Source organism: Thermostichus vulcanus str. 'Rupite', assembly GCF_022848905.1.
GTDB classification, from domain to species: domain Bacteria; phylum Cyanobacteriota; class Cyanobacteriia; order Thermostichales; family Thermostichaceae; genus Thermostichus; species Thermostichus vulcanus_A.
The window spans coordinates 1-57,671 of the sequence record NZ_JAFIRA010000009.1 but is presented as its reverse complement, the minus strand read 5'-3'; the positions used below and the strand labels follow the sequence as shown (position 1 = coordinate 57,671).

General features: G+C 56.0%; 51 protein-coding genes and 1 riboswitch (1 of these 52 running past the window's edge). Of the genes, 30 read left to right on the top strand and 21 right to left on the bottom strand.

Features of this window, described 5'->3' with window-relative positions; translation table 11 throughout:
• The 7 genes from JX360_RS05565 to JX360_RS05535 form a co-directional block, all read right to left on the bottom strand.
• Positions 1-1,907, bottom strand: the 5' portion of a protein-coding gene (locus JX360_RS05565) for a methyl-accepting chemotaxis protein (protein ID WP_244349610.1). Its footprint begins 325 nt before the window's first position; the window shows 1,907 of its 2,232 coding nt (coding positions 1-1,907); its start codon is at positions 1,905-1,907; its stop codon lies beyond the left edge, outside the window.
• A gap of 69 nt (positions 1,908-1,976) precedes the next feature.
• Positions 1,977-2,492 carry a chemotaxis protein CheW gene (locus tag JX360_RS05560; protein ID WP_244349609.1) on the bottom strand — a complete coding sequence of 172 codons (516 nt, stop codon included), beginning with the start codon at positions 2,490-2,492 and terminating at the stop codon, positions 1,977-1,979.
• Positions 2,493-2,530: 38 nt separating this feature from the next.
• Positions 2,531-2,896: a response regulator gene (locus JX360_RS05555; RefSeq protein WP_244349608.1), complete on the bottom strand. Its 366-nt coding sequence runs from the start codon at positions 2,894-2,896 to the stop codon at positions 2,531-2,533.
• Positions 2,897-2,958: 62 nt separating this feature from the next.
• On the bottom strand, positions 2,959-4,230 hold the full coding sequence (locus JX360_RS05550; RefSeq protein WP_244349607.1) for a response regulator: 1,272 nt from the start codon (positions 4,228-4,230) through the stop codon (positions 2,959-2,961).
• A 299-nt stretch (positions 4,231-4,529) separates the two neighbouring features.
• Entirely contained in the window at positions 4,530-5,006 is a 477-nt protein-coding gene (locus JX360_RS05545; protein ID WP_244349606.1) for a bis(5'-nucleosyl)-tetraphosphatase, read from the bottom strand.
• 9 nt (positions 5,007-5,015) lie between these two features.
• Positions 5,016-6,266, bottom strand: a complete 1,251-nt coding sequence (locus JX360_RS05540; protein ID WP_244349605.1) for a LolA-like protein — start codon at positions 6,264-6,266, stop codon at positions 5,016-5,018.
• 130 nt (positions 6,267-6,396) lie between these two features.
• The gene (locus JX360_RS05535; protein ID WP_244349604.1) at positions 6,397-6,585 is read right to left on the bottom strand and encodes a ssl0294 family protein; all 189 of its coding nucleotides are present in this window, start codon (positions 6,583-6,585) and stop codon (positions 6,397-6,399) included.
• A 135-nt stretch (positions 6,586-6,720) separates the two neighbouring features.
• Here JX360_RS05535 and JX360_RS05530 point away from each other — a divergent pair, with 135 nt between their 5' ends.
• Positions 6,721-7,998: a protein kinase domain-containing protein gene (locus tag JX360_RS05530; RefSeq protein ID WP_244349603.1), complete on the top strand. Its 1,278-nt coding sequence runs from the start codon at positions 6,721-6,723 to the stop codon at positions 7,996-7,998.
• A gap of 115 nt (positions 7,999-8,113) precedes the next feature.
• Here JX360_RS05530 and JX360_RS05525 read toward each other — a convergent pair whose 3' ends face one another.
• The 3 genes from JX360_RS05525 to JX360_RS05515 form a co-directional block, all read right to left on the bottom strand.
• Positions 8,114-8,596: a hypothetical protein gene (locus JX360_RS05525; protein WP_244349602.1), complete on the bottom strand. Its 483-nt coding sequence runs from the start codon at positions 8,594-8,596 to the stop codon at positions 8,114-8,116.
• A 55-nt stretch (positions 8,597-8,651) separates the two neighbouring features.
• Positions 8,652-9,749, bottom strand: a complete 1,098-nt coding sequence (locus tag JX360_RS05520; RefSeq protein WP_244349601.1) for a pepsin/retropepsin-like aspartic protease family protein — start codon at positions 9,747-9,749, stop codon at positions 8,652-8,654.
• A gap of 187 nt (positions 9,750-9,936) precedes the next feature.
• Positions 9,937-10,560, bottom strand: coding sequence for a chromophore lyase CpcT/CpeT (locus JX360_RS05515; RefSeq protein ID WP_244349600.1), 624 nt, complete (start codon positions 10,558-10,560; stop codon positions 9,937-9,939).
• A 749-nt stretch (positions 10,561-11,309) separates the two neighbouring features.
• On the opposite strand from JX360_RS05515, the gene JX360_RS05510 reads away from it, so the two are divergent.
• From JX360_RS05510 to JX360_RS05485, 6 genes are all read left to right on the top strand, one after another.
• Positions 11,310-11,828: a globin family protein gene (locus JX360_RS05510; protein WP_244349599.1), complete on the top strand. Its 519-nt coding sequence runs from the start codon at positions 11,310-11,312 to the stop codon at positions 11,826-11,828.
• A gap of 168 nt (positions 11,829-11,996) precedes the next feature.
• A complete protein-coding gene (locus JX360_RS05505) occupies positions 11,997-12,479 on the top strand; it encodes a globin family protein (RefSeq protein WP_244349598.1) in 483 nt (160 codons plus the stop codon).
• A 290-nt stretch (positions 12,480-12,769) separates the two neighbouring features.
• Positions 12,770-13,627: a phycobilisome rod-core linker polypeptide gene (locus JX360_RS05500; RefSeq protein WP_244349597.1), complete on the top strand. Its 858-nt coding sequence runs from the start codon at positions 12,770-12,772 to the stop codon at positions 13,625-13,627.
• A 22-nt stretch (positions 13,628-13,649) separates the two neighbouring features.
• Positions 13,650-14,468, top strand: a complete 819-nt coding sequence (locus JX360_RS05495) for a HEAT repeat domain-containing protein (protein WP_244349596.1) — start codon at positions 13,650-13,652, stop codon at positions 14,466-14,468.
• A 248-nt stretch (positions 14,469-14,716) separates the two neighbouring features.
• Positions 14,717-16,267: an ABC transporter ATP-binding protein gene (locus tag JX360_RS05490; protein ID WP_244349595.1), complete on the top strand. Its 1,551-nt coding sequence runs from the start codon at positions 14,717-14,719 to the stop codon at positions 16,265-16,267.
• A 160-nt stretch (positions 16,268-16,427) separates the two neighbouring features.
• The gene (locus JX360_RS05485) at positions 16,428-16,748 is read left to right on the top strand and encodes a hypothetical protein (RefSeq protein ID WP_244349594.1); all 321 of its coding nucleotides are present in this window, start codon (positions 16,428-16,430) and stop codon (positions 16,746-16,748) included.
• Between the two features lie 158 nt (positions 16,749-16,906).
• Here JX360_RS05485 and JX360_RS05480 read toward each other — a convergent pair whose 3' ends face one another.
• Positions 16,907-18,178, bottom strand: a complete 1,272-nt coding sequence (locus JX360_RS05480) for an RNA-guided endonuclease InsQ/TnpB family protein (protein ID WP_244349593.1) — start codon at positions 18,176-18,178, stop codon at positions 16,907-16,909.
• Positions 18,179-18,321: 143 nt separating this feature from the next.
• On the opposite strand from JX360_RS05480, the gene JX360_RS05475 reads away from it, so the two are divergent.
• From JX360_RS05475 to rodA, 3 genes are all read left to right on the top strand, one after another.
• Positions 18,322-18,603, top strand: coding sequence for an AzlD domain-containing protein (locus JX360_RS05475; protein ID WP_279611279.1), 282 nt, complete (start codon positions 18,322-18,324; stop codon positions 18,601-18,603).
• A 144-nt stretch (positions 18,604-18,747) separates the two neighbouring features.
• On the top strand, positions 18,748-23,652 hold the full coding sequence (locus JX360_RS05470; protein WP_244349591.1) for a TM2 domain-containing protein: 4,905 nt from the start codon (positions 18,748-18,750) through the stop codon (positions 23,650-23,652).
• A gap of 54 nt (positions 23,653-23,706) precedes the next feature.
• Positions 23,707-25,020 (top strand): rod shape-determining protein RodA, encoded by a 1,314-nt coding sequence (gene rodA / locus JX360_RS05465; protein WP_244349590.1) that lies wholly within the window; start codon positions 23,707-23,709, stop codon positions 25,018-25,020.
• A gap of 27 nt (positions 25,021-25,047) precedes the next feature.
• Here the strand turns inward: rodA and JX360_RS05460 are convergent, their stop codons facing one another.
• Positions 25,048-25,926, bottom strand: a complete 879-nt coding sequence (locus JX360_RS05460) for a mechanosensitive ion channel family protein (RefSeq protein ID WP_244349589.1) — start codon at positions 25,924-25,926, stop codon at positions 25,048-25,050.
• A 144-nt stretch (positions 25,927-26,070) separates the two neighbouring features.
• On the opposite strand from JX360_RS05460, the gene JX360_RS05455 reads away from it, so the two are divergent.
• Complete coding sequence (locus JX360_RS05455; RefSeq protein WP_244349588.1) at positions 26,071-27,249, top strand: NAD(P)/FAD-dependent oxidoreductase; 1,179 nt, start codon at positions 26,071-26,073, stop codon at positions 27,247-27,249.
• Between the two features lie 22 nt (positions 27,250-27,271).
• Here JX360_RS05455 and dnaG read toward each other — a convergent pair whose 3' ends face one another.
• Positions 27,272-29,179, bottom strand: a complete 1,908-nt coding sequence (dnaG, locus tag JX360_RS05450; protein WP_244349587.1) for a DNA primase — start codon at positions 29,177-29,179, stop codon at positions 27,272-27,274.
• Between the two features lie 191 nt (positions 29,180-29,370).
• On the opposite strand from dnaG, the gene JX360_RS05445 reads away from it, so the two are divergent.
• The 4 genes from JX360_RS05445 (at position 29,371) to JX360_RS05430 (ending at position 32,809) form a co-directional block, all read left to right on the top strand.
• A complete protein-coding gene (locus JX360_RS05445; RefSeq protein ID WP_244349586.1) occupies positions 29,371-29,748 on the top strand; it encodes a c-type cytochrome in 378 nt (125 codons plus the stop codon).
• Entirely contained in the window at positions 29,748-30,062 is a 315-nt protein-coding gene (locus tag JX360_RS05440) for a hypothetical protein (RefSeq protein ID WP_244349585.1), read from the top strand. The genes JX360_RS05445 and JX360_RS05440 overlap by 1 nt, the downstream gene beginning before the upstream one ends.
• Before the next feature lie 82 nt (positions 30,063-30,144).
• Positions 30,145-30,744, top strand: coding sequence for a YcnI family copper-binding membrane protein (locus JX360_RS05435; protein WP_244349584.1), 600 nt, complete (start codon positions 30,145-30,147; stop codon positions 30,742-30,744).
• Positions 30,745-30,946: 202 nt separating this feature from the next.
• Positions 30,947-32,809 (top strand): ABC transporter ATP-binding protein, encoded by a 1,863-nt coding sequence (locus JX360_RS05430; protein ID WP_244349583.1) that lies wholly within the window; start codon positions 30,947-30,949, stop codon positions 32,807-32,809.
• Positions 32,810-32,832: 23 nt separating this feature from the next.
• Here JX360_RS05430 and JX360_RS05425 read toward each other — a convergent pair whose 3' ends face one another.
• The gene (locus tag JX360_RS05425) at positions 32,833-33,039 is read right to left on the bottom strand and encodes a hypothetical protein (RefSeq protein WP_244349582.1); all 207 of its coding nucleotides are present in this window, start codon (positions 33,037-33,039) and stop codon (positions 32,833-32,835) included.
• 253 nt (positions 33,040-33,292) lie between these two features.
• Here JX360_RS05425 and JX360_RS05420 point away from each other — a divergent pair, with 253 nt between their 5' ends.
• The 3 genes from JX360_RS05420 to JX360_RS05410 all read left to right on the top strand — a co-directional run bounded on the left by JX360_RS05420 (position 33,293) and on the right by JX360_RS05410 (position 35,837).
• Positions 33,293-33,673, top strand: coding sequence for a slr0373 family blue light stress response protein (locus JX360_RS05420; RefSeq protein ID WP_244349581.1), 381 nt, complete (start codon positions 33,293-33,295; stop codon positions 33,671-33,673).
• 173 nt (positions 33,674-33,846) lie between these two features.
• A complete protein-coding gene (ycf46, locus tag JX360_RS05415) occupies positions 33,847-35,358 on the top strand; it encodes a stress-responsive protein Ycf46 (RefSeq protein ID WP_244349580.1) in 1,512 nt (503 codons plus the stop codon).
• Between the two features lie 128 nt (positions 35,359-35,486).
• Positions 35,487-35,837 carry a DUF1257 domain-containing protein gene (locus tag JX360_RS05410; RefSeq protein ID WP_244349579.1) on the top strand — a complete coding sequence of 117 codons (351 nt, stop codon included), beginning with the start codon at positions 35,487-35,489 and terminating at the stop codon, positions 35,835-35,837.
• 102 nt (positions 35,838-35,939) lie between these two features.
• Here the strand turns inward: JX360_RS05410 and JX360_RS05405 are convergent, their stop codons facing one another.
• Both JX360_RS05405 and JX360_RS05400 read right to left on the bottom strand, forming a co-directional pair.
• Positions 35,940-37,178, bottom strand: coding sequence for a phosphoglycerate kinase (locus JX360_RS05405; protein ID WP_244349578.1), 1,239 nt, complete (start codon positions 37,176-37,178; stop codon positions 35,940-35,942).
• Positions 37,179-37,292: 114 nt separating this feature from the next.
• A complete protein-coding gene (locus JX360_RS05400) occupies positions 37,293-39,176 on the bottom strand; it encodes a cation:proton antiporter (protein WP_244349637.1) in 1,884 nt (627 codons plus the stop codon).
• Positions 39,177-39,419: 243 nt separating this feature from the next.
• Positions 39,420-39,510: riboswitch (Glutamine riboswitch) on the top strand.
• Between the two features lie 64 nt (positions 39,511-39,574).
• On the opposite strand from JX360_RS05400, the gene gifA reads away from it, so the two are divergent.
• From gifA to JX360_RS05385, 3 genes are all read left to right on the top strand, one after another.
• Positions 39,575-40,036, top strand: a complete 462-nt coding sequence (gifA, locus tag JX360_RS05395) for a glutamine synthetase inactivation factor IF7A (RefSeq protein ID WP_244349577.1) — start codon at positions 39,575-39,577, stop codon at positions 40,034-40,036.
• A gap of 451 nt (positions 40,037-40,487) precedes the next feature.
• Positions 40,488-40,925: a peroxiredoxin gene (locus JX360_RS05390; RefSeq protein ID WP_244349576.1), complete on the top strand. Its 438-nt coding sequence runs from the start codon at positions 40,488-40,490 to the stop codon at positions 40,923-40,925.
• 49 nt (positions 40,926-40,974) lie between these two features.
• A complete protein-coding gene (locus JX360_RS05385) occupies positions 40,975-41,727 on the top strand; it encodes a M15 family metallopeptidase (RefSeq protein WP_244349575.1) in 753 nt (250 codons plus the stop codon).
• Positions 41,728-41,770: 43 nt separating this feature from the next.
• On the opposite strand, the gene JX360_RS05380 is transcribed toward JX360_RS05385, so the two are convergent.
• Both JX360_RS05380 and JX360_RS05375 read right to left on the bottom strand, forming a co-directional pair.
• On the bottom strand, positions 41,771-42,052 hold the full coding sequence (locus JX360_RS05380; RefSeq protein ID WP_244349574.1) for a hypothetical protein: 282 nt from the start codon (positions 42,050-42,052) through the stop codon (positions 41,771-41,773).
• A gap of 139 nt (positions 42,053-42,191) precedes the next feature.
• The gene (locus tag JX360_RS05375; protein ID WP_244349573.1) at positions 42,192-43,463 is read right to left on the bottom strand and encodes a class I SAM-dependent methyltransferase; all 1,272 of its coding nucleotides are present in this window, start codon (positions 43,461-43,463) and stop codon (positions 42,192-42,194) included.
• Positions 43,464-43,601: 138 nt separating this feature from the next.
• Here JX360_RS05375 and JX360_RS05370 point away from each other — a divergent pair, with 138 nt between their 5' ends.
• The 4 genes from JX360_RS05370 to JX360_RS05355 all read left to right on the top strand — a co-directional run bounded on the left by JX360_RS05370 (position 43,602) and on the right by JX360_RS05355 (position 48,214).
• Complete coding sequence (locus tag JX360_RS05370; protein WP_244349572.1) at positions 43,602-44,420, top strand: hypothetical protein; 819 nt, start codon at positions 43,602-43,604, stop codon at positions 44,418-44,420.
• A 290-nt stretch (positions 44,421-44,710) separates the two neighbouring features.
• The gene (locus JX360_RS05365) at positions 44,711-45,688 is read left to right on the top strand and encodes a PspA/IM30 family protein (RefSeq protein ID WP_244349571.1); all 978 of its coding nucleotides are present in this window, start codon (positions 44,711-44,713) and stop codon (positions 45,686-45,688) included.
• A 54-nt stretch (positions 45,689-45,742) separates the two neighbouring features.
• On the top strand, positions 45,743-46,840 hold the full coding sequence (locus JX360_RS05360; protein ID WP_244349570.1) for a mechanosensitive ion channel family protein: 1,098 nt from the start codon (positions 45,743-45,745) through the stop codon (positions 46,838-46,840).
• Between the two features lie 258 nt (positions 46,841-47,098).
• A complete protein-coding gene (locus JX360_RS05355) occupies positions 47,099-48,214 on the top strand; it encodes a hypothetical protein (protein WP_244349569.1) in 1,116 nt (371 codons plus the stop codon).
• Between the two features lie 35 nt (positions 48,215-48,249).
• Here JX360_RS05355 and JX360_RS05350 read toward each other — a convergent pair whose 3' ends face one another.
• Positions 48,250-49,218 carry an aldose epimerase family protein gene (locus JX360_RS05350; protein WP_244349568.1) on the bottom strand — a complete coding sequence of 323 codons (969 nt, stop codon included), beginning with the start codon at positions 49,216-49,218 and terminating at the stop codon, positions 48,250-48,252.
• Between the two features lie 71 nt (positions 49,219-49,289).
• On the opposite strand from JX360_RS05350, the gene JX360_RS05345 reads away from it, so the two are divergent.
• The 4 genes from JX360_RS05345 to sigC all read left to right on the top strand — a co-directional run bounded on the left by JX360_RS05345 (position 49,290) and on the right by sigC (position 54,602).
• On the top strand, positions 49,290-50,396 hold the full coding sequence (locus tag JX360_RS05345; RefSeq protein ID WP_244349567.1) for a CIA30 family protein: 1,107 nt from the start codon (positions 49,290-49,292) through the stop codon (positions 50,394-50,396).
• Positions 50,389-52,245: an ArnT family glycosyltransferase gene (locus tag JX360_RS05340; protein ID WP_244349566.1), complete on the top strand. Its 1,857-nt coding sequence runs from the start codon at positions 50,389-50,391 to the stop codon at positions 52,243-52,245. Before JX360_RS05345 ends, JX360_RS05340 begins: the two co-directional genes overlap by 8 nt.
• Complete coding sequence (radC, locus tag JX360_RS05335) at positions 52,242-52,973, top strand: RadC family protein (RefSeq protein ID WP_244349565.1); 732 nt, start codon at positions 52,242-52,244, stop codon at positions 52,971-52,973. The genes JX360_RS05340 and radC overlap by 4 nt, the downstream gene beginning before the upstream one ends.
• 522 nt (positions 52,974-53,495) lie before the next feature.
• Entirely contained in the window at positions 53,496-54,602 is a 1,107-nt protein-coding gene (sigC, locus tag JX360_RS05330) for an RNA polymerase sigma factor SigC (RefSeq protein WP_244349564.1), read from the top strand.
• On the opposite strand, the gene murJ is transcribed toward sigC, so the two are convergent.
• Positions 54,599-56,275 (bottom strand): murein biosynthesis integral membrane protein MurJ, encoded by a 1,677-nt coding sequence (gene murJ, locus JX360_RS05325; RefSeq protein ID WP_244349563.1) that lies wholly within the window; start codon positions 56,273-56,275, stop codon positions 54,599-54,601. The two genes, sigC and murJ, sit on opposite strands and share 4 nt — an antisense overlap.
• A 163-nt stretch (positions 56,276-56,438) precedes the next feature.
• Positions 56,439-56,825 carry a DUF4278 domain-containing protein gene (locus JX360_RS05320; protein ID WP_244349562.1) on the bottom strand — a complete coding sequence of 129 codons (387 nt, stop codon included), beginning with the start codon at positions 56,823-56,825 and terminating at the stop codon, positions 56,439-56,441.
• Positions 56,826-57,239: 414 nt separating this feature from the next.
• Here JX360_RS05320 and JX360_RS05315 point away from each other — a divergent pair, with 414 nt between their 5' ends.
• Complete coding sequence (locus tag JX360_RS05315; protein WP_244349561.1) at positions 57,240-57,485, top strand: hypothetical protein; 246 nt, start codon at positions 57,240-57,242, stop codon at positions 57,483-57,485.
• The last annotated feature ends 186 nt before the right edge of the window (positions 57,486-57,671 follow it).

The window sequence follows — 57,671 nt, the reverse complement described above, 5'->3', positions numbered from 1 at the left end:
GTTTCCCGTTGGATCCCTTCCACGATGCGTTCAATCTCACGGGTGGCTTCTGCAGACTGGGCTGCCAGTGCCCCTACTTCTTCGGCTACCACGGCAAAGCCTCGCCCTTCTTCGCCGGCGCGGGCTGCCTCGATACTGGCATTCACCGCCAAGAGGTTGGTTTTCAGGGCGATTTGATTGATCAACGACACCACCTTGGAAATTTGTTGGGAAGATTCCCCCAAACGCTTCACCTTTTTGGCGGTTTCGGCAACGGTTTCCCGCAGTTGCAGAATGTTTTGTACCGTGCGATCCATGGTGAGGCTGCTGGCGGTGGCGGTGGCGGCGGCAGACTCGGATACAGCGGCGGCCTGCTGGGCCTTCTCGGCAACCTCCTGAATCGAGAGGGTCATCTGTTCGACAGAACGCAGGGTCTCGCCAATTTGGGTGGCTTGCTTCAGGGCTGCATCCGCCAGTTCGCGGATGGCCACCTCGTTGCTACCGATGGAGTTGTTCACCTGACCAGCAGCCTGCTGCACCTGGGTGACGATATCCCGCAGGCTTTCGATGATGGCGTTGAAAAAGTCGGCGACGATGCCAATTTGTCCGGCGGTCAGTTGGGCTCGCACCGTCAGATCACCTTGGGAGGCCTCCATCACGTCGTTGATCAGCTGAAGCAGCTCTTTTTGGAGGGCTTCGGCCCGTTCCCTTTCTTGTGCTGCCACTGCTTTTTGTTCCAGTGCCCCTAGGTTACTCAGGGCCTGTCCCAGGCGGTTGGCCAACTCCGCTAGATTGTCCTGTTCTTCTTCAGACCAGTTATGGCTTTGGGCACGCCCCACCACCAAAAAGCCGTAGGGCTCATCGCCGCGCATCACTGGAGCTACCATCTCCGCTTTGAGTTGGGCCGTGGCCAGCACTTGAATGTAGTCGGCACTCAGCTCTGCTGTGGGCACTTGGCTAAAGGCGTAAACTTGCCCGTTGTTGAGGGCCTGTTGAATGGGGGCCGGGATCCCGCTCAGTTGAGTCCCTAACGTGCTAGTTTGTCGGTTGCCCCGGGCCTCGGCGATCACCTGAGCTTCTTCCGGCTGGGTGAGGCGGTAGACGGCGACCCGTTCTGCCCCATAGCGTTGCTGGATTTCGCTCAACAGGTCAGTCAGGGGATCGATCAGCTCCTGGTCTTGGCGGATCCGGGCGATATCGGCAAACCGTTGGGCCAATCGAGTGTCCGAGACTTGCCGCTCGTAGGTTTCATTCCGTTCCCGCACAAAATTGCGCACCAAGATCAAAATGGTGCCCCAACTTACCAACAAAATCGGGAAGCTGATGCCGGAAAGAATCAGAGAGCGCAACAGCTCCTGCTCATAGAGCAAAAGACTGGCCTGAATGTTGCTGCGAATTTCTTCGATGGTTTGGTTGATCCCCTCGGCATAGATGCGCTTTTGTTCCTCGTACTCAGGGCTGTGGAGCACTTCGAAGGCTTGTTCCTGCTCGCCGGCCCGAATCAAGTCAAAAGCTTCCACCTCCCAGTCCACCAATTTAATATTCGCTTCTGTGGTTTGAGCAGCATAGGCTTCGTAGGAGACGGGATCCAACTGCTCAATTTCTGCCAGCACCTCATCCAATTGTGGCACGTGGCTCTTGTAGCGCTCTTCCCAAGCCAAGTCCCCGGTGGCGGCTCCCATGCGGGCAGACATGGTCAAGACTTCGTCCAAATAAATCACCTGATCGCTCAGGTTTTGCAGGGTAAATTGCCGAGAAATGGTGGGGTTAAACCCAAAGTATGTCCGCGCCACCGTGCCGGCAGAAATGGCGAACAACAGCGAACTTAGCCCCAGGGAAAGGCTAATGGCCGGGGCTAGACGGGATCCCGCCACCTTTCGTTGCGGCTGCAGCTTAGAAGACAGAGAAGAGCGAGAAGAGGAAACCATGGATTTGGCCTGAGGAAGAATGCAGAAGAATAACGATTCGGGTCTGAGCTGTGCTCAAGATTGAGATCATCAGCTACCGGCACGGGCTTGATCCAGCTGTTGGGCGATCCCCTTCGGGTTGAGTACCCATAAGGGATTCCCTCCATCCATCACCTGGCCACTGAAACAGGGATTGCTGATCGGGATTTCACCCCAACCATCCCCAGGGGATCCCGACACCGATTGAATCCGATCTGCTGCGAGCCGGGTCACTCCCTTCACCAGCTGTACTGCCAAACCCAACCGCAAAGCTTGCAAGCGCACAACCACGAGGTGATACTCGGGCAGGCCAAAGTCCAAGGGATCCCAGCCAAGAAACTGGGACAGATCCAGCCCCCAAATCACTTGGTTGCGATAGTTAAACAGACCCAACACCCAAGCGGGTTGATTGGGCAGTAGGGTAAATTGCCGGGGAGTGACGATCAACGCTTCCTGAGCAAAGGACAAGGGCAAAACCCCTTGAAAACCTGATTGCACCTGTAGCTGCAAGTACAGTTCTCCTGTACGGATGGAGGAATCTGCCTGTGGCGAAAAACCTACCACCATCGCGGTTCTCACCCCATTGCTTAACTTAAGGACAAACTTTAGCTGACCATCACTGATTTGACCGCGCGAATAATCTCCTCGCGGCTAAACGGTTTGGTGAGATAAAGATCAATCCCTTGCTTCATCCCCCACAGCTTATCCAATTCTTGGTTTTTGGAGGTACAAGCCACAACTGGTAGTTTTCGGGTTTCCGGGTTTTTCTTGATTAAGCGACATAACTCCAAACCACTCATCCCTTCCATAACCAAATCCGTCAACACCACATCTGGTTTGTCCGTGCGAAGGTGTTGTAGGGCCTCTGTCGCATTGGCCGCAGGCACCACTTGATACCCTTCCGCTCTGAGATAGTCGCTGATCATCTGCCGCTCTGAGGCCACATCTTCCACCACCAGCACCGTTACCATGACAACTCCTCCAGCAAATTAAAATCCGACAAGACTTACGAACGCGCCAACCCCCAGGATCCCTAGCTGAGGTACCGAAAGACAATCTGCAGCAACTCCTCCTGCTGAAAGGGTTTGGTCAGGTAGTCGGTAGCTCCAGCCATCCGCGCTTTCACCCGATCGATCAACCCTTTGTGGCCGGTGACCATCACCACGGGCACCTCTTTCAGGACAGACGATTTGCGAATCAACCCGCACAGTTGGTAGCCATCTATATTGGGCATGCCCACATCCAGGAGGATCAAATCCGGCTTGAGGCTGGTCAATTTCATCAGGGCCTTTAGGGAATCACTGATGGTGTGAATGGCCAAGTTTTGTCCTTCCAACAGACGGCAGATCTCACTCAACATGGCTTGACTATCGTCAATGCACGCTACAGTCCAAGTTTGGGTGGCTCGAGGGGTTGGGTGCAAATCCTGGAGTCCGTTGGCAAGCGCGGCGGTCGCTTGCAGGGGTGTGGTGGGAGCTTCCGATAGGGTTGGCACCGTTGCAGCCCTGGCGACATAGGTTTTGGGCAATTGGTTAAAGGGAGGCTGGGGATCCCGCAACACGATGATGCCGGCGTTGATCAGAGGATAAACACGGCGGGCAATCAGCAGTTCATCTTGATCGAGCAGGGCACTGAGTTGACGAAAACTAAACCCCCGCAGCAGTTGGCTGAGTTGCTCCTGTTGTTCGGGTGGCAGGCGCTCTGCCTGGGCACGACTGGTGAAGTAGGGCCGTTGGTAGGGAGATGTAATTTGAGGGCCCAAGGCATACCAGGCTTCCAGCCGCTTTTGCAGGTGACTGAGCAGGGATCCCACTTCCCACTGGCCAAGGGCAGGTAGAGTCCCGAGGCGGATCATCTGCTTTTTCAAATCTTGGCTGGGGGAAAGCAGCAAGTTTTGCAGCACTTCCTCGCTCATCCAGGCGCTTAATTTCCGAATCGCCTCAGCAGATAGCAGTTGCTCTTCTGCCAGCCAACCCAAAACCTGAAAATCTGCTGCCATAGAGCCAGAGTCTTGGATTAAAAGGGATTCTGCTTGCTGACGAATGCGCAGGCATTTCTCACGAGTCAAGGAGGGAATCTGATGACTCAGGCGGCGCAAATGACGATCCAACCGCTCTAGCGGGTCAAGACTGTGGCTGGCAAAAACAAACCGACCTTGACTAAAAAACAGTGACCAAGAGCTGAGCTCTTCTGTAGCAATGGAGTCATCCTGATAGCGAACAATTCCCGTAAAACCAGGCTTTACTTCCAATAAATGGGTGGGAACTTCCATGAAAACGGCTGGGCGATCCATTAACTGAGTCATGCTGAAGTGATTCCTCACACTTATACCCTTATCTGATCTGAAAAACAGCTCCAGCCAATATCAAGCTTTTCTGAATATCTATGAAGCATAGATGCACAAAATTGATGAAAAACATTAGATGAAAGATCCTTCAGATCCAAGAGCCCAGCTTTGATACCGAGACCTGAAGCCAAGTCAAGTTGAACAGCCATAAGATAGATCTTGATCAGTATTGACGCCAATATTGATTCGTCCCTGAGTATAGAAGTTAAGAAAGATGGATCTCTTCCGTAAGAATACTGAAAGCCCCTGGGAAAATGCTAAGCATTCCTTAAAAGTTGATCCAACTGGAACTGACAGCGGCGCAACAACTGCCGACTTTCCTCGAAGCTAATTTGCTCTAGGGCTTCACCGAAAGAGCACCAACGGTAGTCTGCCACCTCTTCCGGTTGTAGGCGAAGGGTGGGGGGAGGGAATTGGGGTGGGAGTAGCGCAACGTAGTAGGTAACGGTTTTGGCGATCACGTTGCCCTGTTTATCGGTGAAATGATAAGTCTCCTGTAACGTCAGGGGGGTGGATTGATGGGGCAGGGTGAGCACCCGATAGTCGGTTAACCCGGTTTCTTCCTGCAGTTCTCGCTGAGCGGCTTCTAGGTCAGTTTCTGAACCATTCTTGTGTCCCTTGGGAAAGGCCCAATGCCCTTTTTGGTGCTGAATGAGGAGATACAGATAGGGGGATCCCTGGGCGGGGTCGGCAGGCATCACGGGGATCAGGCCATAGGCAGCATCCGTCAGCATGGGAATCGTTCAATCTCCGAACAGTTTGAGGGCAGGTGGCCTGGGGCTGAAGACCTCGTTGGGATCCACCCTGGGGCTGTCTATCCCCTGCAACGGCGACAGGGGACGGCCCGTATCGAATTGAAACAAGTAGATGGGCAACCGGTCAGAGCCAAGGGGTAAGAAGGCTAATGTATCGATTTGGGTCAACACACTGCGGCTAGCCGGACGAGTCAGATTAAAAGCGGCAATCCGATCCTCTAGGGGGGTTTCCGGTGAGCTGCGCCCGCCAATACCGATGCTGAACTGTTGGTTGCCCTGCTCATCGACTCCCAGCGCCTGCACATCCCCCAACTCAATGGGTGGGGTACTATCTGACAACCCGGCCACCACTGGCAGATCATCGACGGGAGGTTGTGAGGGGACAAAGCGCAGCTGAGTTCCCTCCGGCAAAATTCGATGCTCCTGATAGTCGTGCTGAATGGAAAGGGATCCCCTAAACACCCGGCGAGTCAGGCCCTCCAACGTCCAAAACCCATAGCCCAAATGGATGCGGGTGCTCTCCGGTAGCCAATAGCTCACTCCCCCTTCAGCGGGTACAGCCGTAAACCCAATGAGAGCATAGGCTTGTCCCCACACACCCGACAGAAACAGCAACGCCTGCCGCGGCAACCCCGATTCGGGATCCAGCCACAGTTCCCGCAATTGGCCCTCCTGAATCGGTTCCAGACGCAAATGCTGGGCAGGGGATCCCGCCAAATCAACCCGTTCTGAGGAGAGAACACGGTAAGCAGTTGGAGGAGCCTCCAGATTGAATCCCACCGAGGGCAGCAGCGCCTCAGGCCGGTTTACATACACCGAATACAGACCCAGCAGATCCGATTGGTTCACCACCTCCAGCTGCCGCGAATCCAACAGACGAATTCGATCCCCTTCCGCCACCCAAGCTTGCCAACTGCCATCGCGGCGGTAGAGCACATCCAATGTGGCCGTAAAGGTTTGGGATCCCTCGACCCGCACCTGCTGGCGGTACTGCAAATTGGGCAAGGGGGGCAGTTGACGCAGAGCGGTATTGTAGCGCTCCAGCCAATCTAGGGAGGCTTGATCCGAGGTTGTCGCCGCAGTTGATGGATCAAGGGATTGGGCAAAGGCCGTGGGCAGGAGCGGGTCGCGCGGGTGTTGCGTAGCCACAAGGCTGCTGCATACCCCCCACAACAGTACCCCTCCCCACCGCCATCTCTGTCGGCGCAACTTTTTCATTCTGGCTGGTTTTCGGAGCATCGGTTCACCTCGCACCCCTGCTCTGTTCTGGTTCGCGTTAGCGGTGCGTAGCACCTTCCACTAGCGCAAGAGATCAGGGAATCGCCTGTAGCAAAGGGATCCCGACTCTGTACACCCATTCACTGTACGCTCATTCAATGGAGATAGATGTGGGGCCACCCGTACTGCCTGGCTTTTCCTCCACCGTCAGCCCCTGAGATTCCAGCCAACTGCGGAGGGGATCCTGCTTGATATCCAAACCCAGCAGGCCGCTCAGCAAACCCCCACAGAAAGGAACAGGATTGCTCAGAAATACCTTCCAAACCTCATTCTTTTCCATAGCCAAAATCCATAACCACAACACCAATCCCCCCCAATCCTAGCAAGGCCAACCGGATGGGGATCCCGGCGGCAACCTCCACGCATTGTCATTGTTATTAGATATACTCAACTCAGCGCTGCGTGAGCGACTGCGATGGTGTCTGGAGAGCCGCTTGGCCAAATCCTGTTGGTAGACGAAGACCCAGCAGTTAATCAGCAGCTGAAGCTCCGATTGGAGCAGGCCGGATATAGTGCTGTGGTGGTGGAGAGCGGGGCTAAGGCCCTAGAGGCAATTGTCCATCACCCCCTAGATTTGGTCTTGATGGAATTGGCCCTGCCGGGTTTGAGTGGCTTGGAGTTGCTGCAAATGATCCGTTCGGCCCGTTCCCGCATGGAGTTGCCCGTCCTGATCCTCTCCAGTCGCACGGATTCCAACACGATGGTGACGGCCTTTGATCTGGGTGCTGATGACTACATTACCAAGCCCTTCAACCCAGAGGTGGTACTGGCCCGCATCCGCTCCCAAATCACGCTGGCTGCAACCAAAAGGGCCAGCGCCCCCCAGCAGCAGAACAGCGTTGGCAAGGGGCGTTACCAAATCGAACGTTTAGTGGGTATTGGGGGCTTTAGCCAGACCTATTTGGCCCGCGATACCCACCGCCCTGGCAACCCTCGCTGTGTCATCAAGCGTCTACAGCGCATGGACGATAAAGATGGAGAGGGCAAAGACTGGACAGACGAGCACAAAAAGGTGATGGAGATCGCCAAGGCAGCCTTTGAACGGGAGGCCGATATTCTGGAAAAGCTGGGCAGCCATCCCCATATCCCCAAGTTGCTGGCCCACTTTGAAGAGGATGGGCAGTTTTACACCGTGCAGAATTTCGTGCCGGGATCCTCGCTGCGGCAACAATCTAACCAGGGGGTGATCTGGTCACCGGCCCAAACAGCTTACTTTCTCTGCGAGCTTCTCAAGATCCTCACTTTTGTGCATCAGCACGGCGTCATACATGGCGATATCAAGCCCTCCAACATCATCCAAACCCAGGGGGATAAGCGTACCTACTTTACTCTGATCGACTTTGGCGCCATCAAACGCATCGAAGACCAGCCGAGCGAGCATGTCACCAGCTTTATCGGCACCATCGGCTATGCTCCTTACGAACAATATTCTGGGCGGCCCCGCTTCAACAGCGATATTTTTGCCCTCGGTCGGGTGGCGGTGGAAATGTCTACAGGAACCCTGCCGGAGATCGGGGAATCTCTGGAGGAAGCGATTCCCTTTGGATTTGGGGATCCCCGTCTGTTGGCCATTTTGGAGCGTATGATCGCCACTGATGCCGACGAGCGCTACCCAACGGCTCAATCGGTTTTGGAAGAGATCCTGCCCCTGCGCAAGCAACTGTTAGCGGAATTGGCCGCTGTCCGCTCCTAGCCCTTCCTGACGTTCCTGCTGGCGTGCCTTCTTTGGTGCAATGGGTTGTTGCAACCGCCAAGACTGAGCATAGACACAACCTGCTCCTCAGGCTGGCATTGGTTCAATCTTTTGTTCAATCCTGCCGGTTGAATCCTCTTGGGGCAAGATCCTGACTAATGGCTTCCGCTTGAAACTGGCCGCTCATGCCCATCACCCGCCATTCAGCACTGCGGGATCCCTGGCGAAAGCGCAATGTGCGCGCCCGCAAGGGCACCACTTCCACCACCTGCGGCGGGAATTGCTGATACTCTCCCAAATACTCCCGATAGTCTGGCGGGAGATCCGATCGGCTCTGGATTTGAATCCAAAACACCTGCCCCGCTTCGTTGCCATAGGCGCGAATCTGGTCTTGGCCTTGGTCGTGTTCTACACCCCGTACCTGCTGCCGCCCCACAGGCATCGGTTTGGCCCACTCCGGCAAGGGATCCCCTAGGCTCAAGGCCCACACCGGCATGGATAACCCCAGCCAACCGATCAGCAGCCAACCGATCCAGGCAAGCCATCTGGATAGTCGCTTTTCTCCTGGGAGGAATCGGCTTCCCTCCTGAGTTGGCATCTGACTTCGCATCCTCGATTCTGCTCCACAACTCGGCCTGTTACCATCTCACCCGTTAGCGCAGGCGAAAACCTATCCGCCCCCGCTCGACATCAAAGGCAATATCGGCATTAAAAAACAGTGGCATACCCAACAACTGTTTATTCAAAAGCCCATTTACGAAAATGCGATCCCGACTGGGGGTAACCGGAAAACCCACCCGGATGCGATAGTCAAAAGCCCCCTCCAAAACTGCCCGCCACTCTGCCCCTGCTGGCAAGGTAGAGGTGGAAAAGGGCGCTGCTCCCAACAAACTGACATTCAGAAAGATATCCGAAGAACCACTATCAAATTGAGTGGGACTCAGGATATTTTGAATAGAAGTATTACTGATAGTATAAGCAACTTGTAGGGCCTCATCCCGCCAAATGGGAGTGCCATCCGGAAAGGTGCCTACCTGTGGAAATTGTCGAAAATTAAAACCAGCGGTGTTGGCCTCCGTCAGCCCCACCGTGAAAATACCTTGGGGAGAGTTAAATCCGCCGGTTTGGAGGATGTAACCCGAACGAAAATTGCCCGGTAAGCGCGTGAGCGGACTAAACACCTCCCGATCCGCACTGCGCTCATCCAAAGCTGTACCGAGGATCCCTGCAAAGGGCCGCCCTTCCCCAAACAAGGTTTCCGAACAGCCCCCCACCAAAGCATCCACACAGGTGACTTGGTCGATCAACTGCAGCGTCACGGGTTCTCGACTTTGAATCCCCCCCAAACTGAAGGGAGCACGCGCCAAGACGCCGATGAATTGAGTGCCATCCCCAAAGGTCACAGTAGAAGGGGTCGTTGTCCGTTCTAAGCCAAAAGCACCCGCTGCACTAGACAGGATGCGCAGCCCTGCTGACCCCGTATCCAGGAGCAACTCAGCACCTCTTCCTGCCACCCCCACATTCAAGCCCAGCAATTTAAAGCGACTGTTGCCCAGGGTACGCACCGGCATCGGGATCGATTCGGCTCCCAACTGGGGCGGAGGCAGTACCAATGGGGGAGCCGCAGACTCACTTTGGCCGGAACACCCACTGCTGCCCAGAAAACAAACCAGTGCCAGCAGGACACCCCAGAGGGATCCCCACTGTAATCCATCCAGTTGTCTGGCTAGCTTCCCAGGCAGGGTGTGCATGGATCCCACTTCAGTTGAACAGGAAGTTGAACAGAGAATGAACTGGCGCTTTCCAACAGAACCCTTTGCAGTTGCTCAGCAGGATGGGTTGGAGTGGATCCCAGTTCAAGGACAGTGTACACAGGGCTGGTGTCTGGCAGTCGCGCAAGAGCGCAGTTAACTTGGGGGTTGAGGTGCTAGATCCAAGCTAGATTCCTGAGATCATAGGTAACTCGGATTGCCAATCGGTGATCTTTTGGAAGCGAAAGGCCCCCGCCAAAGCCCCCCAAACCTGCTCATGGGTTGTCGGATCCATGCCTTGATCGTGGCTGCTCAATTGGTTTTCGCTCAGTTCAATGCGGGTTTGCAGATAGGTGGTTTGGCCTTTGCGCACCACACAACACTTCTGTCCTGGTTCCGTTGCGCCCACAAAGCGGGATCCCTGCTGCTGCACATGCACATCACACCCTGGCAGATAGGTGATATCCGCAACCTGCAGATGCCTCAGCCGGTCAGGCTGTTCCCGAGCACATCCCCGCCATCGCTCCGGCTCTAACGGTCGATAGTTGCGGATCACCATCCCAGATCTGGTTTGCCTCAATTCCACCACTGCCTGACGATAGGGATCCTCCAAATGGCCGCCATAGGCTTGCTCCACATAAAAGCCGATCCCCGACAAAGCTGGAGTGGGCAACGGGCGATAGGCAACCCGAATTTGTGCAAAAAACGGTGGATTTTCCCAGGCTTGTTCCCGGTTGCAGAAGTCTCCTGCCAACCAGCGTGCCATCTGGAGCAGCTCTGGGGAAAAGTGGGGATGGGATGAAGCAGACATCAGCGAGCACTCAAAAGTTCTGTAAAGGTGTATACCGAAAATTTCAGGTCGTCGAGGGGGAGCTTCTCCGATTTTGCCCTCAACCTCAGCCCCAACAAAGGATTTCGACAAATATTAAATTATGTATGGTTTATGAGAATGTTCATCAGTACACTGAGAATGGCTCTAATCCAAGCCCCAAAACCAGAATCGGGTTCTACATTTTTCTTTGCGTTATAACATTGCATCAAGAAATCTATTCTTTTGTAAAAACTATGCCCATGAAGGGTAGAGGGAATGGGTCCGGATCCCGTAGTGAGAGCTGATCTAAGCTCTTTTGCGTCAGGTAAAGCCCCTTTACATTTTTTGACTCAATCGATTCCTGCCTTCGGGGTAGAAAAGGACTGGAAACAAGGCGAGCCAGCTTTTCCTCGTCTGCCCAGTTGAGATTGCCGTTAGCGATCCCGCTCTGCGGGGTGTGCAGCACCGGTGGGGATCCCTTGAGCGCTGGATCCCGAAGGTTGCGCTGTCGAGTGGTTATGGCCCTCGGGGGTTGGTCTACTGTGGCTGGGAATGGAAGGAAATTGCTTGCCCATCTTGGTTCTACTGGCTTTGATCCCGTCGGTGAGTTTGTTTCTATTGGCAACAGTGCTCCTCGGCAACAGGGATCCAAGCACCCTCCCATTCCCGTAAAGTGTCTGTTCTCAGTGGCGTGGAACCGGGATGTAGATACATAACCTCTTTTGCTTTCGCTAGGGAGATCCGAAACCATGAATGATGTATTTGGCAAAGTTGTTGCACAAGCCGATTCCAAAGGTGCTTTTCTAGGGGCCAACGAGTTTTCTGCCCTTCAGCAAGTGATTGCCGAAGGCAACAAGCGCTTGGATGCCGTCAACCGCCTCACCAGCAATGCCTCCAAGATCGTTACCGATGCCATCCGTGAGCTGTTCGCCGAAGAGCCTAACCTGAATGCTCCTGGTGGCCCTGCTTACCCCAGCCGTAATGTGGCTGCCTGTTTGCGGGATATGGACATTATCCTCCGCTACATCACCTATGCCTTGGCTGCTGGGGATGCCAGTGTTTTGAACGAGCGCTGCTTGAACGGCTTGCGGGAAACCTACCAAGCTCTGGGTACCCCCGGCAGCTCGGTTGCCAATGGCATCCAAAAAATGAAGAAAGCCGCCGTGGCTGTGGTGAACGATCCCAATGGCATCACCCGTGGCGATTGCAGTGCGCTGGTAGCAGAAATGGAGTCTTATTTTGATCGCGCCGCTGCTGCAGTGGTTTGAGCCGGATTGGGCTTCCGTCCCAGTTCCAGTCCTGAGTACCCACGCGGTGGGATCGAGACCGTATTGTTGGGATCCCGTGAGGAAACAATCTTCTTTTTGCAGTTGCACCTTGTTGAATTTTTGCTTTGTTTTTTTGCGTCGAGCTTAAGTAAAGGAGCGTTTTGAATCATGCAAACCCCGATTGTTGACGCCATTGCCACCGCTGATAGCCAAGGGCGCTATCTGAGCAACAGCGAATTGCAGGCCATCAATGGCCGCCTGCAGCGTGCTGCCGCCAGCATGGAAGCGGCTCAAGCCCTGACCAACCGCGCTGATGAACTAGTACGCGGTGCCACCGAGGCAGTGTACGCCAAGTTCCCCTACACCACCCAGCCGGGTGGACAATGCAACAACCAAGCCGGCAAAGACAAGTGTGCTCGTGACGTGCGCCACTACCTGCGCTACATCACCTACTGCTTGGTGGCGGGTGGCACTGGTCCTATGGATGAGTACCAGTTGGCCGGGATCCGCGAGATCAACACCGCTTTTGAACTCTCCCCCAGCTGGTTCATCGAAGCCCTGCGCTACATCAAAGCCAACCATGGCTTGAGTGGACAAGCGGCTACGGAAGCCAACACCTACATCGACTACGCCATCAACGCCCTCAGCTAAGCCAGCTCAGCCTAGAGTGGGATCCGGGTGATTCTGGGGATTGCCAAGAGGGTTAAGCACTCTAGGCCAGTTCTGAGGAAAGGTCATTGGGGGCAATGGGGGTGAGCCTATCGCCTGGTGGATGGATCTCTTCTGCCCTGCTTGGGTGAGGGTTCGATCTTCCGGATGGGGGAGCACTGCTGTTGCTCCACTTTGATCTAGCCGATACTCGGGTGATCTTGCTTCCAAGGCCCAGAGGGATATCACGAAAGCCTTTTGTCAATTCAGTTCAATCAATCAGGGGAATCAGCATGAGTGCAATCACAGTGGCAAGCCAGATGGGGATCCGGGGCATTACGGATAGCACCCCATTGGAGTTGCGCCCCAATGCCAGCCAGGATCAGATCAATGCCGTGCTGCGGGCCATCTATCGTCAGGTGTTGGGCAACGATCATTTGTTTGGGGCCGATGTAGCTGAATTGGCCAGTGCCGAATCGCTGCTGCGCCAAGGTAGTTTGACGGTACGGGAATTTGTACGCTTGATCGCCAAATCCGAAGCCTATAAAAAGCGGTTTTTCTACCCCAACTCCCAAACCCGGGCTATCGAACTCAACTTCAAACATCTGTTGGGCCGTGCCCCTACAGATGGTAAAGATATTGCCCGCCACCTGGATATTTACCAAGCTGGTGGTCATGGAGCGGAAATCGACTCCTACATCGATAGCCCAGAATATCTGGAATCCTTCGGCGACAACATCGTCCCCTACCCGCGCGGCTTTGAGTACCGTCGCTCCTATTCCACCCGCGATTTCACCAATATGTTTGCCCTCTACGGTGGCTACGCCAACAACGATCGCTCCCAGGGGCCTAGACCGCGCTTGATGACAGCTTTGGCAACTGGCTTTACCCCGGCGATTCGGCGCATTGGAGTACGGGGTCTGTTGCCCCCCAGCCCCATTTCTAAGCACCTAGGGCCGCCAACGGGCGCATCCGACCGCATGTTCTGTGTGGAAGTGACTCGTTTGCTCAACCCTGACTCTGCCTTGGCCACCTCTAGCCGGGTACGTAAATCCAACCAACAAATCTTTGTTTCTGCCGATCAACTGTCGGCGACGATGCAGCGGGTGCTCAAGTCGGGAGCCAAGATCGTCAGCGTTCGTAGTGCTTAGTCCCGCCTCAAATTTCCAGTTCATGACGACAGCCGTTCCTCGGGATCCCCATCCGCCAGTGGATCTGACCCCTGCTGGACAGATCGCCAAGTTGCGCTACGGGGATCCGGGGGAACGTTACTATGCGGCTTGGTGGCTAGGGCGAATGCGGATTCAAGCCGGGATCCCAGCTTTGATCGAGGCATTGGCGGATGAAACCGATCGCACGGCTCAGGGGGGCTACCCGCTGCGGCGCAATGCCGCTCGTGCCCTGGGTAAATTGGGGTCTACTGAAGGGATCCCGGCCTTGATTAAGGCCCTGCGGTGTTCCGATGGTCAGGTGGTGGCGGCGGCGGCCCAAGCCCTAGCGGAAATTGCCCTTCAACAGAACCTTCAACAGAATATTGCCGAGTTGGGGGCCGTGTTGATCGAAGGGCTGCACTTCGTGGAGCAGGGGCTAGAAACCGAAGCTCTGGCTGCTCTCGAGGCTCTCATCGAAGCCCTAGGGCAGCTCCAACCTCCCGGAAGCCTAGAACACATCCACCCCTATCTGGAGCACGACTCGCTGCGGTTGCAATGTGCAGCGGCCCGAGCTTGCTATCGCCTCACGCAGGATCCTGCTTTTGCCCAGCGCCTGTTGCCGATGTTGGCTCACGAAAATGTACATCTGCGGCGGGCCGCCCTCCTGGATCTAGGGGCTAGTGGCTATCTGCCGGGGGCACCCGCGATTGCCACTGCTGCCGTGGAGGCGAACATCAAGCTGCTTGCCCTTAAGCAGTTGGTGGAGATCAATCTAGAACAAGGGGGAGTCCTTGGGGCTGAGCTGCGACAGGTGTTGTTGTGGATTGATGAGCTGCTCTAAAGCGGAAGTGCCGCCCCTTCCCCTCTGGCCGTCCTGAAATCGAGTCGACCCTTTGAGGACGCGCCACTTTGGGAGACGCCCCCAGGTGATAATGCACGAGTTTTAGTTTTTGACTTCAAGAGCATGGCTAGAGAAGCCTCTCCTGCAAGAAAGCCGACTGCTTATATCAAAACTCTTTGGGCATATCGGTAGCATGATGTCTGTGTCGGAACTTTTCCCCTGAGGGGCAGCGGTCTAGCATAAGCACCATGAAGATCGAACTACTCAACATTCACAAACGCTTCGGAACAGTACAGGCCAACCGAGAGGTGTCCTTGCTGGTAGAGGCGGGCACCATTCACGGCCTGTTGGGAGAAAATGGGGCGGGCAAAAGTACTCTGGTCAAGATCCTCAGTGGCTTCTTGCGTTGTGATCAGGGGGAGATTCGTGTAGATGGGCAACCGGTTCAGATCGGCAGCCCCGCCGCCGCGATTCGCCTGGGCATTGGCATGTTGCACCAGGATCCCCTGGATTTCCCGTCTCTAACGGTGCTGGAAAACTTTATTGCCGGACAACCGGGGCGCTTTGGCTTAGGGCGTGGGGAAAGCCGAAAACAGCTCAAGAAAGGGTGTGAAGAGTTTGGTTTTGACCTCAGCCCAGAGGGGGTCATTGGCGACCTAACGGTGGGGGAGCGGCAACAACTGGAAATTTTGCGGTTGCTCTCGCTGGGGATCAACACCCTGATCTTGGACGAACCCACCACAGGCATTTCTGCCTCCCAAAAGGATCTCTTGTTTGCAGCGTTGCGCCGATTGGCGGATCAGGGTAAATCGGTGATCTTTGTGTCTCACAAACTGGAGGATGTGGAACGGCTTTGCGACTGGGTGACGGTGATGCGGCAGGGTCAGGTGGTGGGATCCCTTCCAGTGAGGGGACAGAACACTCCCCAAGGCCATTCTCTATCTGTTGAAGAAGCATCTATCAACGACTTCCGCTCCACCTCCCTAGAACAAAGGCTGATTGACCTAATGTTTGGACGGGAATTGGCAGCTCCCGGTCGGCCCCGCCTAGGGGTTCTGCAAGGGGATCCCTTACTGGAGCTCCGCTCGCTGCTGTTGCGACAGGATCATCTCACCCTTGTTTTGCCCGATTTGAGAGTACAAGCGGGGGAGGTGATCGGTCTGGCGGGGTTGGAAGGAAGCGGGCAACGGCAATTGTTACTGGCTTGTGCGGGGTTGTTGCCCCCCCTTCAGGGACGAATCCGGCTGCAAGGGCAAGAGATGGCGGGCCGACCCTATGCAGAGTATTTGCGGCGCGGGGTGGGTTTTTCTCCGGCGGATCGCCTGCGAGAAGGGTTGATCCCTGGACTGACCTTACAAGAGCATTTTGCCCTGCAGCAACGGGATCCCTGGGTGAACTGGTCCCTGGCCCGTCAACAAGCCCAAGCGGCCATCGAGCACTTCAGCATTCGCGGGCACACCCACAGTCGGGTAGAGCAACTTTCGGGAGGGAACCAGCAACGTAGCCAACTGGCCCTTCTGCCTACCCCCCTGACGCTGTTGCTGATGGAACACCCGACGCGAGGACTGGATATCGAGTCGACCCTATGGGTGTGGGGTCAATTGTTAGAGCGCACCCAAACCGGCACGGCGATTCTGTTTACTTCAGCCGACTTGGACGAAATTATGCAATACAGTGATCGGGTGATGGTGTTTAGCGGTGGACAAGTTTCTGAACCCGTTCCAGTAGCGGAGCTTACGGTTTCACGGCTAGGGCAGATGATCGGCGGCAAGATCCACGGGATCCCGACGGAGGTGTGATTGGGAGGCTGTGGGGCAGCAGAACGCAGTAGAACACTGAATAGAGCAAGACCCTGATGAACTGGGCTTCTTAAAATCAGAGCAATCTGCACAATCTGCGCTCAGTTTCCAGCATCTACTGTCTAGTACCCATGGCCTTTTCTACCTCGGGGCGGCGGGCTTGATGTACTTGGCCTGGCAGGTATCCACACTGCTGGGGTTGACAGTCGGGCAGAGGATCCCGGATACCCAAGGGTGGGGGATGGATTTTGCCATGAGCGTCACCTTTATCGGCATGATGGTGCCCTATGTGGTGACCCTGCCGATGGGCCTTGCTGTGCTCAGTGCAGGGGGGTTCGCTCTCCTCACCTTTGGCTGGCCCCACAAGTTGGGGTTGATTTTCTCCGTGCTGGTGGGAGTGCTGGTGGGTTATTGGATGGAAACCCAGATCCCCGAGTCCCCCGAACCCCAAGCCTCACTTCCCAGGGATCCCGTTGAATGAAATGAGTTGAAGACGCATCAGACGCATCATCAGCCTACCAAGTGGGAGCATAAGATCGGGATCCCACCCGAACAGATACTGCCTGACCGCCATTGGATTTCAAGTGATGGGTGACTTATGGAGCTAGAGTGGCTGCTCATTTTGGGTATGGCCGTAAACTACCCGACGCTGACCCTAGCGGGTAGAGCGCAGGCTTTCAGTAGCCCTCCAGTTATCTGGCAAGATAACCAGGGACCTCCAGGGCGGTTTACAAGCGCCCCGATTGCTTGGTCGCGCCAGCGGTGCGGAGCACGAATATTCTTGGCTCCGTTAAAGTCTGCATCCCCATACCAACCACAATGCCCACACTGGAACTGCTTACCCCTCCGGTACGACTGGTCGGGATCGGAATGAATGTGCAGGCAGCGGTGGCAGGTTTGGCTGGTGTACCTAGGGTCCACAAACACAACCTTGACCCCAGACCGCAACGCCTTGTAGCCAATGACCCTCTGGGTCGTCCGGAGGACGATAAACAACCTCAACTGGTGGAACGCCCAACTGTTACTGCGTCTGCGCTCGGTCTTGTTGCGAGGCTGTTGATTCGTCCGTTCCCGGATCCCTGTCAAATCTTCCAGTGCAATGCTGGCAGAAAGGGCTTCGGCGGTTGCAACAATGCGTTTGGAAACATTGTGATTCACCCAACTTTGAAACCGACGCTCCCGGCCAGACAACCGTTGCAGCAGTTGACGGCATCTGCGTCTAGAACTGCGTGTGCCCTTACTGGCCTTGTGCTGGAGCTTCGCTCTCAAGCTGGCAAAGTGGTCCCGAACCTTGGTTATGTCTTGTCCATTCCAGTGCTGCCCCTCCGTTCGCGTTAGCGGTGCGGAGCACTGTGTGTGAGCAATATCTGTTCGCCCCAAATCCACACCCAACACCTTATCCCCGCCTTGCGGCTTGGGTGGTTTGGACTCCAGGCAAATCTGGAGGTAATAAGAGCCATCTTGTCGCTTGACCAAGGTGGCAGACTTGGGGTGGGAACCTTTGAGCATCCCCCGCTGGTAGTTGCCGATGGCCAACCCAAACCGCTCACGACCCTCAACGGTTGTCAAGGAAACCGTCCAGTCCTTCTCCCGAAACGAGAAAATCCGAGCGTCGTAGGTGACAAAGCTACCTTTGAACGCTTTGACTGGGCGATTCTTTTGTTTGGCAACCTTGCGAGAGCCCGCCACTCGACGGCACACCTGTTGAGCCAAGTTGCTCGACAAGCCAAAGCGGTTGCGAATCTGGTAATAGCAAAGGGATTGGAGCTTGACGGCGTTGACGATCTTTTCCGGCGTGTTCTGGTTCACCCAGTTCAGCGCTTGCCCAAAAGCATCCAAGGTCGCATCCAGTTTTGTGGCTTGCGACTCGGACACCTTGAGCTTACAGGAGATAGTCAGGACTTGATTCATAGTCCTATTGTATCTCATCAGAATAGGGTTGTCTGTATGTTCGTTGGTGCGGAGCACGTTGAACTTGCATTCCTCCCGACGCTATGCCTACGGCACGCTTACGCGAACCCCTCCGGGAGAGCGCGGGGCTCCTGCTGCGTTAGCTGATCACCTTCACCATTCGCTATCTGCCCCTAGCCCTCGGGGAGAAGGTGGAGTTGCCGCCCACTTGGGTTCGCTCATTGCGGTATGTGCCCCCGACTGTACTAATGGCGATTGTGGTGCCAGAGGTGCTGATCCCGGGGGGGGTATGGGATCCCTTATCAGCCTGGCCGCGTTGGCTAGGGGCGTTGGTGGCTCTAGCCGTGAGTTGGCGGAGTCGAAATTTGCTCCTGACGATTGTATTGGGGATGATGGCCTACTTTTTGGCGAGAGTACTGGCTTGAGAGTTGACTGGGAAAACCAGGAAAAAATTCAACCTTGAGCCATTCAATAGCAATATTTTTGAATTTGGGAGAAACGCGGCTTGCAGGAACGATCTGGCCTAGAGTAACGGTGGCCTAAATCCTGCTTGCTTAAGGAGTCTAGCCATGGGATCCTCACCCGCAGAAGACTCGCGGTCTTATCAATTTAACTTCACCATTTCTGGATCCCGACAAACGGTGTTGCGGGGGTTACGGGCTTGGGTGGAGCTGGGCTTACTTACACCCGATCAGGTGCGTTCCATCGCGGAGGTGTATCAACTGGATCAGCCGGGGGAGCTAGCGGAAGGGGAGCAGTCTTCTACATCAGCGGCTATTCCAACGGGCGGGATCCCTTCAGCTTCTGGGGCATCGGTACCTGCGGGAATTGGGCCTGCCTACGTGCTATGGGGCCTAGCCTTGTTTGGCATATGTGGCATACACCGGTTTTACCTGGGACGCTGGCGAACCGGGCTACTTTGGCTGTGTACCTTTGGGCTGTTGGGCATTGGCCAGGTGATCGACTTGGTGTTGATCCCGCGCATGGTGCAAGAGAAAAATGCGGCACTACCGGGATCCCTGCCCTCTTCAACTCCACAAACTGCACAACAGGCATCTCAGGTAGAAGCTGCTTCGCCACCCGAACCAAAGACCCAACCCTCCACAACCGGTACACCCCAGGCGACGGGATCCCTCTCTCCTCAACCATCTTGGGTGGGCCGGATGCTGCAAAACCTGCTGGCAGAACTGAGTGTGCGCTGGCTGTTGGTGTTGGGGCTGTTTTTGGTGGTGGTGTCATCGGGGGTGTTGGCAGGTAGCCAGTGGGAGCAGTTTTCCCCAACGGCTCAATACGGAGTGCTCCTGGCTTATACGGCTGCGTTTGGCGCTGGGGCTTGGTGGGCCCATCGGCAAGAAGGATTACGCCTGACTGGCCAAACCCTGGAGGCGATCGCCCTGCTGTTGTTGCCGGTGAACGTGTGGGCGCTGGATGGCCTGAACATGGCTTGGGGGATCCGTGGGGTTGCGCTGGGGCTGCTGGTGGGGATCCCGTTGGCGGCCTGGGGGCGGGTACGAGCTTCCGGCGCTGGGGCGGGTTATGCCTTTTACGGTACCTTGGTGAATTTCTTAGCGCTCTCCAGTTTGCAGACGCTGTGGGGGTTGGGGCCCCTCGGGATCACCTACTTGGGCATTGTCAGCACGGTGGCCTACACCTGGAGTCGCCGCTCTCTGGCTCTAAGGGGATCCAAACTATGGCTGTTGGGGGCTGCCGGATCCCTGCTGGTGTTGCGAGGGCTGCTGACAGGGCAAATGCAGGTGTGGCAGTTGGGGTTGGCGGTGGCTCTTTTGGGCTGGCTGATTCAGGTGTTTGAGCCTCGGGGGAGCCAACCCGAGAGCATAGGGCTAGATCTGGGATCCGAACCAGAGGCTGAACTGGATGCGGAACCTCCAGAATCCCCAGAATCCGCCGAAACGGGATCCCTGCCCATTTGGGTTGCTCAGGAATGGCATCGAGCCGGATTAGTGCTGCTGGGGTTGGGTTGGCTTTTGGCCTTGGGGGGGATCCCTGGGGCAGATCGGACGGAGTCCTTTCAACCTTGGCTGGGTTGGCAGTTATCCATCATTAGCCTGCTGGGGATCCAGGTTTTCTGGCGGCGATTGAGTCGGAGCAAGCGGGCGCTGGATCTGGCGTTGCTATTTGTGTTGGGTTTGGAAACCCTCTGGGCCTTTTGGCAGGTGCTGCCCTGGGAGTGGCGAGAGGCAACTTTGGCTCTCCTGAGGGGCTGGCTGGGTCAACCGTTCTTCTTTTGGCCTTGGACCCTGTTGGGGATCGCCCTACTGCCTTATGAGGCGCTGTGGCTGAGCTTGGCCGCCCGTTGGCAGAGAGGTTCACGAGAAACTCGCCAGGAAAGTTCTGGGATCCCAGCGGAGCGGGATCCGGATGCGTCTGGATTCAGGGACTTGGTGCGACCCACTGAAGTGTTGGTGCTGGGGCTGGGCGGATCCCTGCTGTTGCTGAGCTTGCCTAATGAGGCAATTCGTTTTTGGCACCTCCTTTTGGGGACAGGGATCCTGGCCGGGTGGCTGTGGCATCAGTCCAGTTATCCCTCTGGAATAACCGCCGGAGATGAAGCAGAGCCATCCTCGCCGGCCCAACGTCCCTTTCCTGCTACGCAAGATACTACGTTGCGCGACCGCTTACGCGGCTGGGTCTTCCTCACCCATGCCTACGGGGTGGCAGCCCTTCTGGCCGGGATCCGCTGGCAGCTTCCTAACCTAGGTTGGTCGGCTTGGGGAGTGATTTTGCTGGTGCTGGCGCTGCTGGAATGGGTAGGACGGGTGGCCCTGTACCGTTGGCCGTTGGGGTTAGCGGGGCGGCCTCCAGGTTTGCAGGTGTGGCAGCGCAGTGCCGATTGGATTGGGTTGGTATTGGCCGGGGGGAGCTATCTCACGTTCTTAACGAAAGGAGGGATACTGCTGGATGTTCCTTGGCGGCCTGAAACAGGACATCTCAACTGGCTCTGGCTGGCTGTGCCTCTGGTGCTGACGGTAGCGCAGGTGCTGGCTTGGCCTCCGCTGGAGTTTATGCCTCAGGCGCAAGGACTCCGTCCTGCCGACGGGAACCGGATCCCGGATGATGCTGCGCATTCCCTACGCGACGCGGAGACGGCCATTCCCCCGACCGAGCCGGGATCCCTTTCTCAATCAACGTCGGGGGCAGCATCGGGGGGACAGTGGCGGCAGGGGATCCCTTCCAGAGAGACCCTTGAGCTCTTGGCCGTTATCTCAATTCTGCTGGCCCAGGTGCTCACTCTGGGGGCACCGTGGAGCCGGATCTTGGGGCTAGGGTTGGGGATGCTGCTCGTGGCCGTCCAGGTGTGGCTGTATGCTCGCTTGCCCTACGCGCTGCTAACGGTAGCCCTAGGGCTGGGGTTTGGGATTGCTGCGGTGGGGCAGATCTTCCGTCCGACTGGAGTGGATTGGGGTATTTACCTGGCTGCACTGTTGCTGGGAATCAGTCTGTGTCGCTATGGAGTCCAATACCTGGCAGAGCGTTTGCAGGTGGTGTACCAAACGGCATTGGATCGCTGGGGCGGGATCTTGGGTGTGTCACTTCTGCTTTGGAGCAGCGGCACCTTGTTCATGGTGTTCATCAGGCTCAACAGCGCTTCACAAGGAGATAGCAGCTTCGGCTCCCAACCCATCGCAGCGAGACTGTTTTTAGCCCTCATCTTGACCCTGATGGCTTTTGGGGTACGGCTATGGCTGGAAATCACCCCGTTCTATGCTTCCCTCTCTGCCGGGATCCCTTCCCCAGATTCGGGCAGCTCCGAGACCGAGGATGGCGACGGGACGGAGTCCTCTGGGGCAAGCCCCGTTTTGGGTACGAGCGTGGATCCGCTGCTGTACGGTCTAGGCTGGGCTTTGGAACTGCTGCTGATCAGCGCTGTAGTGTGGCGGTGGATGGGATCCCCGTCGACTCTGCCGGAGATTCTCTCCCTGGTGGCGGCGATTAACCTGAGTTTGGGGATCCTGTGTTGGATTGGGCCGGAAAGAACGGTGTTCCTCAAAGCCTGGGGGCAACCTTGGCGGCAGCTGAGTAGTTTCTGGGTGGGGCCTTTGATCTATGCCGGCTTGGGCTGGCTGGGATCCCATGCCCAGTGGAATGAGCTGACGGGTATGGGCAGCTTGGGCCTCTCCATCGTGTTATTGGGTTTGGGGCGGCGGGAAGGGATCCCGATATCCCAGGAGCCATCTCAGCCAAGGCCTCGTCCCGATAACTCTCCCGATAACTCTGTGGATAACCCTATGGGGCTGCTAGGCGCTTTTGGCGTTTCGTTTGCTGCCTATGAGGGCTGGATTTACTTTCTCAGTCAGCAATCGGGGGGATCCTTCGGGGCTGGACTGGTGCTGATCGGTCTGTTGGGGTTGATCTTGGCTCTGGCCTACCGGCTTTGCCCGCTCTGGATCACTGCGGTTCTCCAGATCGAAACCCTTTGGCTGGGTCGGGTTGCTGCCGGCAACTGGGGATGGGCCAGCTTGGTGCTCTTGCCTGCTCTTTTGGATGTGAAGCTCAGTCAGCTGGGAGAAAACCTCTGGCTGCTCACCGGAGCAGGGTTAGCAGCCTATGCCGCCTGGCAAGGGAGAAAGCCCGCCCTCTTACCCACCCTTGCCATCCCTCCTACAAGCCAAGACGCTAACCCTTCCCCTCACCGGGTGCAATCCCTCTGGTGTTACCTCAGCGCTTTCCAATGGGCCGGGATCCTGGCTATTGCACTGCTTCTATGGCTACCTGAGGTGGATCTGGGGATATGGGGGGGATCCCTGGCCTGCTGGTTGGGGTTGGTGTACTACTTCCTGCCCTGGGAGCGCTGGGGGTGGTGGCCGGATCCCTGGCGGAATACGGCTTTGGTCTTGCCGATTGGGATCCTGCTCCTCACCGCCACCCAGATCAACAGCAGCAACCTTCTCCTCGGGGCGGTGTACTACGCCTTCTTATCCATTCAGCGCTCCCAAGTGCGCCTCGGCTATGTCAGTTTGTTGTTGAGTAACTGGATCCTCCTGGATTATGGCTGGCGGCAGGAGTGGTCTTCTTTAACCCTCTATGCTCTGCCTCTCGTGGGATCCCTGCTGTACGTGGCACAGGTGGATCCGGGGCTACAACAGTCTTCCGCCCGTCAGGGTCGGCATTGGCTGCGTTCCTTTTCCTCTGGGGCCTTGGTTTTGGTCACCTTAATAGAAACCCAGGGTCAACTTTGGGCGGGGTTCTGGCCAGTGGGATTGGGGTTGGCCTTGGGGCTGCTGGGCTTGGCTTTACAAGTGCGGGCCTATCTGTTTATAGGCACCCTCAGCTTTGGGTTGGGGGTCTTGCGGCAGGGGTGGCTGCTGGTGGCCTCCTACTCCCTCCTGCTCTGGGGGATTGGCATTCTCTTGGGGCTGCTCTTGATTTGGGTGGCGGCCAATTTTGAACGGCGACGGGAGCAACTGGGATCCTGGCTAGACACTTGGTTGGGCCAACTGCAGAACTGGGAATAAAGTCGGACGGGGCTGCTCTTGCATCTGGGTCTACACTGGTTTCGGTGTGACTGGATGGAACCTTCTATGGCCTTGGCCCAGCCGCGATCCCCACAATCGGCGTGGAAGAAGCTCCGGCAAGTCTTTGCCGCCTGGCGAGAATTCGATGGCATTTTGTTGATGACGGTGTTGGTCTTAACCGGCATTGGTATTGTGGCCATCCACAGTACTGTCCGGGAACGTCCCATTAGCCATTACTGGCTCCAACAGTTGATCATGGCGGGGATTGGTTTGGTACCCCTTTTGGCCTTGGCACGGATCCCGTATGAGCGCTTCTTGCGCTGGCATTGGGTAACCTACGCCCTGACGTTAGCTGGACTGACCGCAGTTCTCTTTTTTGGGAGTGCGGGTGGGGGGGCAGAGCGCTGGCTTTCCATCGCTGGGATCCAAATTCAACCTTCGGAATTTGCCAAGCTGGGAGTGATCCTCACCCTGGCTGCCATCCTGCACCACTGGCCGATTAAGTATTTCAGTCAAATTTGGGTAGCTGTTGCTGTGATTACTCCCCCCTGGGTGCTGATTTTTCTGCAGCCCAACTTGGGTACGGCGCTGGTGTTTGTGGTGATTTTGCTGGCGATGCTCTACTGGGCCGGGGCTAAGGGCAGTTGGATCATTTTGCTCATGTCACCGGGGGTAGGGGCAATTCTCTACGGCCTCCACACTCGTCCTGAACTGAGCTGGATGCTGTGGGTGTGGTTGCTGTGGTGCTTAGGGATGGCGAGTATGGCGGCTTGGCGGCTGCCCTGGCGTTGGACGGGAGCGGTCACGTTTGGGGTGATTAACCTGCTTTCTGGACATCTGGGGCAGGTGGCTTGGCACTTCCTTAAACCCTACCAACGGCGGCGACTGGAGATCTTCATCGATCCGGCCCAAGAACCCTGGGGATCCGGCTATCACCTGATCCAATCGCGCATTGCCATCGGGGCAGGTGGCCTTTGGGGACAAGGGATCCAGCAGGGTACCCAAACCCAATTGGACTTTATTCCCGAACAACATACCGACTTCATTTTTTCGGCGATTGGAGAGGAAATGGGCTTTTTCGGCACCCTGACGGTGTTGATTCTGCTTTGGATTGTGTGTGTGCGATTGATCTTCATTGCTCAAGGAGCCAAAGACAATTTTGGATCCCTGATTGCCATCGGGGTGCTGGCGATGATCCTGTTTCAGTCGGTGGTGAATATCGGTATGACGATTGGCCTAGCCCCGATTACCGGCTTGCCCCTGCCTTTTCTCAGCTATGGTCGCTCCGCTCTGCTGACCAACTTTTTGGCCATTGGCTTGGTGGAATCGGTGGTCATGCACCGGCAACGCACCACGTTCTTCACCTAAACCCAGTTCCAGCACCAGCAGGGATCCCTAGGCAGCTTTGGGATTGGGGGTGTGATCCTGAAACACCTCTTGGTCAAACATATAGACGGTGCGGATCGGATAGGGAATGATCAGTCCTGCCTGATCACAAGCCTGTTTAAGAGCCATCATCACTTGGGTACGAGCAAGGCGCACCTCTGGTTTACGGGGCCGAGTCCAGTAGCGCACGACAAAATCAATCGAGCTATCCCCAAATCCAACAATGTCGATTTCAACAGGGGGATCCACTAACACCCCCTCTACCCCCTGCATCGCTTCCCCTAACACCTGTAGTCCACGGGCAAGAGGCGTGTTGTAGTCAAGGCCGATTTCCAGATCAGTGCGGCGATAGAGGCGATCCGTTAAAACCGTGATCGGGCTGGTGAATACCATGGCATTGGGGATAACCACGCGCTCCCCTTGGTAGGTGCGAATTTGGGTGGAGCGGATGTTAATTTCTTCAACAGTGCCTTCAAAATCTCCAACGACAATTTGATCGTTAAGCCGAAAGGGTTCGTTCAAAAGCAACAACACGCCAGCCAAGAAGTTCTTGAAGATATCTTGAAAGGCAAAACCAACCGCCACTGACCCCAAACCCAATAGCCCGATCAAATCTCCCAAGCGTAAATCTGGAAAAGCAACGACGCTGGCAGCCAGGATCCCGATCACCCAAGCTCCCACCTGACTGGTTTGCACCAACAGCAATTGCAGAGAGGGACTGGGGATCCAACGGGCAGCGGCAGAACTCACCAAACGACGGATCCCTTGCATGCCGTAGCGGGTAGCCCAGAGAATGGCAGCAGCAATCAAAAAGCCCGGCAACAGCTCGATGCCTCGGCCCACCAACTCCAGCAGGCTACGGTTAATGGTTTGCAGCAATTCGCTCATGATTGGCCCTCCTACTCGGATCCTTCAATCATGACCAGTATCCGCCAGGAGGAGAGACAGGGATCCCGTTTCTGCCATGTCCGATACCCTAAACTCACCCTTTTTGCGGCAACAATAATGGGCGCTTCAGCAAAGAGTAAGGCTATGGCAAACTACGACTGGATTGTCATCGGGGGTGGGATCACAGGGGCAGCTCTCAGCTATGAACTGGCTCGCCAAGGGGGAGCCGTACTGCTGGTTGAAAAAGATGCGGTGCTGAATGGGGCGACCCGCTACAGTTACGGTGGACTGGCCCATTGGGCAGGCAAAACGCCTATGCTCAAGGCTCTAGGCGAAGAAGGGATCCAACGCTATCGCACCCTATCGGAAGAACTCGAAGCCGATATCCAGTTCCGCGAGCTGGATTTGCTGATGCCAATTGCCCCTGGCTACGATGCCGATGGGGTGGAGGCGGATATGGCCGACTGTCGGATCCCACCCCAACGCATTTCTGTAGAGGCGGCCTGTGAACTGGAACCGCTGCTGGATCCGGCAGCTCTGGAGCAAGTCCTCTGGGTCAGCCATGGGCACATTAACCCCTTCCTGACGGCACTCGCCTTTCAAAAGGCGTTTCAACGATTGGGGGGATCCCTTTTAACCGGAACGGTTACAGGCTTGTGCAAGCAAGGGGATCGCGTTGTCGGGGTCGAAATGGGAGAAGTTTTGCACGGAGCGGCCCAGGTGGTGGTGTGCGCCGGGGGTTGGACACGGGCTTTGTTGCGCCAAGCCGGGATCCGAGTGCCCATCTACTTCACCCATGCCGAGTCGGTGGAGTTGAATCCCACCGACTTGAAATTGCAGGCGCTGGTGATGAGCGCACCTGCGCAACGCTTTGAACTGGAACAGAGATCCACCCGCCCCGACCGGATTCCCCTCTGGGATGAACCGGGGCAGGAACCCTGCCCACCGATTTTGGATGCGGGGGTATTGCAATTTGCCGATGGCAGCATTCGTATGGGCCAGATCAGCCGTGTGTTGACGGATCCCTATGCGGTCGTAGATGGCGCCGCCAGTGAAGCGCAAATTCGGGAACAGGCCGGTCGCTACCTGCCCAAATTGGCCCACCTCCCCGGCCAGTGGTATCACTGTTTGGTGGCCTTCAGTGGCGATCAACAGCCTTTGGTGGGATCCCTGCCCGGATGGGAAGGGTTGCAACTGTTTTCAGGGTTCAGCAATCCCTTAGCCGTCGTCCCGGTTTTGGCCCGCCGCTTTGCTCAATCCGCTTATGGGCAAGCAGATGAATGGATCCCTAGCCTATCTCCAGGGCGATTTGGTGAGATTTGAACGGATACTCCTGAACGGATCCTCAAATCCAGTCTTCAGCTAGCGGGGTTTCTAGCATGTCTTCCAGGCTCAGTTGCACATCCCGTTGCAAAGACTGAATCGCTTGGTATTCCTGTTGAATGCTGGCTTGGTACTGGGCAGCTAGGGCCGTATTGCCTTCGGAAAAAGCTTGATCCCACAGTTGTGTCCAGTAGCGATACCGTTTCTGGCGAATTTCCAGCTCCATGTTGGCAATGGCAGCCCGCACCACAATCCGCGGTCGCATCAAGGCCACACGGGTATTCTCGTCCAACCAGAGCAAGTGGCTGAGACGCTCGTTGAGCTGTTCATCATGGGCACAGATGGTGCGCAAGGCTGTGAGCAAAGGTTCTTCTTGGGTTTCCAGCTCCGGCTGAGCATAGACCAGCTCCAAAATCCGTTGCCACAGATCCCGGTGGGGGCGAAAGCTAAATTGCAATTCCCGCTCCAATAAAGCTTCCCGAATTTCACGGCGGTACTCGCAAAAATGCAGAAAAATTTGTAGCAGATGGGATTCCGATTGCAAGAGTTTGGATCCCTTGGCGGGAGAAGGTTGTTCCGGTTTGGCCCAACGATATTGTCGTACCCCCCGGCGCAGTTCTTCTTCCAAATCGCGGCTGAGGCGACCATTGCCCCGACTGAGTAACTCGGCCACTCGGTGTAAGTAGAGCGAACGCCACTGCCCCCCCAACCCGGCGAGCAATCGCACAAAGGCTTGATGGGCCTGTTGAAAGTCGCTGGCCCGACTCAGATCTCGACCGGCGAGCACCTGTTCAATTTGCCAATCCAGCCAAAGGGGGGCTTGATTCAGTAAGGTTTGGAATTCAGAAACCGGGTGCTCCCGCAGGAACTCATCCGCATCTTTACCAGCGGGAAGGGTGAGAATGCGCAGTTCCACTTCTCCTCGCCGCGCCTGCTCTTCAATCGACTCGATGGCCCGAGTTGCCGCATTCAATCCGGCCCGATCGGCATCAAAATTAAAAATGAGGCGCTTGGACTCGGTGTAGCGCAGTAAGGTCTTGACCTGTTGCGGGGTGAGGGCTGTACCCATGGCCGCCACCGTCTGTTGGATCCCGGCCTGATGCAGAGCCATCACGTCAAAATACCCTTCCACCACCAAAGCTTGATCCGCTTTGAGAATGGCCTCGCGGGCAAAGTTCAGACCATAGACCACCTGGCTTTTGTTGAAGAGTTCGGTCTCAGGGGAATTGAGGTACTTGGGGTGCTCATCCCCGAGGGCACGCCCAGCAAACCCGATCACCCGGCCTTGCCCATCAAAAATGGGCAGCATGATCCGGTGTCGGAAGCGGTCATAATGGCCGGATCCCTGTTGACGGGCGACCAACAATCCGGCATCTTCCAGCAGCTTGACCGGTTGGCGCTTTTGATTAACCAAGTACTCATATAAAGATTGCCAGCCGGGCGGGGCAAAGCCAACCTGAAATTTCTGCAGGGTTTCTTCGCTCAGGTGGCGACTGTATAGGTATTGCCGGGCAGCAGCTCCGACCTGGGATCGGAGGGCATGCTGATAAAAGTCGGCGGCTAAGGCCAGGATCTCCAGCAGCTTTTCTTGGTGGGAAAGTTGCCGTTCGTAGGCTTGTCGCTCCTGCCGGGATCCCTCGGGGAGGGGCACATGGTAGCGCTGGGCCAACTTGCGCACTGCCTCGGCAAAGGAGAGATGCTCCATTTGGCTGACAAAACGCAGCACATCCCCGCCGGCACCACAGGAGAAGCACTTATAGATCTGTTTGCTGGGGCTGACCTGAAAGCTGGGTTTGCGGTCATTGTGGAAGGGGCATAGCCCAACAAAATTTTTACCCTGCTTGCGTAGCACCACTTTTTCGGCCACCACCTCGACGAGATCGGCCTTTTGGCGCACCAGATGAATCGTATCGGGGGGCAGACCGCTCATGGACTCGATGATCCTGCGGGTCGTGCGGAGCACGATCGAGATTCTGACCCTATGGTATCCGGGGTGAGGTTGACAGGCTGTCTTTTGACCCCTCTGGGCCGGCTTGAGACAATGACTGCCGGTAAGTCTCAGATTTTCTCTTCTGGGTGTTGCCTTTGTACCAACTTTGCCCTGTTTTTACGGTCAGAACGATGCTCAAAATACCGATCATCAAAATTATCAAACCGATTATTAAGATCTTTGGAGTGCTTCTGCTGTTGGGTTTTATTGCCCTTCTCGACCCACAAGGGGCCTTCGCTGAGCCCGACTTAGCCCTAGGTGCCAAAGTCTTTCAAGCCAAGTGTATCGGGTGCCATTTGGGCGGACGCAATTCTTTGGTGGCAGCGAAAACTCTCTTTCTGGATGCTCTTCACGAGTACCACGTGGATACGCCGGAGTTGATCCAAGCTCAGGTCACGAAAGGGAAGGGAGCCATGCCTGCTTTTGGCAAGACCCTCAAACCGGAAGAGATCGAATCTGTAGCAGCCTACGTTTTGGATCGGGCAGAGCACAACTGGAGTAAGAGCTGATGGCTAGGGATCCGATTTTGCTTCCGGAAAGCCGCTCCGAGGGAGAGCGATCCCCCCGCAAAATCTTGTCTGTGGGGGTGGGAGCGCATGGCTTGGTGGCGGTTGGCATTTCTGCCCACGGGATTGTTGCCATCGGGGTCGTTACCCACGGGATTGTTTCGATTGGCTTGGTCGCGATGGGGGCCTTGTCCTTTGGGTTGGTGTCCATGGGCCTGGTCAGCGCTGGGTTGGTGTCCATGGGCCTATCCAGTTGGGGGCACCACAGCATGAGTGTGGTCGAGTCGGAGGGATCCCACCATCACCATCATCCCTAAATCCAGATTTGAGAAAGATTTTTGGGAAAAGATTTGGAATCAACACAGAGAGGTATTGATATGTCGCAGTTGAGGTATTGATATGTCACAGTTGCAAAAGGGTCTGTCCTTGGGAACGAAGTTCACTCTGACGTTCGGTTCGGCTCTTCTAGCCCTTTCCCCCGCTTTTGCCCACGTCACGGTCAATCCCAAGGAGGCACCGGCAGGCAGCTATGCCAAATTAACCTTTCGTGTTCCCCATGGTTGCGATGGATCCCCGACCACCCGCTTGCGGGTCCAGATCCCAGAGGGAGCGACTTCTGTACAGCCGATGGTACATCCTCTCTGGGAAATCGAGACTGTGAAAAAACCACTGGAAACTCCCTACGAGTCTCATGGACGGATGATCACAGAAACCGTTGCTGAGGTGATCTGGAGCGGTGGCCCCCTGCCGGATGAATTTATGCACGAGTTCAGCATCAGCCTCAAGTTACCGGATCGGCCCGGCGAGACCATCCCGATCCCGGTGGTGCAAGAGTGCGAAGAGGGTATCTCTCACTGGATTCAGGTGGCTCAGCCGGGAGAGGATCCCCATAATTTGCCCGAACCCGCTCCTTTGCTAAGGCTGACAGGTGGAGCCGATGCTCATGGGCAGGGTCATGGCCACAGTCACGGACATTCCCACAGCCATTCCACTCCGTGAGTTGGACTCAGGGTTGAAACGGAGCTTTTTATGCTGCACAATCCTAGACTCTCAATCAAGGGTCAAAGGGATCCCTTGCATTCCCAGGGATACCCATACTCAAGGTGGAATCAATCCTCTGCTCTGGTTGACGGTGAATTCTAGGGGGTTGAGCGCGTAGAGTGGATCCGTATGCCAATCCCTTTGTTTTGGATGTGCCCCTGTGACTGCTGCGACTCCTCCAGATGCTGCCTTAGGTTCGGATCCCCAACCTCAACGGGAAAGTGATTGGCGACTGCTACGGATTCTCTGGCCTTATGCCCGTCGGCATCTGAAGTTGTTGCTGGCAGCTTTGGCCTTTTTGCCTCCGCTGGCTTTGGCGGATGCAGTACAGCCTTTGATCTTGCAGCGGGCCTTGGATGGCCCCATTGCTCAAGCAGTGGAACGAGGGGACGCGATCCTCTCCGGCCTTTGGCCCTATGTGGCGTTGTTGATCCTGACAGTCTTAGTGCGCTGGGGGTTTCAATCTTTGGAGGGCTATAGCAGCCAGAAGTTGGGCCAGTTGATGACACGGGATATCCGCAACGATCTGTTTGCCCATATCCTTGCTTTGCCGGCCCAGTTTTTTGATCGCACCCCAGTGGGCAAGTTGATCACCCGCATCACCAGCGATGTGGAGGCATTGGGAGATGTCTTTTCCACCGGGGCCGTGGGGATTGTCAGTGACCTCTTTACCCTGGGGGTGATCGCGGTGGTGATGCTCAGTCAGCGTTGGGATCTGGGCCTGCTTCTGATTCTGATCGTCATCCCTATTGCTGCCCTTGTGGTTTGGTTGCAGCGCCGCTTCCGGGATGCCAACTTCCGGGTTCGGGAGGAACTCTCTAAACTCAATTCTTGGATCCAGGAGAACATTCTGGGCATCACGGTGGTGCAACTGTTTCGGCGAGAACGGCTGAACGGTCAAATTTTTCAAACCATCAACCAGCGCTACATCCACGAAGTCGATCAAACCATTCTCTACGACTCGGCCCTGTCGGCCATTTTAGAGTGGGTCTCCTGGCTAGCGGTAGCAGCCCTGCTCTGGGTGGGGGGACAGCAGGTGATCACCGCCGGGACAGGGATGGTACGAGAAGGGTTGGGGGGATCCCTGCCTACCCCGAGTGAACCCCTGACCTTCGGTAGTTTGTATGCCTTTATTCTCTTTTCCCAGCGGTTTTTCAACCCGCTGCGGCAGTTGGCGGAAAAATTCACCGCCTTGCAGTCTGGGTTTACTGCCGTCGAGCGGATTGATAACATTCTCCGCTTACCGATCGCCATTCGGGATCCCTTGCAACCGCGTCCCCTACCTCCTTCGGGAGGAGGGGAAGTGCGCTTTGAGAATGTTTTTTTTGCTTACACCGGCGATGAATGGGTGCTGAAAAATCTCAACTTTACGATTCACCCTGGGGAAAAAGTGGCATTGGTGGGGCCGACTGGAGCCGGGAAAAGCTCGATTATCCGCCTATTGTGTCGTCTTTACGATGTCAGCCAGGGATCCATCCGCATTGACGGTGTGGATATCCGGGAGATTGCCCAAGCCGAACTGCACCGACGGCTGGGGGTGATCCTACAGGATGGATTTCTTTTTTCTGGGGATATCCAGCAAAACATTACCCTTGGGGAAGGAGGAAGTCTGGCGGAGGTGGAGCAGGCCGCCCGTCGGCTCAACCTGCACGAGTTCATCTGCGATTTACCCCAAGGCTATGCCACACCCGTACGGGAGCGGGGCAGCAACTTGTCTAGCGGCCAAAAGCAGCTGATCAGCTTTGTGCGGGCCATGTGGCGGAATCCGAACATTTTAGTGTTGGACGAGGCCACCGCCAGTTTGGATGTGGGGACAGAAGCCCTGATCCAGTCGGCCCTAGAAACCTTGCTCCGGGATCGCACCGCCATCATCATTGCCCACCGCCTCTCCACCATCCGCGATGTGGATCGAATTTTGGTCCTGCAACGGGGGGAACTTAAAGAACAGGGATCCCATGCTGAGCTGATGGCCCTTAATGGCATCTATGCCAACCTCTATCGCCTGCAAGATCTGGGAGGATAGGCAGATTTCTAGGGCGGGGGCCTTCAGCGACGGGAGCCAAAACGGGATTGAAGGGCCTGTAGGGTTGTAGAGCTAGCATCTGCAAGGGCAATCCGAGCTTTGCTGAGCAACACATTGCCATTGTCCAAGGCAATCCCCTTCAGGCTGGCGAAGCCATCGCTGGTTTGCACCAGAGCACGTCGCCCCCAGGCGGAGAGATTTTTGCTAAAGGTGTTGATCAGACGTTCCATACGGTTTTACTCCCATCAGGGGTCAAGCACAGTTCAAAGATGGCTGACTTGGATCCTGGCATAGATTCTGCACTTAGGGAAAACCATCACCCGTGGCTGGGATCCCTATTTTCCCTCCTATTCAACCTCCTCCTTTGCCGGGGGATCCCATCAGAGGGGCAAATATTACCGATTGTTACAAACTTGCCGTCAAGCGGGCAAGCTGGCTATGATGGGCCGCAAGTCCGGCATATGACAAGAAAAGCGGTTAGCCATGAATCATCGGCCAGAGGTTGTGGAAGGCGGAGAGGCCAAGCAGAAGGTGACCTTGTATCTCTCACCGGATCTGCATCGGGATCTGAAGATTCGGGCAGCCGTTGAGCGGGAACCCATGTCAGCGGTAGCCGAAAAGGCCCTGAGCTTTTACCTGTTACACCCTGAGGTGATTGAGGGAGTTCAGGGGAGTGCCTACCGTGTTCACCAGTGCCCCGAGTGTAGTCATCCTTTTGTCCTCCGGGATGGGGAGGTAACTTCTCTACACAAGCAGTCGGCCAGCGACGCCATCTTGGAGGAGGTTGAGCCGGAATATTGGGGATCCACCCCTGCCAGCCCCAGTTCAGGGGAGCAGCGGCAAGATGCTTTGGTGCCTTGTTAAGTTTCCGGCAAGATTCCTCAAGCAATCGCCATTTTTTGCAAAATTGAGTGATAACAGCAGTCCACGACACAAAAGACATCTCAGGAGCAAGCCAAACTGAAATCCACCTTTTGTCTCCCCCTGATCGTCCCCTGTTGCCCCCCAGATTCTCCTTTGTGCAGTTGGTGCCTCCCATGCAAGAGCTAGACATCCTGATTCAAGCTCAATACCCACTGCTCTACCTGCTCACCCCCGAGGAGGAACGGGCGGAAGCAGCCCTGGCAGCGATTGCCCGCGCCCTTAAGCCCCAGCGGCGCTTGTTCATCTGGACGGTCACCCACGGCATTGTCGAGTACGGCAACCCCCGCAGCCTCACCCAGCACAATACTCAGTCCCCCCAGCCTGCCATTCAGTGGGTGATGGAGCAAAAGGATCCCGCCATTTGTGTCTTTAAGGATCTGCACGACTTCCTGGACAATACTGAGGTGAAGCGTTGGATCCGCGATGCCATCTTCAGCCTCAAGGGATCCCACAAAACCATCCTCCTCATGTCGCCGGTGCAAGTGGTGCCGGTAGAGCTGGAGAAAGACATCTGTGTGGTGGATTTCCCTCTACCGGATATGGCCACCCTCGAGCGCACCCTGAATCGCCAACTGGAACAAACGCCCCGTTCTGGATCCCTGACCCCCGACACCCGTGAGAAGCTGGTTAAAGCCGCCCTTGGCCTGACCCAAGATGAAGCGGAAAAGGTGTACCGCAAGGCCGTGGTGATGCACGGTCGCCTCAGCGAAGCAGAAGTTGAAATCGTCCTCTCCGAGAAAAAGCAGCTGATCCGTCGCAATGGCATTCTGGAGTTCATCGAAGAAGACGAAACCATTGATGCCGTTGGGGGACTAGAAGAGCTGAAGCGCTGGCTTTCCCAACGTTCTGGGGCTTTTACCGAGCGGGCTCGGGCCTATGGGTTGCCCCAACCGAAAGGGATGCTCATTTTAGGGGTGCCCGGCTGTGGCAAGTCCTTGATTGCCAAAACGACAGCCCGTCTTTGGGGTTTGCCCCTGCTGCGTCTGGATATGGGCCGCGTTTACGATGGCTCCACAGTGGGTAAATCGGAAGCCAACCTGCGCAGTGCTCTGCGGACTGCTGAGTCGTTGGCCCCAGCCATTTTGTTTATCGATGAATTGGACAAAGCCTTTGCCGGATCTGCCGGATCAAGCGATTCCGATGGGGGCACCTCCAGCCGTATCTTCGGCTCTTTCTTGACCTGGATGCAGGAGAAGCGTTCCCCAGTGTTTGTGATGGCAACCGCCAACCGAGTGGATCGTCTACCAGGGGAATTTCTGCGTAAGGGTCGCTTTGATGAAATCTTTTTTGTGGATCTGCCCAACACCACTGAGCGGATGGAGATCCTGGAAATTCACCTGAAAAAGCGGCGGCGCGACATTAGCCGCTTTGACCTGCGCCAGCTGGCGGTGGCCTGTGAGGGTTTTTCTGGCGCAGAGATTGAACAAGTTTTGATTGCTGCCATGTACGAAGCCTTTGCCCAGAATCGCGAATTTACGCAGCTGGACATTTTGGCAGCAACGAAAGCAACTCAGCCGCTATCCCGCACCATGATGGAGCAGGTGGTAGCGTTGAGGGAATGGGCCCAGCAGCGGGCTCGGCCAGCAGCAGCCTCTGTGGCCGAGTACCAGCGGCTGGAGTTCTAGCAAGGAGGTAAGCACAGCCAACATTGCTTAGCTACAGGCAAAAAAGGCACAGGCTACATTTCCCTGCTAGAGCGTTGCTCGTTATTGTGTGTCGATGTTCCAAACCCTAAACACAGGAGAGAAACACCATGTCTCATTTTAGCACCTTGCGCACCAAGATCACGGATGCCCAAATCCTGCAAAACTCCCTGCGCGATCTCGGCTACAGCGTCAAGCTTGGCGCCGATGTGCGTGGCTACAATGGTCAGCGCGTTCGTGCCGACATCGTGGCCCAATTGGAAGGCGACTACGATCTGGGCTGGTCCAAGAACCCCGATGGTTCCTTTGATTTGATTGCCGATCTCTGGGGCGTGGCCAAGAAGCACAACCAAACTGAGTTGATCAACTCCATCAACCAGAAGTACGCCGTCAACAAAACCTTGGCGGAAGTGAAGCGTCCTGGCTTGAACAATGCCAACGTCAAAGTGGTGATGCACTAAGCCGGATCCCGTCTTAGTATCGCTACGGCGAAGGTTTCCGAAAGGGGCTAAATTCAGCCCCTATTTTTTGTTTCTGGGGTTTCTCTATCGACTCAGGCCGACTCAGGCTTCTGTGAGTGCGGCGATGCCGGGTAGCACTTTGCCCTCTAGCAGTTCTAGGCTTGCTCCACCACCTGTGGAGATGTGGGTCATTTGGTTGGCCAAACCCACTTTTTCGACCGCTGCTACAGAATCCCCACCGCCAATAATGGTGATGGCTCCGGCTTGGGTCAAATCCGCGAGGGTGCGGGCAATGGCTTCTGTACCAACAGCAAAGCGATCAAATTCAAACACGCCCATTGGCCCATTCCAAATCACGGTTTTACACCCTTGCAGGGCGGCCTGAAACGCCTTGACGGATTCCGGGCCAATATCCAAACCCATCCATTCGTCGGGGATGCCATCAATGGCAACGGTTTGGGCCTCGGCATCTTTGTCGAACTTGTCGGCTACCACGACGTCCACCGGCAGCAACAGCTCCACCCCACGCTCTTGGGCTTTCTGCATCAGGGACTTGGCCAAATCCAGCTTGTCGCTTTCCACCAAGGATTTGCCGGTTTTCAGCCCTTGGGCTTGGTAGAAGGTGAAGATCATGCCGCCACCCAGGAGGAGTTTATCCACCTTTTCCAACAGGGCTTCAATGACACCAATTTTGCTAGAGACTTTGGAGCCACCGATGATTGCTGCTAGGGGGCGCTGGGGATTGTCGATGGCCCCGGAGAGAAATTGCAATTCTTTTTCCACCAGATAGCCGGCGACAGAGGGCTGGAGGTATGCGGTTACCCCTTCTGTAGAAGCATGGGCGCGGTGAGCTGTACCGAAGGCATCGTTGACAAATAGGTCGGCGAGGGAGGCCAACTGCTGAGCAAATTCGGGGTTGTTGTCTTCTTCTTCAGGGTGAAAACGGACATTTTCCAGCAAAGCCACTTGTCCGTTCTCTAGGCCATTCACTACGGCTTCAGCCTCAGGGCCAACGCAATCGGGGGCAAAGGCAACTGACTGACCCAGCAGTTCGGAGAGACGACCGGCCACGGGGGTAAGGCTATTGCCCTCACGGGTAATTTTGATGGCACCAGTTTCTTTGTCTTTTTTAATGGGACGGCCTAGGTGGCTGGTGAGAATAACCCGTGCCCCGGCACTGATGAGAGCTTGGATGGTGGGTAAGGCGGCCCGAATGCGGGTGTCATCGGTGATGTTGCCTTCAGGATCCAGAGGGACATTAAAATCGGCCCGCACGAGCACTCGTTTGCCTGTCAAATCGAAGCCGGATGACAGCAGGGATCCCAGTGTTTGCTTGGCCATAATCGTCCTGTCCTTGAAGCGAGGAGGGTCTTCACTTTTTCTTCCGTATCCTACCAGGGATCCGATCCCGCTAAGCGGGGCCCGGAGAGCCATCCCCGCAAAGGGGAGGTTCCTTTAGTGGTAGTGGGCAGGGCGTTGCCAATGTTCCCACCAAGCCAAGTGGGATGCCGGTTTGGTACTGCCATGGCTGCCGTTGCTGTTGGCAGGGGCTTCTGGGGAGGAGGAAAGGGCAGCTTGCTGCGTCAGCCAGCTGAGGGGGGTGGGGATCAAACAGCTGGGATGCAAAGGGCGGAGATCGCGGTAATGGCTGTTGCGAATCGCCAGGATCTCCTGCTGAATGATGGCCAGAGGTTCTCCCAATTCCAGCAGCACATGGCTGCACAACCCCAGACTGGCCTCAAACTCGGGATGAACAACCTCCGTTGCTCCCAACTGGTAGAGCTGTTCGATGTCTTCTTTGTGGGTGGCTCGCACCACCACATCCAACTGAGGGGCCAATTCCAGAGCTCGTTTCAAGCAAAGGCGGATGCTTATGCGATCCGGCAGGGCAATCACCAGGGTACGCGCTTGGGGGAGATTGGCTTTTTCCAGCACCAGCGCACTGGCAGCATTGCCATACAAGTAAGGGATCCCACGGGAACGCAATTGCTGCACCACCCGCTCCGATTGGTCGATCACCAGCAGCTCATGCTGACGGGACTCCAACAGCCGCACGATGTCTTGCCCCACCTGTCCATACCCACACACCACCACATGCCCACGGGCGGGGGTATCCGGAGCAACCGCTCGGGGTCGCTCCCCCGATTCCAACCAACGGGCAACAGCAGGGATCCCTTCTAGCCAGGCAAAAAGGCGGGGCGCCAACTTCAAGAGAAAGGGAGTGATGAGCAAGGTGAGCGCAGTGGTACTGACGATCAGGAGATAGGTTTGCCGCGACACCAACCCCAAAGATTGCCCTTCGCTAGCCAACACAAACGAGAACTCGCCAATCTGGGACAGGCCCAATCCCACCGCCACTGCCGCTGCGAGGGAGTAACGAAACAGCCGTACCAATGGGGCAATGATCAGAAACTTGCCCACCATCACCAATCCCACCAATGTCAGGATCAACAGCAGATGGCTGGCAATAAAGCTGGGATCGATCAACATGCCGATGGCGGCAAAAAAGAGGGCAGCAAAGACATCCCGCAGAGGTTCTACATAGTCCAGGGTTTGATCGGCGTATTCCACCTCCGAGATCATCAAACCGGCAATGAAAGCCCCAATCTCGCTGGAAATACCAATGCGATCCGTCAGCAGGGCAATGCCCACACAGAGGCTAATCACCCCCAGCAAGAACACCTCTTTGCTCTCCTGCTGGGCCAAAAGACGTAGAAAACTGGGCACCAGCCAAATACCGGCTACCACTGCCCCCAGCCCCACCAAGCCAATTTCCAGCAACGCTTTGCCCACGGATCCCGCCAGTTCTGGAAGGGGATAATCCAAAGCGGGCAAAACCGCCAGCATCAACCCCACCGCCAAATCCTGCACGATCAGGATCCCCAACATCGCTTGGGCCTGGGGAGTGCCCATCTGGTTGGTTTCCGTCAGGCTTTTCATCACCACTGCGGTGGAAGAGAGAGAGAGCACCGCCCCCAGAAAAATGCCCTGCACCGGCGTTAACCAACCGCTCACCACCGCCAGAACGGCTGTGATCAGAATCGTGAGGCTAATTTGCAGGATGCCGCCACCTATGGCGATCCCCCGCACCTTGCGCAATTCTTTAAGAGAAAACTCCACCCCCAAGCTGAAGAGCAAGAAGGTCACCCCAAATTGGGCTAGGGTTTCCACCTGCACCAGTTCTTTAATCCAGCCCAACCCCGCCGGCCCGACGAGGATCCCGGCCAACAAGTAGCCCAACAGTACGGGTTGTCTCAGCACCGAGGCCAAAAATCCCCCGGCAGAAGCTGCCGCCAGCACCGTCACGATGTCCAAAATCAGGCGAAAGTCTTCCTGCACAGAGGCCACCCAAGGGGGAATGTGAACTTTTGTAGTCAATCCTGAGGATTCCTTCCACCATAATCCCTTCCTTGGTATCCCGGACAGGGTTCTCGACTGGGCCTGGAGCGGCAAGAGGAGACAGCGATAAGGGATCCCACCCCATTCAGCATCCGCTTAAAAAGAGATCCGATTGGAAATTTTTGTTAAAAGTTGCTGACAATACCTCAAAACCGTAGCTTATAATACAGAATGTAGAAAGAAATCGTTCATCCTCTCGTGCGCGGGGCGGCTCCTGATGAGCGACGCCATTTGTAGAGGACGGAAGTAGGGAGCTATCCCGAAGGAACGCGCCTCAACCCTTGTGACCGTTCACAGGACACTTACCAGTCACAACTCAACCTTTGGAGGCGAAAATCATGGAACTCTCTTACCGTGGTATTGACTACAATTACACTCCCGCCACAGCGGAAGTCTCTCCGGGCAAAGTGGGTGGCCGCTATCGGGGTTTGGACTGGCGGTTCCGCCATCTGACCAAGCCGGTGGTGTTGCCCACCAATCTGGATATGCTCTATCGGGGCGTGGCCTATCACACAGATCACACAGAAGCTCCTACAAAAGTGGCTCAGCCCGCTCAACCGGTGGCAGAACCCGCTTCAATGGCGGCTCCTAGCCATACCCATGCCTTGGATGAACTGTCCCGCAGCTTGATGATGAGCCATCAACGGGCGATTCGGATCCGTCAGCAAGCCATGTTGGTTCGCGGTGTGGAACACATTGGTCTACACGCCAATGTGCGGGGATTTTGGAATCGCATTCAGGGCAAAGTCCACCCCACTTTTCGGCTTAACTACGACCGTAGCCATGTCAGCATGAGCTGATAGCCTGAGACACAGATGCGGGTTCTGACAAGGCCAACTCGTTAAGTCAATCTAAGTCAATCAAGTCAATCGTTTGAGTGAGTAGCTCAGGGATCTGCAACTGTGGATCCCTGAGCTCTATTGTCTTTGCTCTCCAATGCCCTCGAATACTCCTACTCCCTCTCACCCTCAACCGGTTCACATCAGCCTCCGCTGGAGCTCTCCTGTACGCAGCTACACGGGGGGCAAATCACCTTTGTCTCAGAGTCTGTCTCGCAGACCAGCCTGGGCACAACGTTCACACTGCTGTTGCCACGGGTAGAGTGACCAGTCAACGGCGTATGGAGACCCTGGGGATCCCTGGCTGGCTGGGCAGTGGCTTGACAGAGGCAAGTATGGCTGAAGAAAATGCTGAGGGCAGCCCTTTAGGGATTTTGCCTATCCATTGCGCCTTTCAAGGTAACTTCCTCATATGGTTCTCCCCGTTGGCACTGCCGCCCCCGGCTTTAACACCATCGATACCCAAGGCAATTCCATTACCTTATCCAGTTTGGCGGGCAAAACCGTCATTCTTTACTTCTACCCCAAAGACGATACCCCCGGTTGTACCAAAGAAGCCTGTGGATTCCGTGATGCTTATGCCGATTATCAGGGCAAAGATGTGGTGGTCTTGGGGGTGAGCATGGATGACCAAGCCTCCCACCAAAAGTTCACGGAGAAGTACAACCTGCCTTTCCCGCTACTGGTAGATAGCAGCGGGGTGATTACCCGTGCCTACGATGTGGATGGGGGCGGCTACTCGAAGCGGGTAACCTATGTGATCGATGGTGAGGGTAAAATCGCTAAGGTCTATCAAAACATCAATACCGAAACCCACGCCCGTGACATTTTGGCGGATTTGGGACTGTGATAGGGTCCCATTCCTTCTGTTTCCCTAGCTGGATCCCCTGCTTTTGCGCATGAACGACGACATTCCGGTCGCACGTCGCCAACCCACTCAGGCGGGGAGGAAACAGGGTCTGGGGTTCTCATGGCGGTTATGGCTGCGCCTAGGGCTAGGTTTACTTCTGCTGGGGATCCTGTCCTGGGTGGGTTGGGGTCTATGGGAGTTATGGGATTCCTCGAAGATGGTGGATCCCGTAGCGGTGGAAGCGCCGATTCAGTCGATTTTTCCTTTGCCGCAGCCAACCCTTCAGGATAGTCGAGTGTCTCTACTGGGGCATTTTGCTTATGCAGAGGCCCCTCTAGACAGTCTGCAAGCAGTCGGTAGCTACCATGGCCGGGAAATTCACCTGCGCCAAGCGGCTGCCGAAAGTTACCGTCGTATGAATGAAGCTGCCCAAGCCGCCGGGATCCGTCTCGTCCCGATTTCGGGGTTCCGTTCCATTGCGGATCAAGAGTTCTTGTTTTTTCAACTGGCCCAGTCCCGCGCCTTGCGACCGGAAGAACGGGCTGCCGTCAGCGCTCCACCGGGCTACAGCGAACATCACACCGGCTATGCCATCGATATCGGTGATGCAGGGTTTCCCCAATTCGATACGAAAGAAGAATTTGAAACCACCCCTGCCTTTCGCTGGCTGGAGAGCCATGCTGCTCGCTTTGGCTTTGAACTGTCTTTCCCGCGTGGCAACCCTCAGGGGGTGAGCTATGAACCTTGGCATTGGCGCTTCGTGGGTGACCGGGACAGTCTTGAAACCTTCTACACTCGCTGATTCGGCCCATCTGTAATTGGATCTGTTGATGTAACTGGGTGGATTAACGGGAGGGCTGCGAGTGTTGCTGGGCTTTGTTGCGCTTATTCAGATGGTGCGCAATGGGAATCGTAGCCAGCAGGCTGATTGGTCCCATCACCAGCAGTCCACCCACAATCACGGCGGGAGGAGCAGCTTTGCGCCAGAAGGGATCCCCTACCGGCTTGGCTTTAGCAGAGGATTCTGTTTTGCCAGGGGCTGGAGAGGTGGCAGCTGGGCGCTCTTTTTCCCAGTCTTGCATCGCTGTTTCTAGGTCTGCGGCAGGGATCCCCAATTCAGCGGCCATTTCTTGAAGTTGATAACCTCAGCCTCCGACACAAACTTGCAGGGAAACAGATCCCCACCTCTTTCATTATCCCCCAAACCGCAGGTCGGATCCCAGGCGGGTCTCCACAGTGAATAATCACTTGTCAAGGGTATTTCCCTTACAGGCTGGGTTGCAGCAGGATAAAGAGAAAATCCTCTAACGCCGTCAGGTAGGTCAACACCTCATCGGCTGCTTTTTCTGCCTCCAGGGATCCCAACTCCACCACGCCTTGAATCACCTCTCGGACTGGAGTTGGCCCTTGCAACAGGGGAGCGAGCCATTTGAGTTTGTCGGCAGGAAGGGTAATCCGCCCGTGGGTAGCCCCTGTCCACTGCATTTCATAGGGTCGGTTCTCTTGTAAGGCTTTGGTGTACTCCTGATGAAAGCGCGGGCTATCCAGCAAAATGGGGTTGAATTGTACGGATCCCTCTAACCAATCCTCATCGCTCCAGGGAAACACCAAAGAAGATCCGGCGTGATCTACCCAAAAGTCGATCAAGCGGTGGGCAGGTCGGATTAATTCATAAAGTTGGAGCCGCTCCATCGGACTCATCGCTTCCAGTTTGCGCCGTACAAATTCCGGCACCTCCTTAAACAAAGACTCCACCGACCAATCGGGCATATCCACCAAGCTTAAAAACCCCAACCCAGCCTGCCGCAACATCTCAAACAACTCAGGGATGGTAAAACCCTTGTCGTTGGAAAGCAGGTAGTTATTCAGAATGGCGGGATCCTCGGTGTAGCTGGCTGGATTCCAGAGCACCCCTTTAGCAACCTCCTCCTGCAGGGATCCCATAAACTCCCGTACATTTTTGGCCCCTGTGGCCGGCGCAACATCAAATTGTCCCACCATTTGGAAGGCTTCCTGCATACGAAAGAATACCTGCCGTTGGTAGCGATGGTGCAGATTGGCGCGGATAATGCCCTCCGGTTTTAAGACACGTTTCATCGCCCGCAAGCCATCCGTGGGATCCTCCAGTAAATACAAAACATCATTCAAACTGATGAAATCGAATTGGATCCCAAGGCGATCCAGTTCCAGCAAATTGAGCACATAAAACTCGGTATCTGTGAAGCCGTGGTAGCGTAGACGTTCTTCCGTGAGCTTAACGGAGGCAGGAGACAGATCAAAAGCGACGATCTTGGCCCCAGGATTGGCCTCCGCCATCATCAGGGTTTCCCAGCCGGAGCCACAGCCCGCATTCAGCAAAACTTTACCCTCTGGTTCAATCACTGCATGGGTACGAACGTACTGAGCTGTGGTGTAGCTCATTTTGAACATCTCTGGCAGGGCATTGCGGGCCGTTTGCGAGAGCGGAACATTGGGATAGGGCAGCGCTTCGTAAAGGGTGAGGGCCCGTTCAGAGGCAGAGAGGGTACGACTGGCCATGAAGTAGGAATAGAGCAGAATTTAAGATGAGTGTAGCCGCTGTAGAAGTCGCAACCGCGGTCTTGTTCAGGATCCCAGGTTGACCTACAGATGAGAACTACCCCGAAAGGATTGTTCAACTCCCTTGGATAGCCACCGATGAACACTGCTTCCCTAGCGCATCGCCATTTCCGGTTCTCCCTGAAAAACACCTTGCCTGCCGTTTTGGGGTTGCTGCTTTGTGGCGGGATCCTAGTGCAGTCTCAGTTGCCGATGTTGGAGCGGATCAACCTGGGGGAACTGGAAAATGCCGAAGCTCGCAAAGATCGCAACATTGCCTTGGCCAATGTGTTGGGCTGGCTGGGTTACCGCAACCTGGCAGCCTCCTGGCTATGGTTGGAGCTGATCCAATACTATGGCGACGGCCCTGGACGCACCCTGACCGGATATGGCTTGGCCTACGACTACTTCGACCACATGACCCGGTTGGATCCTAATTTTTTCCTGGGCTATCGGCTGTCCAGTTTGGTCTTGGCCTATCGGGCCGGGCAACCGGAGCAAGCGATTGAAATTCTGGATCGCGGTATTCAGCAGTTCACCCCCGAAACCAACCCCGGTGCCTGGCGGCTTTACGTGGATCGGGCCTTGCTGAATTTCTTGTTTTTGGGAGATGCGCAAGCAGGTCGAGACGACTACTACCGAGCTGCCGCTTGGCGGGAGCAAGTGGGTCTACCCGGGGATGATTTTCGCCAATTGGGGGACAATATCGCCCGTAGCCCCCTTAGTCGCCGTGCCCGGTTTGATGTTTGGATGAGCGTGTTTAACTCCACCACTGACCGGGATACTCGCATCTTTGTCTTGGAGCAACTGGCCCAATTGGGTACAGTCCTGCGAACACTGCCAACGGGCGAGATCGAGATTCAGGCCCCACCCCTACCCGACTTCCCCGACGAAGAGCCGTACCTTTTGCGTCTATAGAGTGCGTCTATGAAGATTGCGCCTTAGGGTTGTGACGTTGGCAAGGAATGTGAGCTAAGCTCTAGCCCAAATCATGTCAACCCCATGAGCTGACTCTTCATGAGCCAATCCCTTTTGTCAAGAAAGTTTACTTTTGGCACGAGAAAGTGTCAGCCCCAATACCTTCATGGGAGGGGCTTTTTGGATAGCCTCTATTGCAAGTCCTTGTGACGCCCTGGGTTTGCCCTAGGTTCCTGAACTTTTTATTTCTTAATCTTTGCTCTTGCCCTGCTCTATTAGGAGTGACCCCCATGACCTCAAGAACTTCCCTCCTGGTAATGGTTACCGCTGTATCGAGTATTTGGAGTGGGCTTCCTGCGGCGGCTCAATCCTCGGGGACAGCGCGAGTCCGCTCAGTCGTCGATGGGGACACCTTTTGGGCGGATCTGAACGGCAGGCCCACCCGGTTTCGACTTTCCTACGTGGATGCGCCGGAGCTGACCCAAGGGCGGTGGGGGCGGCTGTCCCAAGAAGCACTACAAAACTTGATTCCAACGGGATCCCTGGTGCAGGTGGATACCCTCTATGTCACACCGGAAGGGCTGCACATTGCCCAGGTGTACAACGCCGATGGTTTGGTGAATTTGGAGATGCTGCGCCAGGGGCATGCGGTGGTTTACGAGCGCTTTTTGCACGGAGCGAATCGTCAGCGCTATTTGGAGGCTCAGGAGGGGGCGCAGGCGGCGCGGCTGGGGTTCTGGCAGCAACGTAACCCAGTGATGCCTTGGGAGTTTCGGGAGACAGGTGTCCAAACTTCGGCCTTTGCCGGGGCTAATGTGTTGAATGGGTCTTTTATCCGTGAAAACCCGACGGCGGCTGCGGGGGTGGGCATTGCCACAGTGGTGGTCATGGTTGGTCTGAGCAAATTGCTGTGGAAGAAGCCCAGCCAGAAGAAGGTGAGCATCCGGCAAATGGAGCGGGATCTGAAACAGTTGCAGCGCAGCCTCACCACGACCTTGGCCAGCCGCAAACAACTGGAACGGCAGTACGATGAAATCCTCCAGAAGGCAGAGGATTGGTTTATCCGGGCCGAGCAGGCCACCCAACACCAGAATGACGGTATGGCCCGAGAGGCTTTGGTGCAACGGAATCAACACATGAGTGCGGCTGAAGCGGTGCGCAAATCCCTAGATGAAGTGGAGGCGCAAATGGTCACGATTCGGGAGAGCATTGCCCGCGTTGAAAGCCAAATCTCGATGGCCAAGCTAGAACGGGAGATGAACAATTGAATCCGTTGAGAACTGGCCGGTTGAGGCGGTAAGCCACCTGAACGGAGTTTGCCTATGGAGTGGTTGCAAGGGCTGGAGATCAGCCGAGGGTGGGCCCAGGTGGGGGTGATCACCCTGGTGGGGCTGCTGGCATTCGGGTTGGGTCGCTGGATCCCGAAGTGGCTGAAGCCAATGGTAAAAAAATTGGCTAGCCCGGATGTGGCGGAGGTATACGAGCGCACGGTGGATCCCTACGCGGGATTGATCGGGTTGGTGGTGACGCTGCTCCTGGCTGAGGGGGTGCTGCTGGCGTTGCCGCGTGGGTTGTGGTTGCACCTGACAGAACTGGGGGTGAGCCTGGCCCTGACGATAGCGCTGGTTTGGCTGTTGACCCGCTTGGTGAGAGGCTTTGCCGATGTTTATCTGCGGGATACGGCTCTTAAGGGGGGGCGCAAGGTCAATAGTGAGCTGCTGATCGTGGGGCGGATTAGTGCCAACTTAGCGATTGGCTTTTTGGCGTTGTTGCTCTTTGCCCAAACTCATCAGATTAATGTGGTGGGGCTGTTTGCCAGCTTGGGGATTGGGGGGTTGGCCGTGGCGTTTGCGGCCCAGAAAACCTTGGAGCAACTACTCGGGGGCATCGTCATCTATGTGGATCGACCTTTTGTGGTGGATGACTATATTGGGCTGCCGGATGGCACCTTTGGTCGAGTCGAGTCGATTGGGTTGCGCTCCACCCGCATTCGCACCTCTGGGAAAGGTACGTTGGTGATTGTGCCCAATAGTGCCCTTACACAGGTGAGTATCGAGAATTTCACCGGGGCAAAGAAGGTGATGTCGCTGATTTATCTGACCTTTCAGCGCCTCTTGCCCGATGAAGAAAAGGCTCTGATTCGGCAGGTGATTTTGGAGAGTACCCGCGATATTTTTGGCATTGATTCTCGCAGCACGGATCTCACCTTTCGGGAGTTGAATGCTCAGGGATCCCAGCCAGCCCGTAGCCAAGCGCAACTGACCTTTTTTATTCTGGGATCCGGAGAAGTTTCAATGGATTTACGCCGACAACTGCTGGATTTGGCCAACGAAACCATTACCCAGAGGCTGAAGGAGTATGGGATTGCCTTTGAAATTCAGGATCCCACCATTTATGTGGATGCCCCGATTACGATCTAGTTTCCAGATCATCCCCATCTGCTCGGTAAAAAACTGGATCCGCTCATCCAAGTCCGCGACTCCGATGGCAACGTGATCAACCCGCTCGATCATGCTCACTCCCAACTTCGTGCAAGCTAATCCTGAGGTGGGATCCGAGAAAAATCTGTATCAATCTTTGCCTCTTTTTCGGGAGAAGCACAACCCCTCTCCTGGATACAGGTTCTAAAGTCGCTGGGAAGCTCTGCCATAATGAGTCGGCTTAAGTGTGAGGGGCGAATGGAGACTCTTGAAACAGTGGCAACATCCGTAACGACATCCGTAGAGGCATCCGCCATCCGCTTGGAAACTTGGGCGGCTGAACTACCCACGGGATCCCTGGAGGACTTGGCGTTGCCGGATCCCACAGATGAAGCCTTGCCAGAGCCAGAGTTTGAGCAGCAGGTGGAACGGGCTTGGCAGGTATGTGACCGCTTTGATTTGCAAACAGAGATTTGGCGTGGGCGTATTTTGCGGGTAGTGCGGGATCGGGAAAAACAACGGGGGGATGGACGGGGCAGTGGCTTTCTCAATTGGCTCAAAGACCGGGAGATCAGCAAAAGTCGAGCCTATGCGCTGCTGGAGCTGGCAGACCGTGCCGATAGCCTCATGCAAAGCCAGGAACTGGAACCGGAGACGGTGGATCGCTTTAGCAAACGCGCTTTTTTGGAAACCGCCCAAGCTCCTCCACCTGTGCAGCAAATGGTGGTGGAAGCAGCGCAACAAGGCCAACGGATTACCCGACGACAGGTGCGCGACCTCACGGACGAGTGGACAGCGGCGACTTCAGAGTTGATCCCAGCCCCCATTCGGGCCAAAGCTGCCGAACAGAGCATTCCCAGCCGCTACCTCACCCCCTTAGTGCGGGAACTGGAAAAATTGCCGGGATCCCATCAGCAAGCTCTACAAGCAGAAATCGCCCTCAATCCGGATGTGGATACCCTCAAGCAAGCCACCGCCGATGCCCGTTTTTTGGCCCGATATTTACAATCTGCCGCTCAGGTGCAAGTCCTGCAGGAACAGGAGGGGTTGGACTTGGAGGGTGCCCTAGAAGAAGCCTTGCGGTTGGGGTTGCTGAACTTGACGGCTGATTTGGTGAATCAAGCGGCACAACTGGAGCAAACCTTGGCACGCCTATTCACCACCTGGAAACGCCTGGGATCCCTGGCTGAGAAGTTGGATGGCCACATTGGCGCCAGTACCCCCCATTTGCGTCGCCTTTGCCGTTCCATCGAACAGCATCTTTCCGGCTCAACGATCCAGACCGGGTTGGGGCGGGGGGCGGAGGCGCTGCGGCTGCAGGTGGCGCTCCAGGTTTTGGCAGGGGAAGAAGAGGCCGATTTCCAGGGATCCTGACTCAATCGCTGTTGAAGGTTGGGATCCCTGTCAACTCAGTTCAGTGCATCGACCTGGAGCACAAACTGGGTTTCCAGGCTGTCTCCGGGCGGGAGTTGGATCCGTTGTTCCCCTGAGATGAGAGCATTGCGGGGCCCTGTCCAGGGTTCTAGACAGAAGAAGGGTTTGCCCCGCACCGTCCAAAACACCAGAGTCCGAAAGCATTCATCGTAGGTGAGGGTTACCTTTCTCCCGGCCACGGGATCCACAACCGTTGCCTCCTGTGCCGTTAACGTCTTGAAGGCCACATCGATTTCAGGAGCCGTCCAATCGAAAGTACCCGTAAAAGGGGCGCTGGTTTGGCTGAGGTGGTCGTATAGCTCCTGGGCCGGGATCTGGATCTGCAACTGGGGTTTGGCTGCCTCCGAGACGTTGAAATAGGGGTGAAACCCGACCGAAAAAGGCATGTTTTCTGCGGAGCAGTTGGTGATGTGTTGCTTGAGGAGGAGTTGACGACCTCGCAGTTGGTAGCTGAACAGCAGCGTGAACTCGAAGGGGTAGGCAGCCAGCGTTTGGGCATCACTTTCCAACATCAACGTCAGCGAGGCTTGGCCGGCCTCTGCACCGCTATCTTGATCCACCACCTGCCAGGGCAGATTGCGGGCAAAACCGTGCTGTTTGAGGGTGTAGCTCCGCCCCCCATGGCTGTACGTGTTGTCGGGCAGGTTGCCACAAATGGGGAACAGGATGGGAATGCCCCCCCGCACCGTCAAGCTGGGATCCAGAAACCGCTCCTCATCCATGTAGAGGATCTCCTCCCCCTGGATCCGCCAACGGGTGAGCATGCCGCCCCGCTCCGGCACAATCTCCGCTTCGGATCCGCTGTGTTCATCTTTGAGGAGATAGGTCAGGTAGGGCTTGGGGAATGAGGTGATGCTGTACACAAAGGCAGCCTCCAAAGCGGGATCCCTTTCATTGTCGGGGAACCGCAGCCGTTTGGCAGGGAGCTGGATGTTGGCAGACAATCTCAGTAGGGTGGTTCTGCAGTCGGTTGCCCCACTGGCAAGGCCACTGCCATCTCGCTGAGGGTTTGGTGATGTCCTGGGATTTGGGCCGATTCTGGAATACGCTGACCTACTACGATGCGCTGCCCTTTGCCGAGGCTTGGCGCTGGGTACACAATGGGTTTCAACCCAAGTCGAGTGTCAATCCTGTGCCACCTATCCTTTCCGGGTCGCTCCCTGCTCAAGCGCTGTTGCTGGGGAGAGGGTTACCAACCGGGCTAGCAGAGGCCCTGAAGCAGCAAGGGGTAGAGGTGTGGGATTCCAGCCAGGATTTGGCTCAAGGTTTGGCTGCGGCGACGGTGTTCCTGGGTCTAGAGGATGCAGAACTGGCGCAAACCCATCTGGATCAGATCCGCCACAGCGGCCGGACGGAACAGATGCTGTTTGATTTTCGCCAACCCAATCCAGATTTGGGGGAGTTTTGGGGCATTCTGGATGATGTGGTGATGGGGGGGGTGAGCCAAAGCCAGTTGCTGTGGGGAGAAGGGGAGCTTCTGTTTACCGGCCAGGTTTCTACGGCCAACTCCGGCGGATTTGTTTCCACCCGCACCCGCAATCTGGAACCCCCCTTAGATTTGTCTGGTTTTGCCGGCTTGGAGTTGCGTCTGCGGGGAGATGGACAACGCTACAAGTTCTTTCTGCGGGATCAAACTGGGTGGGATAGCCCTGCCTTCAGCTGTGCTTTTGACACAAGACCTGCTCGCGTCAGCGGGACGGAGTCCTCAGCAGAACAGACGGTGCGGATCCCCTTTGCGGAGATGGTACCCACGTTTCGCGCTCGCCTACTGCCCAATGCCCCTCCCCTCAATTCCAGTCGCATCTGCTCGTTGCAGTTGATGCTGAGTAAGTTTGAGGCGGATGGCAGCCTGAACCCCCGCTTTCGTCCGGGATCCTTTCAACTGGGGTTGCGCTGGATAGGGGCCTATCGCCGGGATCCTTTGCCGCAAATCATCGGGGTGGTGCGAGACCGGATCCCAGAGGGGCTGTTGGCCCTCATGCAAGTGGGTTCTAGCCGTTGGTGTGGGGTAGAAGCGGCTGCAGACATGGAGGAATCGATCCTGGTGACACAATTACTGCAGCTGATGCAGTCGCCCCAATCCGTGGGTCAAGTTGAACGGGTTGAACAGTTCCATGCTTAAATCCCCGTGGCGCTCCCCCCGAAACGGATTTCCTCCTCAGGGATCCCCTTTCCGGGCTACTTTTCCCCTATGGCCAGCTTTGGGTATGGGCCTGCTGGCGGGGGCATGGCTGCTGTGGTGGCAAGGGATCCCTTTTTTGTTCGATTGGGATGAGCTGATCTACGGCAGTTTGGCCCGGCAGATGCTGGAGAGTGGGGATCCCCTGTCTCTGGTGATCAATGGTGAACCCTTTTTTGAGAAGCCCCCCCTCTTCTTCTGGCTGCAAGCGCTGGCCATGGGGGCTTTGGGAGTGAACGAGTGGGCGGCTCGTCTGCCGAATGCCTGGGTGGGTGGGGTGACGGTGGCGCTGGTGGTGGCTTGGGGATCCCATTTGCGGGGGGTGGGCTTTGGCTGCCTGTGGGGTCTCCTGCTGTTGACGGGCTATGTGCCACTGTTTTTTGCCAAGACGGGGTTGATCGATCCGCTGTTTAATCTGGGAATGGGTTTGGGGCTGGGATCCCTGTTGGGTGCGGATCAGGCTCGCTTGGTGGGGCAGTCCGGTCGGGCGTGGCTGGTGGTGGGGGCTTTGGCTTTGGGGTTGGCGGTCTTAGCCAAGGGGCCGTTGGGCTTGAGCTTGCCGCTGTTGATTTGGGCCGGGTACAAGGTTTGGCATCCGGATCCCTGGCCCCGCTGGGGCGAGGTAGTGGCCTTCTTGGCGTTGGCGGGTGGTGTTGCCCTCAGTTGGTTCGCACTGGAATGGAGGCAACAGGGGCCGGAGTGGGTGGAGCAGTTTTTGCGCTATCAGTGGCGCATCCTCACCACGTCGGATGGGCATCCTGGCCCCTTTTATTTCCATCTGCTGGCGTTTGGGCTGGGGTGCTTTCCTTGGGCGGCCTTATCGCTGACCGGGATCCTGCGTACCCTGCTAGGGAAAGATCCAGGGGCAGGGGGGGGATCCCGCTTCCGCCGCCCACGGTTTCGTTTGGGATCAGCGGCCCAGGTGATGGATCCCTGCCAGCGGGCGGAGCACCTGCTCTTAGTGGCCTTTGGGATTGTGCTGCTGCTGTTTTCCCTGGTAGTGCAAACCAAACTGATCCACTACACCTCGCTGCTTTATCCGATGGGAGCCTATTTTGCGGCCCTGCGGCTGCAGTCCATTTGGGCAGGCCACTGTTCCTCCCCAACGCTGGCAGGATCGCACCAGCGGGACGAAGTCCTCAGTCGACTGACCCTCTGGGAATCGGTTTGGATCGGGCTGAGCGGCCTTTTTTGGCTATCCCTTTGGCTGGTGTTGCCCTGGCTGGGGGGATCCCAAGGCGAGGGGCTGGCGAATCTCGGTATAGACCTGACAGATGAGCTGGCCTGGGGGTATCTGAAGGCAGGGGTAGACTGGCCCCTTTACACCTATGGGCCGGCGCTGTTGTTGCTTGGGGGTGGGCTAGCCTGGAGCATCGGGCGACACAAGGTTTGGGGATGGGTGAGCTTGCTCTTGGCCACGGGGTTGAGCGCTCAGTTGGCTTGGGGCTGGGTTTTCCCACGTCTGTTGCAGCATACTCAAGGGGGATCCATCCACTTTTTTCGGCAGTTTGTTGGGGGTGAAGAAGGCTCGGCAGGCTTATTGTCAGGTACGGTGGGTCTGTACGGGTTTCGTTCGTTTGTGCCCTACTTTTATGGCCCTTTGCAGGTTCCCTATGCTGCCTTTCCGGCGGAGTTATCTGCCTGGGAGCGGACGGGACAAATGCCGGATTATCTGGTTACCTGGGATCCCTTTGTGGAGGAGTTGGCTGAACTGGGGTCTTTACAGGCGATTGAGCAACGGGGCCCCTTTTGGCTCCTGAAAACATCCCCTAGCTTTTCTGTTTCGCCATGAGCCAGTATGTGTTGCGCATGAGTGATATCCCCGCCCAGGATCGCCCGCGCGAACGGCTGCTCACCTACGGGGCCAAAACCCTCTCCAATGCCGAGCTGTTGGCGATTTTGCTGAATACAGGACAGGGGCCAGGTAAGCTTTCGGCGGTCGGGCTAGGACAGTTGCTCCTGAAAGAATTGGAACAACAAGGGGATCCCTTAGGGCAATTGCGGCAGGTGGAAGCAGGGGAACTGGTTCGGATCGAGGGCATCGGCCCGGCCAAAGCGGCAACCGTGTTGGCAGCCATCGAACTGGGGCGACGGGTATTTTTAGCTCGTCCCCCCGAACGTACCGTGATCAATTCTCCCGAACAGGCCGCTATGGCCCTGAGTGGCGAGTTGATGTGGGAGACTCAGGAACATTTTGCCGTGCTGCATCTGGATGTTAAGCACAAACTGCTCAGCCAGCAGATCATCACCCGTGGCACTGCCACTGAAACCCTCTCTCATCCCCGCGAAACCTTTCGCAGCGCCATTAAACAGGGGGCCAGCCGCATTCTCATCGCCCACAATCATCCCTCCGGCAGCTTGGATCCCAGCCCGGAAGATCTCGCCCTCACCCGACAATTGCTCCAAGCGGGGCAACTGCTGCAAATGCCTGTACTGGATCACCTCATCCTGGGGGGTGGACAATTCCTCAGTCTGCGCCAACGTACCACCCTCTGGGAAGAAATTCCCCAACCGGAATAAGCTGAGGGGATTTTCTCAATTTTCTCAAATAGCGACATCCTCTCGACGCTGATCCTAAGAATATGGATTTAGAATATGGATTTGCAGCCTGTCTCCCCTGTTGCCTCTCGAACTGCCTGGGGTACTTCCAACAGCTTCTGCTCCTAGCAGACGGTTGCCAGAGGGCAATACGCTTTTCGGTAGTGGCGGTGACGGTTGAGACAGCCGGGCCGTACGTTAGAACTCATGTCTCTGAATCAAGAAGAGCAACTATAATTAAGTTATGATAAGAGGCTCACGCTCTACCAACTATCTAATGCTCCCTCCGTTGCCACTTCTGCCTCCATGGATGGAGTGTAGCTTAGAAAGCAGGCTCCTGAAGAGGGTAGTGCCACATCCGCTTGGATGATGATAGCGCGAGGCCACCGTTGTTGGGGAACACTAGATTGAGCCCCCTCTGTAATTGCCGTTAACTGCCGTTATTACCCTCTCAGTCCACCTACTACCCACCCGCCTCTGTCGCTATTTCAGCCATACCTTAACATGTCTAACTACGAACCTGATCTCAACGACGTCTTAGCGATGGCCGATGGCCCTACCGATCTCCTCGATAACACCGAGGGGGTAGAGGTCGATATGGTCGACAGCGAATTTCTGGAAGAGGAGCCTACCCGCCGCTCTACTGACCTTGTACGCCTCTATTTGCAGGAAATCGGTCGCGTCCCTTTGCTGGGGCGGGATGAAGAGGTGTCTTTAGCCCAAAAAGTCCAGGACTACATGAAGCTCTTGGATCTGCGGTTTCGCCTGCAAAAAGATCTGGGACGGGATCCCACCCTGGCGGAATGGGCAGCCAAGGCCAATCAACACAGTGAATGGGAACATCTCACCCCCGAAAAGCTGCAGCAGGTACAGCGTATCGGTAACCGCGCTAAGGAACACATGATCAAGGCCAACCTGCGCCTGGTGGTGTCGGTTGCGAAAAAGTACCAAAATCGCGGCCTGGAGCTGCTGGATTTGATCCAGGAGGGTACCCTTGGCTTGGAACGGGCTGTTGAGAAGTTTGACCCAAAAAAAGGTTACCGCTTTAGCACCTACGCCTACTGGTGGATTCGGCAGGGCATCACCCGCGCCATCGCCACCCAGAGTCGCACCATTCGCTTGCCTGTCCACATCACCGAGAAGCTGAACAAAATTAAAAAAGCGCAGCGCAAAATCTCGCAGGAGAAAGGACGCACCCCCACCATCGAAGACATCGCCTCTGAGCTGGAGATGACCCCTCCCCAGGTGCGGGAATTGTTGGTGCGGGTGCCCCGCTCTGTCTCTCTGGAGACTAAAGTCGGCAAGGACAAAGACACCGAGCTGGGGGATCTGCTGGAAACCGACGATATCTCCCCGGAAGAAACCATGATGCGGGAGGCCCTGCATCGGGATCTGCAGCATTTGCTCTCGGATTTGACCATGCGCGAGCGGGATGTGATCCGGATGCGGTTTGGGTTGGGAGACGGGCGAACCTACTCGCTGGCAGAGATCGGCCGAGCCTTGGATCTGTCTCGGGAACGGGTACGGCAAATTGAAGCCAAAGCCCTGCAAAAGCTACGGCAACCGAAGCGGCGCAACCGGGTGCGGGATTACCTAGAGGCGATGGGCTAATCCCGGCTCCGGTTCAGTTTACGGATCAGTAGACTCAAAACCTGATTGGCGCGATTTCGGATTTGGGCTGCTACCCAGTCCATCTCTGGGATCCGCAAAGAAAACGCCCCCACGGCAAATAGACCCAAGCCCAGTGCTGCGGCCAGACTAGACCAGACCATGGCAGTGAGCAGCGGGGATCCCAGTAGCTGCAGTGAGCGCAGGTGGTTCCACAGCCAACCGCTCAGTCCACCTGCCAAGCCGGTGATCCCCAGCAGGGGCAGCAGGGAACGGCCCATTTCCAGCCAAGGGATCCCTTGTAGGCGGTGCTGGAGCCGGATCCCTAGCCAAATTAGGGCCACCAAGTTCACTCCTGCCGTAGCCAAGGCAATGCCCGGTGCTCCGAAAGCCCGCAAAAATAGGAAGTCCAGCAGGGCATTCAGACCGATGGCGATGCCGCTGATGCGTAATGGTGTAGCCCCATCCTCCAGCGCGTAAAAGATCCGCACCAACACATCCCGCAGCAGGTAACAGCTCATCCCCAAGCCATAGGCCATCAGCAGGGCTGCCACTTCCTGGGTCACCTCTGCCGTGAAGCGCCCGCGCTGGTAAGCCACCTGTACAATCGGTTCCGCCAGAGCCACCAATAGCATCGACAGCGGCAGGGTTAAGATGGCCGTAATCATCAAGCTTTGGCGGATCCGTTGGCGCAATTCTGGCCATCGAGCCCCATCCCCTGCCAACTGGGCATAGAGGGGCATCAAGGGCACCAACACCATGTTGGAGAGAATCCCCAGCGGAGTTTGTACCAAAAGTTGGGCATACCCTAAGTTGCCAATGGTGCGATCCCCCGGCACAAAAGAGGCAAAAAACAGATCCACATAAACATTGATGTGGATCATCCCGGAAGAAATCACCGCCGGCACCATCAACAGCCCCACCGCCCGTACCTGCGGGGATCCCCACTCAAACCGAAGGCGCGGTCGTCCCAACCCCAACCGTATTTGCAAGGGGACTTGGGCCAACCACTGAGCCACCGCCCCCACCAAGATTCCCCAGGCAATCAAGGAAGGGATCCCTGTCCAGCCGAGTGCGAGCAGGATCCCAATCACCGCCAAACTGGAGATCAGCGGGCTGAGAGCAGGCAAAACATAGTGCTCGGCGGCATTTAGCGCCCCAAAGCCAATGCCAATCAACCCCGAGAGCAAAGCCAATGGGGCCATGATCCGCAGTTGGGTGGCAGCCAAGGCATGAACTTCTGGGCTAGCCCCTGGCGCATTCAGGCGCACCACCCATTCCGCCCCCCACCACAGCCCCAGGGTGACCAGCAGGAGCAGGCAACCCACTAAGGTGGAGATGGACTCCAACCAGCGGGCCGGGTCATCTGTGGCGGGATCCCGCTGTTTTTTGAGGATGCTGACAATGGCACTATGAAACGGGCCGTTGATCCCGCCCAGCAGAATCAACAAAAAACCCGGTAGGATATAGGCCACCCCAAAAGCACTGTACTCCGGCCCCGATCCGTATACCGCCGCGATCAGGGCTTGCCGAATGAAGCCCATACCCTTGCTGAGCAAAGTCGCCCCGGCCACCAACCCCGCCACCGAGAGCAAAGAACGGGATGGCAGCCCCACGGGGGTTTCTTCCCGAGTCGTGGCATCCTCGATCATCGGCTCCCCTGCAACATCACTCATCCCCTCAATCTTGACCACGGAGAACAATTAGGGGCCTTGAAAGAGTACCCCAAGCAGCCAAGACCCCATTATCTAGGATTTCCGGGATCCCAAACCGATTGAGATGGATGATTGAGATGGCATTGAGAGAAATAGAGCGTGCCGACGAGGAGATTGGGCCAGCTTAAGCCAGCAGTTGCCGTTCCTGCTCCAGTTGTTGCAGCAAATGCTCATCGCCACGAGCTTGGGCGGAACGGATTCGCTCCTGGAGCCGACGAATCAGGTTTTGCCGGTGGGTCTCCTCAATCATGGCCATGAAGTGTTTGCGAGAGGAGGCACCTCCCCCTGACGGAGCCACTTCCGCCACAGGGCTACCCAGTGCCACAGTCGCAGCGGGATGCAGGGCAACACCTCGGTAAATAAGGGCAAAAGACTGAGGCAAAGCCATGACTGCCGACTGAGCATGCCAGCTCCACTCCAGCCCCCGGTGTTGACAGGGCACAACCCGTTCTTGAACCGTGGTGGAGAAAGGGAAAAACTCGTGGGCAATACCCCGATAGGTCAGTTGCATACGAAGACTCCAATGAAAATAGGACTGGGCTTTACAAAACAGGATCCCTTCACTAGATCATCCAAATGGCTAGAAGGGTAAAACTTGATTTTAATCTGTATTCAATTTTACGAAATGATGCCTTTGCTGTCAAATTATGCCGAATCTACTCTGATCTGAGTGACCAGTTCTTGCAACTGTTCCAGTACCGGATGGCAGAGAAATCCCTACTCTTGAGGGGTAGGACATAAGCGGATACTCGCATGCCCCGGCTGGCAGCAGCCCCGATCACTTTGAGTACGTCCGAGCAGACAGAACTCGAAATGTGCCAATGAAGCCAGGACGACCTAAGAAAGCGGAGTTCGAGTATAAAAGCCTCTTTCGTCAGTATGGGGAGGCTAGGCTTGAGGTAGAAGCTGAACTCCTTACCTAGCCATGACTCTAGCTCGTCAGGCGCTACCCACCCTTCAAGTCCTTGATGACTACTGTGAGGCCTACCGCCCCCACTTTCCTGAAGTACGCAGCTTTGAGTTTTTTAAGCTTATCCTTTTGGGTTTACTTTCCCCCATGAAGCGGAAGAGCTTGCCTGCCATTGCTCGCCACGTTGGGGTAGAAAGTCATCAATCCTTGTGGACTTGGTATTTGCAGACAGCCTTGACGGTGAGAGCAGCACTTTTGTGAATGGGTTAGAAGAGATGGGGCTGGAGTATATGGTCTCAATTCGCAGTAACCACGGGGTGTGGATGCTGCCTGGGGAGAGAGTAAGGCGTAGCCGATGGAGACGTTATGAGCGAATCTTTGCAGATGGGACGAAAGAGGAGAGATACATCCGGGGGCTGATATTCGGTCACAGAATGGAGAAGAGAT

Coding starts and splice junctions, on each gene's coding strand:
- JX360_RS05560 (WP_244349609.1), bottom strand. CDS start 2,492: ATGGTGGTAGGTTTTTCGCCACAGGCAGATTCCTCCATCCGTACAGGA.
- JX360_RS05555 (WP_244349608.1), bottom strand. CDS start 2,896: ATGGTAACGGTGCTGGTGGTGGAAGATGTGGCCTCAGAGCGGCAGATG.
- JX360_RS05550 (WP_244349607.1), bottom strand. CDS start 4,230: ATGACTCAGTTAATGGATCGCCCAGCCGTTTTCATGGAAGTTCCCACC.
- JX360_RS05545 (WP_244349606.1), bottom strand. CDS start 5,006: ATGCTGACGGATGCTGCCTATGGCCTGATCCCCGTGATGCCTGCCGAC.
- JX360_RS05540 (WP_244349605.1), bottom strand. CDS start 6,266: ATGCTCCGAAAACCAGCCAGAATGAAAAAGTTGCGCCGACAGAGATGG.
- JX360_RS05535 (WP_244349604.1), bottom strand. CDS start 6,585: ATGGAAAAGAATGAGGTTTGGAAGGTATTTCTGAGCAATCCTGTTCCT.
- JX360_RS05530 (WP_244349603.1), top strand. CDS start 6,721: ATGGTGTCTGGAGAGCCGCTTGGCCAAATCCTGTTGGTAGACGAAGAC.
- JX360_RS05525 (WP_244349602.1), bottom strand. CDS start 8,596: ATGCCAACTCAGGAGGGAAGCCGATTCCTCCCAGGAGAAAAGCGACTA.
- JX360_RS05520 (WP_244349601.1), bottom strand. CDS start 9,749: ATGCACACCCTGCCTGGGAAGCTAGCCAGACAACTGGATGGATTACAG.
- JX360_RS05515 (WP_244349600.1), bottom strand. CDS start 10,560: ATGTCTGCTTCATCCCATCCCCACTTTTCCCCAGAGCTGCTCCAGATG.
- JX360_RS05510 (WP_244349599.1), top strand. CDS start 11,310: ATGAATGATGTATTTGGCAAAGTTGTTGCACAAGCCGATTCCAAAGGT.
- JX360_RS05505 (WP_244349598.1), top strand. CDS start 11,997: ATGCAAACCCCGATTGTTGACGCCATTGCCACCGCTGATAGCCAAGGG.
- JX360_RS05500 (WP_244349597.1), top strand. CDS start 12,770: ATGAGTGCAATCACAGTGGCAAGCCAGATGGGGATCCGGGGCATTACG.
- JX360_RS05495 (WP_244349596.1), top strand. CDS start 13,650: ATGACGACAGCCGTTCCTCGGGATCCCCATCCGCCAGTGGATCTGACC.
- JX360_RS05490 (WP_244349595.1), top strand. CDS start 14,717: ATGAAGATCGAACTACTCAACATTCACAAACGCTTCGGAACAGTACAG.
- JX360_RS05480 (WP_244349593.1), bottom strand. CDS start 18,178: ATGAATCAAGTCCTGACTATCTCCTGTAAGCTCAAGGTGTCCGAGTCG.
- JX360_RS05470 (WP_244349591.1), top strand. CDS start 18,748: ATGGGATCCTCACCCGCAGAAGACTCGCGGTCTTATCAATTTAACTTC.
- rodA (WP_244349590.1), top strand. CDS start 23,707: ATGGAACCTTCTATGGCCTTGGCCCAGCCGCGATCCCCACAATCGGCG.
- JX360_RS05460 (WP_244349589.1), bottom strand. CDS start 25,926: ATGAGCGAATTGCTGCAAACCATTAACCGTAGCCTGCTGGAGTTGGTG.
- JX360_RS05455 (WP_244349588.1), top strand. CDS start 26,071: ATGGCAAACTACGACTGGATTGTCATCGGGGGTGGGATCACAGGGGCA.
- dnaG (WP_244349587.1), bottom strand. CDS start 29,179: ATGAGCGGTCTGCCCCCCGATACGATTCATCTGGTGCGCCAAAAGGCC.
- JX360_RS05445 (WP_244349586.1), top strand. CDS start 29,371: ATGCTCAAAATACCGATCATCAAAATTATCAAACCGATTATTAAGATC.
- JX360_RS05440 (WP_244349585.1), top strand. CDS start 29,748: ATGGCTAGGGATCCGATTTTGCTTCCGGAAAGCCGCTCCGAGGGAGAG.
- JX360_RS05435 (WP_244349584.1), top strand. CDS start 30,145: ATGTCACAGTTGCAAAAGGGTCTGTCCTTGGGAACGAAGTTCACTCTG.
- JX360_RS05425 (WP_244349582.1), bottom strand. CDS start 33,039: ATGGAACGTCTGATCAACACCTTTAGCAAAAATCTCTCCGCCTGGGGG.
- JX360_RS05420 (WP_244349581.1), top strand. CDS start 33,293: ATGAATCATCGGCCAGAGGTTGTGGAAGGCGGAGAGGCCAAGCAGAAG.
- ycf46 (WP_244349580.1), top strand. CDS start 33,847: ATGCAAGAGCTAGACATCCTGATTCAAGCTCAATACCCACTGCTCTAC.
- JX360_RS05410 (WP_244349579.1), top strand. CDS start 35,487: ATGTCTCATTTTAGCACCTTGCGCACCAAGATCACGGATGCCCAAATC.
- JX360_RS05405 (WP_244349578.1), bottom strand. CDS start 37,178: ATGGCCAAGCAAACACTGGGATCCCTGCTGTCATCCGGCTTCGATTTG.
- gifA (WP_244349577.1), top strand. CDS start 39,575: ATGGAACTCTCTTACCGTGGTATTGACTACAATTACACTCCCGCCACA.
- JX360_RS05390 (WP_244349576.1), top strand. CDS start 40,488: ATGGTTCTCCCCGTTGGCACTGCCGCCCCCGGCTTTAACACCATCGAT.
- JX360_RS05385 (WP_244349575.1), top strand. CDS start 40,975: ATGAACGACGACATTCCGGTCGCACGTCGCCAACCCACTCAGGCGGGG.
- JX360_RS05380 (WP_244349574.1), bottom strand. CDS start 42,052: ATGGCCGCTGAATTGGGGATCCCTGCCGCAGACCTAGAAACAGCGATG.
- JX360_RS05375 (WP_244349573.1), bottom strand. CDS start 43,463: ATGGCCAGTCGTACCCTCTCTGCCTCTGAACGGGCCCTCACCCTTTAC.
- JX360_RS05370 (WP_244349572.1), top strand. CDS start 43,602: ATGAACACTGCTTCCCTAGCGCATCGCCATTTCCGGTTCTCCCTGAAA.
- JX360_RS05365 (WP_244349571.1), top strand. CDS start 44,711: ATGACCTCAAGAACTTCCCTCCTGGTAATGGTTACCGCTGTATCGAGT.
- JX360_RS05360 (WP_244349570.1), top strand. CDS start 45,743: ATGGAGTGGTTGCAAGGGCTGGAGATCAGCCGAGGGTGGGCCCAGGTG.
- JX360_RS05355 (WP_244349569.1), top strand. CDS start 47,099: ATGGAGACTCTTGAAACAGTGGCAACATCCGTAACGACATCCGTAGAG.
- JX360_RS05345 (WP_244349567.1), top strand. CDS start 49,290: ATGTCCTGGGATTTGGGCCGATTCTGGAATACGCTGACCTACTACGAT.
- JX360_RS05340 (WP_244349566.1), top strand. CDS start 50,389: ATGCTTAAATCCCCGTGGCGCTCCCCCCGAAACGGATTTCCTCCTCAG.
- radC (WP_244349565.1), top strand. CDS start 52,242: ATGAGCCAGTATGTGTTGCGCATGAGTGATATCCCCGCCCAGGATCGC.
- sigC (WP_244349564.1), top strand. CDS start 53,496: ATGTCTAACTACGAACCTGATCTCAACGACGTCTTAGCGATGGCCGAT.
- murJ (WP_244349563.1), bottom strand. CDS start 56,275: ATGAGTGATGTTGCAGGGGAGCCGATGATCGAGGATGCCACGACTCGG.
- JX360_RS05320 (WP_244349562.1), bottom strand. CDS start 56,825: ATGCAACTGACCTATCGGGGTATTGCCCACGAGTTTTTCCCTTTCTCC.
- JX360_RS05315 (WP_244349561.1), top strand. CDS start 57,240: ATGACTCTAGCTCGTCAGGCGCTACCCACCCTTCAAGTCCTTGATGAC.